Here is a 42231-nt window from a genome sequence, read left to right as displayed (position 1 = left end):
TAACATAAATAGTATCGTATCTAATTTAAATTGAACAGAGTACGCTTTGTTTATTTCTCTTCGCTTTATACCTTCTATTCCTTGTGTTTTATAAGCTCTTACCCAATCTTGTAGTGGTGTCTTAGAGGGTAGGTTATATTTTTTCGCCAATGATTTATATCCAAGATGGCCATCCAGATACTCGGTGACAAGTTTTAGTTTAAATTCCTCACTATATTTAGCCATAAAAACACCCCCAAAAGTTAGTTGTCTACTCTAACTTTTGGGGGTCGATACCGAATTGGTCTTTTTGACTTTATTTTCCCTTAAAAGAAATCGTAAAAGAATGGATGATTCCCCTGGGACAAGGATTGGAACTTATGGAAGTCCTCCTCCCCAGCCTGAAGTTTTCCCATTTGGAGTAATTCCTCTGGGGTATGCACTCCAAAGATTAATGCTGTGAAATCTTTGATGTCCAGTGAAATCGATGCCTCAATCTTTTCACAAACAACTTCATTTTTATTAAGAACAAAAGTGTTGTTATTCCAAGCCGCTGTCGAATCCGAAATGGAGAATTCAAGTTGATGCGGAAAATCGATCTCTTTTACATATCTCTTCAAGAAGTTTTCAACATCGACGATTCTTGCCATGAAATATTGGTGCTTCTCCACTTTAATTCTTGGGTCCTTCAACATATAGGGTAACACTTCAAAGGGGTTCAATATAAGTTCAGCTTCATTCACCATTGAGTCATGCTGACAAATGAAGTTCCATAAACCAATTCTTGCATCACTTGTAAGTGGAACAAACTCTTCAACCTTCATCTTTTCCTTTTTCACTCCATAAGTAAGGTAGCCGGTTGCTTCCCCTGTATCGTTATAATATATCGCAATCCACAGATCGGTGATGCTCCTTTCCCTCCACCATTTTTTTGAACGTACCAGCATCCCATTATGCTGCTCCGCATAGCGATCATAAATCGATTCCAATTCATTAGGATATGTATCCTTCTTAAATCTCCTGATTAGTCCATTGTAAGGCTTTAATGGTACAAGATCCTTCTTCTCAAGCTGTACCTTGTGGAAAGATGCAAATACTTCCCATCCAAATTTCCGATAAAAATCAATAGAAAATGGATGAAGCATGGATAGGACTGTGCCATCTTCCTTCATCTTCTGTAATGAATGATCCATTAATTGACGCACATACCCTCTTCTTCTGAACTCCGGATAGGTGGCGACTCCGGCAATACCTCCCATCGGATACACGTGTTTACCCAGTTGTACTTGGAGCGGGATCAAATGAAGCTTCGCAGCTAAGTTCTCTTCTTCATATATTCCATACACAGTATGATCTTTAGTCTGTTGAAGGCGTCTCTCTCTGTCTTCACTTGGTACTACATATTGAAAAGCATATTCTGATAATTGTAAGGATTCTTCAAACTGGCCATGGTTTAATTTTGTAATCATTATATCTGCTCCCTTCTACTATCCTACATTCGACGGGGCATTTGCCATTCCCTTTAGTTCTCGCAAAGATTGTTATTTTTAACAACAGGTCTGCTTGAGCTCTGTCTATTAGTATGTGCTTGATGGTGAGGGGAACTGCTTCGCTTTCCGCGGACGTTCGGCCGAGCCTCCTCAGCTTCCGGAAATCAACTACTACTTTCTTCTCTAAGATAGCCACAAGCCTTTAGAAAAGAGCCTAATCAAAAGAAAAAAACCTATTATGTGATTCATCACATAATAGGTTTGTCTTTAATATCCGAGTATTGCCCGAATGACGGAAGTTGTTTCTCCGCCTTTATAGAATACATAAAGGAGCAGATACACAGCGACTCCTGTAATAGCAGTAAAGAACCAGATAAAACTCGTAATCGGTCCCAGCTTACGGTGTCTTGCTAAACGGTCTTTATAGCCGGTCCACAAGCTCATCAGACCAAATACTGCCCCGGTTGTGGCCAATGTTATATGGAAAACAAGGAAAATCGTATAATAAATCTTAATGCTATCGGGACCGCCAAATGACGTGTTTCCAACAAAAATCGTTCTGCTCATATAAATGATGAAAAAGATAAGCGCAAAAATACCTGCAAGTGTCATGGTTTTCTGATGCTGCTCAATCCTTCTCTGTTTAATCTGCCACCAGCCAATCGCAACTGTGACAGCACTTAACACGATAAATGTGGTACTAATGGTAGGTAAAATAGGTAAACCCATCTCTGTTCCTCTCTTTTCTAAAGATAATATGCTATGTATTTAGAGGAATGACGTTCATCATCCCTTCATACGTTACTGTTCTGTCAATTTAGGATCAACAGGATCATAGGATAGCTTTTCTTGTTTCTCCTGATCTTTGCGATACCATTGAAAAAACAGGTTGAACAGCATAACTCCAAATACAATCTCCTGAACAATTTTCATGATCACTCCGCCAAGCTGTTGATCATTTTGTGTAGACATATCGGTAAATAACTCCGGCCCAGTCAACGTCAACCCTTCCAGAGTATTCACAGGTACACATAGTGCCAACGCTTTAAGAAACTCCTGTGGATCATAATAAGGGGCATATAAAGGATTCTGCGCAAAAATGATCAAACCGCATGCCGGAGTCAATAAGACTGCACTCCCAAGAATATACCCAATACGCTTGAGGCCGCTTAAGTCAATATCGTCATCCACTGGATTTAGTAAAGGCCACCACATAAATAAAGATAATAAGAATAGAATAACGGTTGCCAAACCGTGAAGAGTGGCATCAGTTCTGACATTATCAAATACTAATGGGATATGATAAATCGAAAAGATGATATTGAAAGACAGTAAAGAGATCAATGGTTTTGTCATAAACTTAAAAACTTGCTTAACCACCGGTAACTCAACTGTAGCTTTCCAGACCCATTTAGGAATTCCCATTACAAGCAGTGGAGTGACCACTAAATATAGTAACGCCATTTGTGCCATGTGAGCAGAAAATAAAATTGTGCTCATAATTTCTACCGGCGAACCCTTAATTCCATATAGTAGAATCATTGCTAGAATAAAATAAGTGGCTTCTTTGCTGGTCAATTTTTCACTTTCTTTAAAACTGTCTCTCCATTTGACAGTGACCAAGAAATACACGACCGTAATAAATACTAAAGCCAAAATAAAGAATGGGCTCCATAAAGCCATAAAACCAAAAATACCCAAAGGCATTTGCTCACCTCATTTCACATTTAACACCTACACCCATTATACTGACAACCCTCCCCCACTTCAACGGAAGGTAATGACAAGTTCTTGACAATTAGAAAAGCGGAGGGGCTTTGCACAGAGGCGACAAGCATAAGACGAACATACCGGAAAGGCGTTTTTGCCTTTTTGGCAGAATTGGCTTATGACCTCGAGGGCCTAGCCGCTGGAGCTGGACAATGAAAAGCGGAGCCGACTGGGTAGCTACGACAAGCACATTGGGAAAACCCAAACTCTACAAAAAAAAGCCAGCCATCCGGCTGACTTTTTCTTTAGATCCATACAATCGTTACAAATGCTAAAACTGTGATAAATGCAACAAGTGCACCAGAGTACAGGAATAATGCAGGAGCTTCATGACCTTTATGACTCATATGCATGAAGTAATAAAGTTGAAAAATTAGTTGAACAACTGCAAGTAAGAGGATGAAAGGTACAATAAAGTACTTATCAAAATCTCCTGCTACTGCAATGAACGCCACCAATGTTAAGAAAATCATTAACATGAAGGATGTAACCTGCATTCTCATGTCTTCTGCATTTTTCTTACGGCGATATTCGTAATCTACACTTGGGTTACCTGAATTTGATTGTTGATTCGCCATCAGTTTATCCCACCATTCCCATTAAGTATACTACTGTAAAGATAAATACCCATACAACGTCGATAAAGTGCCAGTATAGAGAAGCTAAATAGAACTTTGGAGCATTGTAAAGGTTTAAGCCACGTTTAGCGTTACGAAGCATTAAGCTTACAATCCATAGAAGACCGAAAGCTACGTGTCCTCCGTGGAATCCAACTAGTGTGTAGAAGGCTGAACCAAATGCACTACTAGTAAAAGTATGCCCGTATTCGTGTACGTAATGATTAAACTCATAAATCTCTAATCCAAGGAAAGCTGCACCTAGAAGGACTGTGACTAATAACCATGCCTGCATGCGTTGGAAGTTATAGTTCTTCATATGGTACATTGCATAAACACTTGTAAGAGAACTTGTTAGAAGTAACATAGTTGCAATAAATGCAAGTGGTAAATCAAAGATGTCAGCAGCAAGTGCATGACTGTCACTAGGAACTTTGTCTTTAAGAGCTAAATATGTTGCGAAAAGAGATCCGAAAAGAACCGTTTCTCCACCAAGGAAAAACCAAAAGCCCATAAACTTGTTTTTCCCCTCAAGAGTTGCCTTTTCAGGGGAGGCGGGCCAGGTCTTTGGCGTGAATTTTTCTTCAGCATGCATTATGCCTTACCCCCTTTATCATCATCCATTAAATCTTCTTTATGAACATGATATCCATGATCATCAATTACAGAGCGGAAGAACATTGCACCTAATGTGATAAGCATTCCAATTACCAGAACAGGGATTGCCCATGCTTTATCACCATCCGGATGATACATAGCACCAAATGCTGCTATGAATAAACCGAGTGAAATGATTACCGGTAAAATCGAGTTATTCGGCATATGGATATCTCCGATAGGTTCTGCCGGTGTTAGATCTTTTTTACCTTCCATTTTTTCTAACCAATAAGCATCTAAACCACGGATAAGCGGAGTTTGCTTAAAGTTATAGAATGGTGGTGGTGATGGAATCGCCCATTCAATGGTACGTCCGTCTCCCCATGGGTCATTAGAAACTTTAACCCCTTTAACTTGAGTGATGATGACGTTAACAAGAAGTACAATAACCGCGACTCCCATGAAGCCTGCTCCAATAGAAGAGATCAAGTTTCCAGTTTCTAACCCTTGACCAGGCAAGAACTTCCAAATTCGACGAGGCATACCCATTAAACCAAGGAAATGCTGAATAAAGAATGTTAAGTGGAATCCTATAAAGAATAACCAGAAAGCGATTTTCCCTAAGAAATCGTTTAACATTGTACCGAACATTTTTGGCCAGTAATAGTGAGTACCTGCCAATAAGGCAAATACTACCCCACCAACGATAACGTAGTGGAAATGGGCAACAACGAAATACGTATCATGGAACTGATAGTCAGCTGTTGCAGCTGCATTCATGATTCCGGTTACTCCACCTGCTACGAAAGTAGGGATAAACGCTACTGCGTAGAGCATTGGAGTAGTGAAGCTGAGACTTCCTCCCCACATCGTAAGGAGCCAGTTAAAGATTTTGATACCTGTTGGAACAGCAATGGCCATTGTCGCAACGGCGAAGATGGCATTGGCGATTGGTCCAAGACCTACTGTAAACATATGGTGAGCCCAAACCATGAATCCTAAGAAACCGATAAGTACGGTCGCAAATACCATGGATGAGTAACCGAATAAACGTTTTCTAGAGAAGTGCGGAATGATCTCAGAGAAAATTCCGAAAGCAGGTAATACAAGGATGTATACCTCAGGGTGACCAAAAATCCAGAAGAAATGCTCCCAAATAATGGTGTTACCGCCATTCGCTACATCAAAGAAATTCGATCCGAACATACGATCAAATAACATTAAGAATAATCCTACCGTTAAAGCAGGGAAAGCGAATAAAATAAGTGCCGAGGTAACAAATACTGTCCAGGTAAATAGCGGCATACGCATGTATGTCATACCTGGAGCACGCATATTAATGATGGTTACAAGGAAGTTGATCCCACCTATTAATGTACCTGCACCTGAAATCTGTAACCCCAGTACATAGAAATCAATTCCATGTCCTTTAGATGCCATTGAGAGTGAAGCATATGAAGTCCACCCGGCATCTGGTGCTCCACCTAAGAACCATGAAAGGTTAAGGAAAACTCCACCTGCGAAGAATAACCAAAAACCTAATGAATTCAGGAAAGGAAATGCAACGTCACGAGCACCGATTTGTAAAGGTACAACCGCATTCATGAATGCGAATATTAACGGCATGGCCGCTAAGAAAATCATCGTTGTACCGTGCATTGTTAAAACTTCGTTGTATAAGCCGGCACTAACAAAGTCATTGTTAGGAACAGCAAGCTGTATACGAATGATAAGAGCTTCTAATCCACCGACTAAGAAGAAGAATCCTCCAGCCATAAGGTAAAGGATGGCGATCTTTTTATGGTCTACTGTTGTTAAATAGTCCCAAACAGTCGCGCCGAAGCCTTTTTTCTGTGCATAGCTACTCACGATTAAACCTCCCTTTAACTAATCCCCAATTAATCTTGAACTTTTAATCCCATCAGATATTCTGCAAGGGCATCAAGTTCGTCTTCCTGCAGGTTACCATATGTACCTGTCATTTTGTTACCTGGCTTATACTGCTCAGGGTCTACCAGCCAATTTTTCAGCTCTTCTTCATTGTGATCCAGAATACCTGCGATCCGAGTACGCTCACCAAAGTTTGCTAAATTAGGAGCAAGACGAGCTGATTCCGGACGTCCATCCTGAGGGGATACTGCGTGACAGCTTAAGCATTTTTGGTTGAAGATTTCTTGTCCTTGTTGTGCTATATCAGAAGATGGTTTAGGTTCTCCTGCATTTTTCATATCTTCTACCCATGCCGTAAACTCGTCCTTAGGAAGCGCTTTTACTTTAAAGTCCATTAAAGCATGGGAAGGTCCACATAGCTCAGCACATTTTCCGTAGAATAATCCGCCTGCTTCTTTAGACTTTTCTCCATCAAATTCAAGGAAGAATGTGTTTACGTTATCGACGTTTGTATCAATCTTTCCTCCAGCAGCTGGAATCCAGAAAGAGTGCTTAACGTCAGAAGCTGTAACATTGAAGTAAACCCTTTGATCGGTTGGTACCACTAAATCCTGTGAAGTGATGATTTTTTCATCCTCATACTCAAATTCCCACCAGTAAAGATTAGCGCGAACGTTTATAACTAAAGCTTCGCGATTACCATCTGCGTCTTTTTTATCCATAGCCTTTGTATCAGCTAATTCGAAAGTAGACGTTACGGTCGGAACAGCCAGGATAAGAAGAAGGATTATTGGAATTACTGTCCACACGATTTCAAGAGTGTGACTTCCTTCAACTTGTTTCGGGATAGTAGTATCTCCCTTTTTTCTACGGAAACGAATAATCGCTACCATATAGACGATGACTACTACAATGATTACTAATACCATTATTAATGTAGACAGTATCATTAAATCATATTGTGACTGTGCTACTTCACCAGCTGGCTGTAATGTGGAGAGAAATGGCTCTCCACAACCAGAAAGAACTAGCGCTAACATTGCTACAATTGAGAATAAGCGCCACTTAGATAGCCTTGCTTTCATAGCTTAATCAAACCCCTCTTTCATGTAATATACTTTTGAATAAAACAAGGACTCATAAAAAATATCTATTTGGATTTCTTATCAGAAAGAATTCCCACTAATCTTATAGTACGGTAACGATAACCATCGCTACGAACAAGATAGTTAAATAATTTAGTGAATAGACAAACATAAGTTTTGACCACTTAATATCATCTTTCATTTTGTAACCTGCGAGTCCCAGTGCAAGCCAGCCAATATTAAAGGCAGTTGCAAGGATAAAGAAGAACATTCCTAAATCCATCAAGAAGAATGGCAGCGGCAGTAAAGCTGCAACCCATGCAACGATATGATGCTTCGTTGTAGCAAATCCCTTTACTACGGGAAGCATCGGTATATTCGCTGCCCTGTATTCTTCCACTCTCTTCATCGCTAAAGCGTAGAAATGAGGCGGCTGCCAGATAAACATCATTAGGAACAGAACCCATGCGATGATATCCAGATTTGCATCTACAGCTGACCAACCGATTAGTGGCGGGACTGCACCTGAAATACTCCCTACAATTGTGTTGCTCACGTATTTCCTCTTAGACCACATTGTATATAATACAACGTAACTAAATACCCCAATGATTCCTATCACACCTGCAGTGACGGTAGTCATAAATAACATTATGATTCCCACTACAATCATAATTAATCCCAAAGACAAAGCTTTAGGTGCATTGATCTTACCAGTTACGGTAGGACGTCCCTTCGTACGTTCCATAAGAGGATCGATGTCTCGATCATACACATTATTTATGGAGCAGGAACCCGCGATAATAAGGGAAGAACCTATCAACGTCAGGAACATCGTATCAAGAGAATTTAGAAAGTGTGTATTAGTAAAGTAAAAAGCTAACCACATACCTGTAAAGGTTGTAATTAAGTTTGAATTAACGATACCAATTTTGATTAGTGCTAAAAAATCCTTCCAAGCAGTTGAGGTTGTCAAATCTGCTTCTTGAGCGTTAGTCATCATTCGACTAGACATACTCTTCCTCCTCTCTATAAAAAGCCAGAGGCCAGTTACCACCTCTATACTATATAGGAAATGATTCTCTATTTCTATATCCATCTGTTATTTCATGACACAGATAAGAAATAGTATATATGCTATCAATATTATATTAAACCATATATTTTTTCCTTTTTGGGGGAGAATTAGACAATAATGTGAAGAAATTGTGAAGAAAGAAAAACGCAGACGTTTCTTCATATTTCTACAAACATTTTAAACCCATCATACCATAAAACGAAGCTAAGCGCTTACAGATTTTGTTTTTCTGCAAATTAGTCATTATCTACTAATAGTTATTCTCTTCATATAAATAATTATCATGCTCATAATTCTGTAACATTTTATCGGTTGAGTTTTATTGGCCTTTTAGGTATTATCGTAGGGGCATATATATTTTTCTACTATATTTATAAATTAGAAAGTGTGTAGAGTCTATTAATTAAGAAGGTGAATAGATTGCATAAAGGTGTCCACAAAGGATTAAAGTGGCTTGCCGTTCTCACTACTCTTGGTATGTTATTTGTTCTATTGGGAGGAGCCCTCGTTACGAAGACCGAATCTGGTATGGGCTGCGGACGATCTTGGCCATTATGTAACGGACAATTGATTCCAAGCGATATAACGTTCGAGCTTGTCATAGAATTGGCACACCGGGTTGTCTCCGGTGGTGTAGGATTATTAGTATTGGCATTATCGATATGGTCATGGAGAGCGATTGGATATAAGCGTGAAACAAAATTCCTTGCTGCACTCTCTTTCTTTTTCTTAGTATTACAAGGTCTAATCGGAGCTGCCGCTGTACTCTGGGGGCAATCAGACTTCGTACTTGCACTGCATTTTGGGATTTCTCTTATATCATTTGCTTCAATTCTATTGTTAACACTTCTAATTTTTGAAGTCGATCAGAAATTTGATGCCAACTCATTGGTCATTAATAAACGTATGAGATTCCATACAATAGGAGTCACTTTATATAGTTATATTGTTGTCTATACCGGTGCTTTAGTCAGACACACGGATTCGAGCTTAGTGTGTAAAGATTGGCCGTTATGTGTTAACTCATCTCCGGGTCTTCCAACCAATCTGTATGAGTGGATTCAAATGGGGCATCGGGCAGCAGCAGGACTCATATTCTTATGGATTGCTTATATCACATATATTGCGATTAAAGAGCATAAGCACCAAAAGGTTATTTATTGGGGATGGATCATCGCCTTTACGCTGGTATCCCTTCAAGTCATGTCCGGAGCACTTGTGGTGTTCACAAGATTAAACTTAGGTATAGCTTTATTGCACGCTTTGATCATCTCTTGTCTATTTGGGCTACTCTGTTACTTTATACTGCTCATCTCAAGAAGTAAGCTGAAAGCATAACAAAAAAAAGGATTCCGGCCATAACCGGAATCCTTTTTTGTTTATGCTTTTTGAACTTCTATTAATAGGTCACCAGGGCTAATGGCATCACCATTTTGCACATAGATGTCTTTCACTACCCCTGCAAACGGAGCTTGAACGGTCGTTTCCATTTTCATGGCTTCGGTGATCATTAAGTGATCCCCTTTTTCGACCGACTCTCCTTTTTCTGCAATTACCTTAATCACGGTTCCAGGCATGGAAGCACCAATATGAGTCTCATTTTTTGCGTCAGCCTTCACCTTGGCTGCTACTGTCGATTTAATGCTTTCATCTTTTATCACAATTTCACGAGGCTGACCATTCAGTTCAAAGTAGACGATTCGTGTACCATCTGCCTGCGCCTGCCCAATGGAAACAAGCTTGACAATAAGTGTTTTCCCGGTTTCAATTTCAACCTCAATCTCTTCACCAAGTCTCATTCCGAATAAGAAAGTAGGCGTATCTAGAACGGAAATATCACCGAATTGATCCATTGTATGCGCGTATTCCATAAACACTTTAGGATATAGAGCATATCCAAGAGCATCGAAACTAGTGACAGGGCGTTGCAGTTCTTCGAAAAGCTTTTCTTTGAGTGCTGTGAAGTCCACATCATCAAGGAGCTCCCCAGGTCGAACGGTTAATGGAGTGCGCCCTTTCAGAATCACTCTTTGTAAGTCTTTCGGGAAACCACCATGAGGCTGCCCCAAATACCCTTCGAATAATTCCACCACTGAATCAGGGAAATCAATCTTCTCCCCTTTTTCGATCACATCTTTCTCGGACAGATCATTCTGCACCATGAACAACGCCATATCCCCGACAACTTTTGATGAAGGAGTAACCTTTACGATATCCCCAAAGAGGTGGTTGACCCTTGCATACATTTCTTTAACTTCTTCCCAGCGATGCCCGAGTCCTACAGCTTTAGCCTGCTGCTGAAGATTACTATATTGTCCCCCGGGCATTTCGTGCTTGTATACCTCTGAATGCGGTGACATCATCCCGCTTTCAAAGTCTGTATAGTATTTTCGAACGTCTTCCCAATAGTGGGACAGAGTCTCAAGTGAGTTAATATCTAAATTAGGTTCCCTTTCGGTTCCTTTCAATGCGTAGTAAAGTGTATTGGCACTTGGTTGAGATGTTAATCCAGACATCGTGCTAAGAGCTGTGTCGACAATATCCACACCTGCTTCAACGGCTCTTGCGTATGTGTATATACCGTTTCCACTTGTATCATGGGTGTGTAGGTGGATAGGCAGACTTACCGTATCTTTCAGTTCTGAAATTAGCCGGTAGGCTGCCTGTGGTTTTAAGAGCCCTGCCATGTCTTTAATCGCTAAAATATGCGCTCCGCTTGCTTCTAACTCTTTTGCCAGATTCTTATAGTAATCAATACTATATTTGGTCCGGGTAGGATCTTCAATGTCTCCTGTATAACAAATGGCTGCCTCGGCGATTTTCCCACTTTGTCTTACCGCATCAATGGCTACTTCCATCCCCTTAACCCAGTTTAAACTGTCAAATATCCGGAAGACGTCAATACCTGCGAATGCTGATTTCTCAACAAATTCTTTTATGACATTATCAGGATAGTTCTTATATCCAACGGCATTTGATGCTCTCAAAAGCATTTGGAATAGTACATTGGGAATGTCCTCTCTCATTGTTAATAATCGATTCCAAGGATCTTCCTTTAGAAAACGGTAGGCAACATCAAACGTTGCCCCTCCCCACATTTCATAGGAGAACATATTAGGAAGCAAGTGAGATGTCGGTTTTGCAATTTGCTTCAGGTCGTTTGTTCTGACCCGCGTAGCCAATAAAGATTGGTGCGCATCCCGGAAAGTTGTATCAGTCAGGAGCACTGAGTTTTGTTCCTTGACCCAATCAACCAACCCTTCAGCACCATGTTGATCTAAAATTTGCTTTGTCCCAGGCTTAAAGTCTTGTTTTAAGTCGAGAGCAGGAATCCTAGGCTTAGTGAATACAGGCTTTTTCTTCTTTTCGATTCCAGGGAAACCATTCACGGTTACATTTCCGATATAAGAAAGCATCTTCGTACCACGGTCTTTTCGTTTCGGAAAAATAAACAGTTCAGGTGTCGTGTCAATAAAGGATGTATCATACTTACCTGTAATAAAGTTTTCATGCTTAACGACATTTTCGAGGAAAGGAATATTCGTTTTGATTCCACGGATTCTAAATTCTTGAAGATTTCTGACCATTTTGGATGCAGCTTGTTCAAATGTCAAAGCCCACGTGGACAGTTTAACAAGAAGTGAATCATAGTATGGAGTAATGACGGCTCCCTGGAACCCGTTACCTGCATCCAATCGAACCCCGAATCCGCCGCCTGAACGGTAAGCCATGATCTTCCCTGTGTCAGGCATAAAGTTATTCAATGGATCTTCTGTTGTCACACGGGACTGAATGGCAAACCCATTTGTCCGGATTTCTTCTTGAACAGGTATGCCAAGCTTACTGCTGTGTAGAGCATGACCTTCGGCAATCATTAATTGCGATTGGACAATATCCACTCCGGTAACCATTTCCGTAATCGTATGCTCTACTTGAACACGAGGGTTTACCTCGATGAAATAGAACTGCTCATTTGCAACCAGGAACTCAACCGTCCCTGCGTTCACATACTTTACATTATCCATCAACCGGACGGCTGCCTCACAAATATCCTCTCTCAGCTGATCACTCAAGGATACGGATGGTGCTATTTCAACTACCTTCTGGTGTCGTCTCTGGATGGAACAATCACGTTCATATAAGTGAATAATATTTCCGTCTTCGTCCCCAAGAATTTGGACTTCTATATGTTTAGGATTCTCAACAAATTTCTCAACATATATTTCATCATTACCAAATGCTGCTTTCGCTTCAGATTTTGCGCGTTCGTATGCTTCCTTTAAGCTTTCCAGGTTACGGACGATACGCATTCCCCGTCCTCCGCCACCTAATGAAGCTTTGATGATGATCGGGAATCCATGGTCCTTCCCAAAGCTAATGACTTCTTCAAGCGTTTCTACAGGTCCATCTGTTCCAGGAATAACCGGGATATTGGCTAATTGGGCCTGATGACGTGCCTTTACTTTGTCACCGAACATATTTAAGTGCTCTGAATGTGGCCCTATGAAGGTAATCCCCTCTTCTTCACAACGTCTTGCAAAATGAATATTTTCGGACAAAAAACCGTAACCGGGGTGGATGGCATCGACATCGGCGTTCTTTGCGATTCGAATGATCCCCTCTATATCTAAATAAGCATCAATTGGTTTCTTTCCTTCTCCTGTCAGGTAGGCCTCATCAGCTTTATATCGATGATATGCTCCCGAATCTTCCTTACTGTAAATGGCGACGGTTCTAATATTCAGCTCCGTACATGCACGAAACACACGGATGGCAATTTCACCGCGATTTGCTACTAATACTTTTTTGATTTTCTTCAATACACTCTCTCCTTTAGGCTATTCATGATTGAAATTCTCTGTAAAGCAGTCTATGAAAAAAGGGCTGACCCGAAAGATAAAGAAGTATCTTAGGGGGCAGACCCTAGACTTAGAGTTTTAGATACTCTATCAAAGTGACCTACATTTTTACACCATATATTTTTTTGCTATTATCCATATTCTCCGAAGGAAGGCCATTTTCCTTCTTTATTTTATATTTTTCTTCATATTTTACAAACATCGACACATTCACAAGGACACCCATCGACAAAGATAGCACTAATAGCGATGATCCTCCATAGCTGATGAATGGAAGTGGAACACCTGTAATCGGAATTAATCCGGATACCCCTCCTAAATTAATGAAGGCTTGAATCCCGATCATACTGGATATTCCGATGGCCAGCATCGTTCCAAAAGGGTCCTGACATTTAACTCCCGTATATATCCCCCGAAGCACGATATAAGTGAGTCCGAGAATGACAAAGCTTACACCGAATACACCTAATTCTTCAGCAATGATAGCCATAATGAAATCCGTTTGTGGTTCAGGAAGATAACCCAGTTTTTGAACACTCTGGCCTAAACCAAGCCCTTTTACCCCTCCAGAACCAATGGCAAGGTATGAGTTCACTAAGTGGTATCCTTCCCCTTGGGCATATTTAAACGGTGATAAATACGCTTCAATCCTGCTAAGTCTTTCTCTCGTAAAAATAAAGCCTCTTGCCAGGTATATGACCGGTGACAGTACGATCAAGAGACCTACTCCCAAACCAGCCAGTTTGGAGAATGTTTTAAAACTGATCCCTGAGCAGGAAATAACGATTGCTCCAATGGCAAAAATAATAGCCGCCGTACCAAAGTCAGGCTCTAAAAAGACTAAAAAACATATAAAACCTAAAAATAGTAATGGCGGGGCAAGGCCCTTATTAAAATCATCTATGTATGCCTGTTTCTTGGAGTAAACAGAGCCAAGATAAATAATGACTGCAAGCTTGGCGAACTCCGATGGCTGAATGGGCATGAAACCTAAATTAATCCAGCTTTTTGCGTTGTTAACTTCATAACCGAAAATATGTACCCCAATTAATAATCCGATTACGATAAACATGAGTCCCTTGATTATTTTCCCTACTTGGAATGCTTTGTAAGGAAACCATGCTGCTAACGTAAAGGCAAAGAACCCGATAAGAATATTGATCATCTGCCTTTTATAGAAATGGTCACTTTCCCAACCAAATCGTTCTACAGCCATGACCATACTCGCACTATAAATCATTACCAGACCAAACAGACAAAGAAATACATATACAGCGATTAACGAATAATCATAGGACTTTGCTATTTTTTTAATCATGACATTTCAATCCTTTTTCTCTTATATCATTTAAATTAATCCCAACCAGTCAGAATCTTTAACAAAAAAACTCAAACAACAGATCTATGTATTGTTTGAGTTGTCATGACTATTTTACTTTTTTGTAGATGCTTCATGAAGGGCAGAAAGTTGTCTTTCTAAAGAATCAATCAGCTCTTTTCCATCTTGATCATCTACTAATCCTAAACGGACTGCAAATTCTATTTCACGAGATAATCCGAACATTTGGGTATCCAATACTTCCTCATAAAGAGGACATTGGGGCATCGTTAAATTATCCATTTGTACTTTAATAAGTTGTAAAATCTTTTCTGCGTCGGCCTTTAGCAGTTCATAGGCTTTTTCTCGATGATTAATTGTCATTTCTGACGCCACAGTGATCCCCCCATTCCGAACAAATAGCTTTCCTGTCTTAAAATTTTATCGTTAAATCAGAGAAATTGCAAGAAAAATAAGTGTATTCCCAGGGATTCTATGACAGAAATTCGAATTATTATTTCGGAGGGATCCTCATGAAATTTCTTTTATAAATGCCTATCCGGAACTCGCTGGCGTGACCATTCGTTAAAAAATACTCCAGGAATATTCATCACTTAGCATTTCAAGGAGCTTTAGTCCTGCACTGCTATTCCCGACGGTATCTAGTGCAGGACCAAAGATTCCGATTCCACACTTCCCGGGTACAGCACCCATTATTCCACCTGACACTCCACTTTTCGCCGGAATACCCACTTTAATGGCAAATTCTCCGGAAGTATTATACATCCCGCACGTAACCATGAATGTTTTACAAATTCTCGCAACATCTCTCGTAATAATTTCGCGCCCGCTTTCAGGGTCAACGCCATCATTGGCAAAAACTGCCCCCATCTTAGCAAGGTCGACACAGCTCATTTCCACCGCACATTGTTTTGTATAGAGAACAAGTAAATCTTCGACATTTCCGGTAATCACACCGTGCTGCTTCATATAATAACAAAGCGATCTGTTTAAATTGGCTGTTTGAAGTTCTGAATAAGCCACATCTTCATTATATGATACCGTGTCTCCGGTCATATGATTGATGAACTCTATTAATCGTCCCCACTTTTCGATTCCTGTGTTTCCTTTAATCATATTCGTGACTGCGAGTGCACCTGCGTTGATCATCGGATTTAGGGGTTTGGAGGGCTTATGTGTTTCGAGTTTCGCTATGGAATTAAAAGGATCACCAGTAGGCTCCATGCCAACCTTAGAGAAGACATGCTCCTCCCCGTAATCCATTAAGACAAGAGCAAGAGTGATGACTTTCGATATACTTTGCAATGTGAACTTCTTTAAATGATCTCCTGCATAACAGGAATGATTTTCCAAAGTATATATACTTATCGCCAAATCACTTGGATTTTGATCCTTTAGAGCAGGTATATAATCTGCAACCTTTCCTTCAGCTGCAAAAGGTCTTGCTTTCTCCACTAATTCTTCCAACAGCTCCTGAGTTTTTATCACTATAGTATCAGCTCCTTTAGTCCTACCATTAGTTTCCCTACTTTCACCGATTGAAAACGTTGAAAATGCTTTCAGCTTTATGTGACAAACCTTTAAATAACCGATATACTGAATCTATCAGCGAGAGGAGGAGTCTCAATTGGAAAGCATAGTACCAATAAAAGGTAAAGTGAAATTCACGATAACTCTGGATTCCGGCGTTTGGATATTTGACGATCGAAAAGTGGATTTAACTACATATTTTGATGAAAAAAATGAGACGATTGACGATTTGGAAGAATATACAAAAGCCGTATCCAAGCATTGGTCACGGGAAATTCAGGAAGGTGCAACCTATCCCCCTACACTTAAGACAGAGAAAAAGTATGAAAAGGAAAAGATATTAAACGGATCATTCGCTATTCCGTTTGCCCCTTTTCTTACAAATGCGGAACCTCTTGAGAGTGCGGCATCTCTTGTGATTGAAACCGAAACGGATGAACATCGTATGGATCTTGCACACGCAGATCAAATACTCATCGGGTTCTCAAAAGACGGAAAGCCACTAAAGGAAAATGGCCCCGTTCATATTTATTACAAAGACGGATCAAATAGAGAAACCCCCATTACCAATGTTAGAGCCTTTCGAGTAGAATAAGAACATCAAGGAAAAAACCGGTTCAGGAACCTCTGAACCGGTTTTTTCATACGTTATTATTGTGTTTAAAATGCGATAGTATTAAAGAAGATCAGCAGCAAGTTGAGCAAGACCCGATCTTTCACCTTTCATGAGTTTAACATGTCCGGCAAGTTTTTGATCTTTAAATTTTTCTACCACATACGTTAAGCCATTATTGTATTCATCCAGGTATGGATGATCAATTTGAGCTGGGTCTCCCATCAAAACGATTTTACTTCGCTCTCCCACCCTGGTTAAGATCGTTTTCACTTCATGTTTCGTTAAGTTCTGGGCTTCATCAATGATGATATATTGATCTGGAATGCTTCTACCCCTTATATAAGTTAATGCTTCCACTTCTATTGAACCCATACCCGCAAGGATATCATCCAGCTCACCAGGCTTTTTCGTATTGAATAAGTACTCGAGGTTATCGAAAATGGGCTGCATCCATGGTCTGAGCTTTTCTTGTTTTTCCCCTGGAAGATAACCAATATCCTTACCTACCGGGACAATTGGACGAGCAACGAGCAATTTATTGAATTTATTGAAGTCCTCTGTCTGAAGAAGACCTGCGGCCAGTGCAAGCAGGGTTTTTCCTGTCCCGGCTTTTCCAATCATGGTGACCAACGAAATATCATCTCTTAATAACAGTTCAGTCGCCATTGTTTGCTGAACATTGCGGGCCTTGATTCCCCACATGTGCTCTTGATCATAGACCAACTTCTTTACTTTCAGTCCGGATGCATCCACCATTCCAAGTGCGGAAGCAGAGCTTCCAAGAGCATCCTTCATTATGAGGAATTGATGAGAATAAAATCGTTGTTTCGTTATATCGGTAAGGGTCAGTTCCCCTTTATCATAAAATTTGTCGAGTAACTCTCTCTCTGTGTACAGTTCAATAAAACCTGTGTAAATATCGTTTACCTCGATGACCCGGTCACTCAGGAAATCCTCTGCCTGTAATCCCAACGCATCAGCCTTTACCCGTACGAGTGTGTCTTTACTAACTAGTATGACCGATTTTCCATCCTTTTTCGCTTCTTCTTCGAGAGATAAGTTTTTTGCCACGGCAATAATCCTGTTATCATTTGTTTTCTCTAAAAAAATTTCCTGAAGTTGCTGAAATGAGCGGTGATTTAGTTCAATTCTTAGTGATCCTCCCGTATATAGGGGGATTTTTTCATGAAGTTTTCCTTGTTGCCGTAAATTATCTATCAGCTTCGATACATGTCTTGCGTTTCTTCCGATTTCATCCATATAACGCTTTTTGGAGTCCACTTCTTCTAAAACGACTGCAGGTATAACCACCTCATTATCTTGAAACGAAAAGATGGCTTGTGGATCTTGTAATAAGACATTGGTATCTAATACATAAATTTTATTCAAATCGATGCCTCCTGCTCCTGATTTCTTATTACTATTGTATGTAGCCAATGTTGATCCGGTTATTCCCAGCTACTTAAATAGGACGGCCCGTTTCTTAAAATATATGAATAAACGTATAAAGATAGAAGAAAATTACACAATAAGAAAAGATATTGATTCTAAATCGGGAGGTATTCACATGTTTAAACTCATCTCTCTACTTATGGTAACCATCATTCTTGGTGCATGCGCCAATAATAATGAAGTCGGGTATGATAATGATTCAAACAGTAACAACAATAAACCGATCACTGTTCAGGATAGCGATATCCAACATGTTGAACGAAAATCAGGACAGCAAATTTCAAGGCATTTGGTTGACCTGACAACAAGTGTACCAGATGTTAAAGACGCAACAGCCGTAGTCTTTGGAAAATATGCATTTGTTGGAATAGATATCGATTCCGACATTGAGCGTTCACAAGTCGGTTCAATCAAATATTCTGTAGCAGAAGCGCTTCAAAAAGACCCATATGGTGCAGAAGCCATTGTCATCGCTGATCCGGATCTTTATGCACGTTTGAATGAAATCAGCAAAGACATTCAACAGGGTGAACCGGTCCAGGGAATCATGAATGAATTGGCTGACATATCCGGCAGGCTCATGCCTGAAATCCCTCGATCGTTAAAGCAAACAGACCCTGAAAATGCTCCGAATGAACCAAAAAAGAAAATGAACAACACGGAAGAGAAACAACTAAAGGAAAAACAAGAAAATCAAACGTATGATAAGATTGAATAATACTGCAATCAATTAAAAGATGAGAAAAAGCCATGAAAAAGCTTAGGGTACTAAGCTTTTTTCATGGCTTCAATTACTTGACGGTCCAAACGGTCTGCGGCCGCCTTATCATATGTCTTCACATAGGCAGGTTCTGTCGATATTTTCGATCCATAGAACATGACATCTCTTACTTCATTGATAGCAAGTTTAACAAGCGTCAGCTTTAAAGGAACTCCTGCGAGTTTTTCCTCGGAAACACCTGCTTTTCCGCTTATGGAATAGGTTGATTCATTTGCTATTAGATTCACAACAGCAAGTGGATTGTTCTTTATATTCTCTACAATCCTGGAGCGTTGATCAACAGCAAATAACAATGTGTGTTCATCCTTTGCATAAATCCATGAGATCGCACTTACATTAGGGCCATGCGTTTGGTGATCGATTGTAGCAAGTGTAACAAATTTTTCTGATTGAAATTCTTCAAAAAGTGCAGGAATCAAGCTGGGTTCCACTTGGTTAGCCATAAAATCCCCCTTATGCAGACTCATTTTTTCTCTGTTAATGTGTCATTTCTTTCGTGAATCACCTTGATTATACTATACCAAATTCTATTGATAAAAGCATACAGGAAAGTTAAATAAAGCGTTTGACTATACTACATGATATACTAAAAAGACTAGACTTATGAATAGAACAAATTGAGGTGTAGTGTATGAGAGTAAAATGTGCTCTATGTGAAGTGATAGAAAATATTGATGATTATTCCTTACAAGCGAAGAAATTGCGTAACCGGCCCATTCATACGTATATGTGTGAAAAGTGTCATGATCGTATTAAAGAAAAGACGGAAGAACGTGTGTCAAGTGGGAATTTCAGATTTTACCGTTCTCCTCAAGTAGAAGATGACTTTTAAACAAATCGGTTCAGGAACTATTATTGTTCTTGTATCCGGTACCCTAATAGGATGATTCCTAAAATGGATGCAAGTATTAAAAGGCATCAAGGTATATGTCCTGTTATTGAATGTGGATTTCATCCCTGTGTTCGGTGAAAAAGACTTGCCTGAATGGATGGAGTTTTTGTTCCAATTGGTTATTTCATGTGTGATCGGGGTAGTGTTCGTGTACATGATGGAAAGGCAGAACGTTACTGGTAAGGGCTCTTGGATTCTTTCCCTTGTGCTAACAGTCCCGACTGTGTTCCTGTATTTCCCTCTTTCGCACCTGGCAATTAAGGATGTACCCGGTTTTATGTATGCTGAGGCAATTATCTTATGGACAGCAGGACATCTTCTGTACGTGGTTAAATCCACAAAACGAAAAAAGCTGCAGTCTCATTCATAAGAGACTGCAGCTTTTTCAGCTTAAAACGTACCTTTTTTCTTTTCGTTCGTTAGACGAATCTTATATATCACTAAGATAAGAGCCGCAACGACTAATCCTTCTGCTACTGGTAAAAAGATACCGAGAAAGGTTAATACGGTACATCCCAAAATAAGAAAAGAATAAATCAGTATTGATTTCATAATCGGCAGCTTCTTCGCAAAACCGAGCTTATATACTAAGATCGAGAGCCCTACTATGGTTATATAAAGCAACCACATACCCATTTCCGCGTTCTGGTCAACACGATAAAGGGATGCGAAAAAGGACAAACGCTCAGTTACATCCATTTCCTACTCCCCCTCACTTAGTTTATTGAGACACCTTGCTCTTCTTTTCTGCTCTTTCACGTTCATTCTTATCAAGAATCTTTTTACGAAGACGGATCGATTCAGGAGTTACCTCACAATACTCATCATCGTTTAGATATTCAAGAGATTCTTCTAAAGTCATGATTCTTGCCTTTTTAATGGTTACGGTTTGATCTTTGTTAGCGGAACGAACGTTTGTCGCTTGTTTAAGCTTTGTGATATTAACGGTAATATCATTTTCTCTTGTATGTTCCCCAACGATCATTCCACCATAAATTTCTGTACCGGATTCAACGAAGATAATACCGCGATCTTCCACTTGCATGATTCCGTATTGAGAAGCTTTCCCTGTTTCCATCGAAACAAGTACCCCTTGACGACGTCCGCCAACGCGTCCTTTTTGCAGGGGCTGATAGCTGTCGAATGTGTGGTTGATGATTCCATATCCACGAGTAAGAGTCATAAACTCCGTTGAATAACCGATTAATCCACGTGCAGGAACCATAAACATTAAACGGACTTGTCCATTACCGTTGTTTACCATATCCAGCATTTCGCCTTTACGTTGACCAAGTGATTCAATGACTCCACCCATATATTCTTCAGGAATATCAATTTGAACACGTTCTACAGGCTCACTCTTCACGCCATCGACTTCTTTAATGATAACCTGTGGTTTAGATACCTGTAATTCGTAACCTTCACGACGCATGTTTTCAATCAGGATGGAAAGGTGAAGCTCTCCACGACCTGAAACCGTCCATGCATCAGGTGAATCTGTTGGTTCAACACGTAAACTTACATCCGTTTGAAGCTGAGCCAATAAACGTTCTTCAATTTTTCTTGAAGTAACAAATTTACCTTCTCTACCTGCAAATGGACTGTTGTTCACTAGGAATGTCATTTGAAGTGTAGGCTCGTCAATACGAAGAACGGGAAGTTGATCCTGATGTTCAACAGGACAAACCGTTTCACCGACATTAATATCTTCCATTCCGGAAACGGCGATTAAATCACCCGCTTTTGCTTCTTGGATTTCTTCACGTTTCAATCCGAAGAAACCAAAGATTTTTGTAACACGGAATTGTTTAACAGAGCCGTCAAGCTTCATTAATGCTACCTGTTGGCCAACCTTCATTGTCCCTCTGAACACACGTCCGATTCCGATTCGACCAACGTAATCATTGTAATCGAGCAATGCAACTTGGAATTGTAGTGGATCTTCAGAGTTGTCTACTGGTGCAGGAATGTGCTCAATGATTGAATCATATAAACACTGCATGTTTTCGTCTTGTTTTTCCGGATCTGGATCTATACTTGCTGTACCGTTGATAGCTGAAGCATAGACAACCGGGAATTCAAGCTGTTCATCATTTGCATCCAGTTCAATGAATAATTCCAGAACTTCATCGATTACTTCTTCAGGACGTGCTGAAGGTTTGTCAATTTTATTTACAACTACGATAGGTGTGAGGTTTTGCTCAAGTGCTTTCTTAAGAACAAAACGAGTCTGAGGCATACAACCTTCATACGCATCTACTACTAGTAAAACACCATCTACCATTTTCATTATACGTTCAACTTCTCCACCAAAGTCAGCATGTCCTGGTGTATCAAGAATGTTGATACGAGAATCTTTATATTGAATCGCCGTATTTTTCGCTAAGATCGTAATACCGCGTTCTCTTTCCAAATCATTTGAATCCATCGCGCGTTCAGAAACTGTTTCATTTTCGCGGAAGATTCCAGATTGCTTTAAAAGCTCGTCTACTAATGTCGTTTTCCCGTGGTCAACGTGAGCAATAATAGCAATATTTCTAAGGTCATTTCTTAATTTCATATTTCCACTCCTGAATATTGGATTTCTTTATACTTTAAAGATAATATATTTCAGTTCAACTAGACCATTATATCACAGCATTTAAAAAAGCCCTAATAAATATTTCATAAAGCCTTTTCTTCCCACTAAAAGTTTCCATAATAACTTCAATCACGTCGTTATGCTTCTTTGAATGATCTACCCATTGCACATTATCGAATTGATAGGTAATATTTAAATGGAAGAGCTATAATGGTTTTAATCAATGAGGAAAATGATTTTTGTATTTTTTGGAGGTTTTATCTTGGGGAATATTAAATGGATTTTTGTATTATTTTCTATATTAGCTGCTGTTTCTCTTATGGGAATCGCAGTTTCCATCAGTTTACAAAGCATCCTGCTTGCTATTTTAAGCTTCGTTTTTCTATTTATTGTGATGGGATTCGGTTTCAAGACAAAGAAGAAATATCGTGATGAAGGCCGATTGTAGATTAAAAAGGGGAGACGAAGCAATGAAATTGCCCGTCTCCCTTCTTTATTTCTTTCGTTCAAGATAGTCAGTCAAAATGGTTTGGTGCAGCCCGGGTTTTCCTACAAACAGCGAGCTTTTATTCAACGGGTTCAGGGGATCCCCATTAAGGTCAGTTACAATTCCCCCAACCTCTTCAATCATAATTTTCCCAGCTGCGAAATCCCATGGAGCCAGGCGCATTGTTAAGTAAGCATCCAACCTTCCTGAAGCGACATAAGCCAATTCAATGGCAGCTGAACCATAGGAACGTGTTCCCCTTACATCCTTCACGAGTGGTGCAAGAATTGTTCGGTCAATCCGTTTATTCTCAGTCACCCAAAGTGCATTTAAAGCTACAATGGCATCCTGAACAGGAACTGGCTCAAGCTCCGGCAGCTTCACATCATTTATATAAGCTCCATGTCCTTTATTGGCAAAATATAGCTCATCATGGACGACATCATATATGTATCCTAATTTACCTTCTTCTCCATCATAGATGCCGATAGAGATGGCAAAATTTCGTTGTTGATGAACAAAATTCATCGTTCCATCGATCGGGTCGATTATCCACGTGATACCTGATAACTCCTTAAAGTCATCTCCATATCCTTCTTCACCAAGGATTTGATGATCCGGATACGTATTACGGATATTTTCAGTAAAGAAATGCTCTGTTGCTTCATCCATATCGGTTACCAAATCATTTCGATTCGACTTCGTTTTAATATTCAACTCTGTCTTGAATGATTGACGAATTCTTTCCCCGGCTTCCCGTATCCACGTTCTTACATTTTGATCTAATTCCGTCCAATTTGTCATTGATTATTAGCCTCCAATAAGTGTAACGAAATCTTATTATTATTTCTAATATGGTCGTTTTCATTTGATCCGACTCATATCCCTTCCATAAACAAGAGCCGCAATGAACTTCTTCTATAGCTAAATAGCTTAATGGAAATTAGAGGCAGTTTCAAGTTATTTACCTCGTCGTACATCGTAAAATTAGACTGATCGAAATCGGGGTTATTATTAACCACAAAAAAGCGAACTCTCTATGCCTATGAGCTCGCCGTCCAATAGTCGAATTTTTGACAGTATACTTTATACCCACCTGAAAGGATTAAAGCTTTATAAGGCCTTCAATTTCATTAGTTCTTCTCGAATACTCATGAGTTTCTGTTTGGACTTGGTCTGGGTTTCTTTATTCTTCATTTGAATTGCTTCGAACAATACAGCTAGTTCATAATCCATTTCAAGTCTTAATACATTCATTCTTTGCTGTTGGACATCACGTTTTTTAGAAGTGTTCATTACTTGTTTCATGGCCATACACCCCTTCCGAGTTTTCGATTTATCTGATTGTTCTGATAATATTTACTACATGTTATGAAGTATCATCCAATCTTGTAACTAAAATGTGCAGTCACCCATAGATAAATCAATTCGCTACAAGCTTATACCTCATTATGTTAAGATATTGGTGGATATAAGGAGGATACAACATGAAATTTAATGGTTTTACACAAGAAGATTTCCAAGTTTTCACGATTAATGGGTTAGAAGATCGAATGACTGCCATTCAAGAGCAGATCAGACCTAAACTTGATTATTTAGGCGATCATTTCGCACCCACATTAAGCGCATCAACAGGAATGGAGATGTTTTACCATGTGGCTAAACATGCACGCCGATCGGTTAACCCTCCTGATGATACCTGGGTTGCGTTCGCGAACAACAAACGGGGTTATAAACAACATCCACATTTTCAGATTGGGTTATGGGAAACCCATGTTTTTATCTGGTTCGCTATGATCTATGAAGCTCCAAAGAAAGTTGAATTCGGCAAAAAAGTTGAAGAAAATGCAGATAAGATAAGATCAATGATTCCTGGTCACTTTGTTTGGTCTGGAGATCATACAAAGCCAGATGCTACACCTTTTTCTTCCTTGTCACAAGATGAATTCATCGCTTTAAGTGAAAGAGTACAGAAAGTTAAAAAAGCCGAGCTTCTATGCGGACTTCATCTGGACCGGGATACAGTTGTTAGGCTGAATGGTGATGAATTCATCCAAGAAGTTAACAGTGCCTTTGAAACACTTTTACCCCTTTATAAAATGAACTAAACCATATAACGGTTGATAAAAATGCAGAAAGAACGACTGCCAAAATGGCTGTCGTTCTTTTAGTTTAGTTCATTGAGATTTTATCAGCGTCCTGAAGCTCCTTCATTTTCTTTACCACATGATAGGAGGAATACCCACTGGATTCTTCAAATTCATTGCATATTCTCTTTTCATCTGCTTTACCAGGGACGATTTCTTTAAAACGCTTATAACGATTCATAAGATCATCTCTAGAGACACCTTTTTCATAAGCTTTCTCGATTGCTTCGAAAAAGGCAACAACATCGATGACTTCTTCTGTTGACCAGTCTATATCAAAAGGATATTGATATTCCATTGTTTACAACAACTCCTTGAATGATGATGTATTAATTCCATTTTCTCCGGATGCCCTCTCCTTGAGAGATCATTCTTTGAATGAGATCTTTAACCGATGGGATGTCATTAATCAACCCCATCACTTGTCCTGCCCACGCAAACCCTGCATCTACTTTCCCATCGTAAATGTATCGTTTATTAGCTTCACCGCTTATGTATGCTTTTAATCCTTCATATCCAGCGTTCGACGTTTCAGCATCTAGTATCTGTTTGGTCCAAGAGTTTGAAATGGCCCTTGCCGGTGCCCCTAAAGATCGTTTGATGACTACTGTACCATTCTCGTCTCCTTCAATCAAGGTACGCTTATAAACATCAGAAGCATGTACACATTCCTTTGTAGCAATAAATCTCGTACCCATCTCAACTCCCTCTGCACCGAAGCTGAGAGCAGCCATCAATCCCCTTCCGTCCCCAACTCCTCCGGAAGCAATGACCGGAATGGAAACGGCATCCACCACGCCGGGAATCAAGACGAATGTACCAATATCATCTTTCCCTAGGTGACCTCCTCCCTCTTGACCAACAACCATCACTGCATCCGCACCGAGTTCTTGCGCTTTGATTGCCTGTCTTTTCGAGGCGACCAATACAAGCTTAACAATGTCCATTCCCTGGAGTTTATGAAACAGGGGAGTCGGATTCCCTCCTGTAACGGAAACGACCGGCACCTTCTCTTCAATGGCAACGTCAACAAACTCGCTAAATGGGCGTCCATGTTGACCGATAGCAAAGTTCACCCCGAACGGTTTATCTGTTAATGACCTTACCTTTAGGATTTCTTCCCGTAGTTGATCAGGATTGTCTAAAGACATAGCAGTGATCTGGCCAAGACCACCCGCATTCGACACAGCCGCAGCCAGTTCTGCATATGCCAGATGTGCCAGTCCACCTTGTATAATTGGATATTGAATGTTTAATAACTCTGTTACCCGCGTTTTCCAATTCAATTGAACCCCTCCATTCACTGAACTATTCTCGATAAAGCAGGGAAAATCCTTTTCTTGATGGACCATAATTAAATAAGAGTTACTGAAAGAACAGTAATGTATGATCAATGGCGGTAAAATTAAAAGGAGGATAGTGTAGATTTTTGGCTCTTTCTGGTGAAACGGACGTTTCACCAGCCTTTCAGCTATGCTGAAAGGTCGTCCGGTGGTAGAGAACCCCAGCCCAAGCTCGCTTGGGCTGGGGTTCTCTACCACCGGACGGAAATGAGCCAAAAATCATTGGATACTTGTCCTAAAATGCGCTGTTAAAACAAAATAACAATGGATAGGCATATGCCACTATGCAAAGATTTTCTTAAGTGCTATAATTCATTTGTTTGTTGAAAATATAGTAAGAAAAATTATGAAATCATGAGCAAAATCCTATATAATAATATCTTTAGCATGGCTATAAAATTTGCTATTAAGAATATAAAGAGGTGTTGAATGAATTGTCTCAGAATGAAACGCCGTTATTTTCCGGCTTAATTGAACATAGTAAAAAAAATCCCGTCCAATTTCACATTCCCGGTCATAAAAAAGGTGCAGGTATGGATCCTGAGTTTAAGGATTTTATCGGAGAAAATGCCCTTTCCATTGATTTGATTAACATCGGCCCTTTGGATGATTTACATCAGCCTAAGGGGATGATAAAAAAAGCTCAGGACCTTGCAGCAGAAGCTTTTGGTGCCGATCATACCTTCTTCTCTGTCCAAGGAACGAGTGGAGCCATCATGACAATGGTCATGAGTGTATGTGGGCCCGGAGACAAAATCATTGTTCCGAGGAACGTCCATAAATCCGTTATGTCTGCCATTGTATTCTCAGGAGCCACTCCCATCTTTATCCACCCGGATATTGATGAAGACCTGGGTATCTCTCACGGAATCACAACAGATGCCGTAGCAAAAGCATTGGAACAAAACCCGGATGCCAAAGGTGTTCTGGTCATCAATCCAACTTATTTCGGGATTTCTGCAGATCTCAAAAAAATTGTAGAAATCGCTCACTCGTATAATGTTCCAGTACTTGTGGATGAAGCTCATGGCGTTCATATACATTTCCATGACGAGCTCCCCCTTTCAGCAATGCAGGCAGGTGCTGATCTAGCGGCAACCAGCGTACACAAACTTGGTGGTTCTATGACTCAGAGCTCTGTCCTTAATATGAAAGAAGGACTTGTTTCATCGAAACGGGTACAAACCATTTTAAGTATGTTGACGACCACTTCGACTTCCTACTTATTACTGGCTTCCCTCGATGTTGCCAGAAAACGGCTGGCCACTGAAGGTCGTGAGCTCATCACCAAGACTATTGAGTTGTCACAGGATATTAGAAGGCAGATCAACGAAATTGACGGTTTATACTGCGTAGGTGAAGAAATCCTTGGAACCAAAGCCACCTATGCCTACGATCCAACCAAGTTGATTGTGTCCGTGAAAGATTTAGGTATCAGTGGATTTGATGCTGAGAAGTGGCTACGGGAAGCTCATAACATCGAGGTTGAAATGTCTGACCTTTATAACATCCTTTGCATCATCACTCCTGGTGACACTCATGTGGAGGGGGATCAATTGGTCATGGCTTTAAAAGAACTGGTGATAAGCCTGAAAAAACATGGAGATATGACACCAGTAAAGGTTATGCTGCCTGACATACCTGTTCTTTCCATTACACCCAGAGATGCTTTTTACGCAGATACCGAGGTCATTCCAATTGATGAGTCTGTCGGAAGAACAATCGCTGAATTCATTATGGTCTATCCTCCAGGAATTCCTATTTTTATCCCTGGTGAAATCATCACGCAGGAAAACATCAATTATATTAAAACCAATATAGAAGCAGGTCTCCCAGTACAAGGACCTGAAGATTATGATTTACGTCACTTGAGAGTCATTAAAGAGCATAGAGCGATAAGATAAACAAAAAAGGATGAAGAAGGCCCCACCCTTCTTCATCCTTTTATTTATAAGAACCCCTTTAAGACATTTTCACTCCCTGCACCCCTCTGCAGGCTTCAGTCGTCTAATTCTTTGTCGTCGTTGCAATCACAGCAGTTAGAGAATAAAACAGAAACCTTCTCATCCTCATAGTGATCGATAGTGTTAAGGCAAGATTGACATACAATTGTTCCCATCTTTTTTCCTCTCCTTCACGATGTTTTTTGTAAACGCTTTATCTTATCTATTTCTATAATAATATAACACATTTAAAATATCAAGCCTAATTTGTATAACATATTTAACTTTTTAATCTCTTAATCAACCATACTATTAAACATTAAACTATATGTAAGTGTTTTCATTAACATTCCTGTTTTTGTGTGGGTTTTTAAACTGAGCTTGGTGTGGGGAAGAACAAATAAAAGAGGCTGGGACAAAACTAAAAAACCACGATAAAAAGACGAACAATAGAAGTGTAGGTTCTTTATACCGCTAATGATTTCCGTGCAAGACTACGCTTTCCGCGGGTAGCCCGTGAGCCTCCTCGGCAAGCCTGCGGGGTCTCACATAAGCTACTCTTCCCGCAGGAGTCTTCGTCTTGCACTCCAATCAACCGCTGGAAACAGCTAAAATCAAATTTCGAAAATAAATAATAAACCCGAACAAATCTGCACACTAAGAAGCAGGTTTGTTCAGGTTTGACTTAGGCTAAAAAACTTTTGTCCCAGCCTCTCTTTTATCATTATTCAACGGTCTTAATTCTATTTGGATCCAAGGTTTCATATCCCTTATCCCGCAGGCCCTTTACAATATCGGATAAACCTTCGCTCGTCCATGTGCGATCATGCATGAGCAGGTTTGCCCCATCATTCAGGTAAGGGCTGTTAACCATAATATCGGTAATTGCTTCTTTGTTCTGATATTGCTTTTCCCAATCATATCCATATGTCCAGTTCATTAGTGACATCTTTTCTTCTGCTGCAATTTGTCTGCTATAGTCAGTATTCTGACCAAATGGAGCCCTGAAGAACTTAGGTCGTTCCCCAATGATGGATTCAATAAGATCATTTAGTGACACAATTTCTTCTTTTTGCTTTTCTGGAGAGATTTCTTTCAGACTGCTGTGACTAACTGTGTGATTACCAATCGCAAATCCCATATCATGAATCTTTTTTAAAGTCTCTTTTTCTTCTGGTGTATCAAGAAAATGACCATTAACAAAGAAGATAGCCGGAGCATTCAAAGCTTTGAGATCATTTGCCATTTGTAAGGCATGTTGATCCGGTGCATCATCGATCGTAAGGAGAACCACTTTTGGATTCGCATCACCTATTGGATTAATGCTCCAGTTATTTTCATTAATCATATAGTCCTTTGATTGAACCGCCTCTTCTGATGGCTCAGATGTTTCTTCTCGTTCATTATCGCGATCTTGTGAAGCGGCACCCTCACTTGTCTTCTCGCTCTCTTTAGCCACTTCTGGCTGATCAGGCTGCCTGATTTCTTCATTGGTGGTTGTTGGTTCACTCGAGCATGCTGTTAATAGTAGCAGAGTTAATCCAAATGCTAAAATCTTTTTCATGTCTATCACCTTTCCGTATTCACTTTGAATATTTTAACATATTCTTAAGTGAATCTGGGAAAGAATTAAAATATTTCCATTATATTTTCAAATACTACTTTGAAGGCAAAAAAGCACGTTAAACTGAATGACGTTATAAATAAGGTAAGCTTCCTTGACTGAACGATTTTCTTCGCAGCAATAAACGCCAAGTAAAAAAATATAACAAACATGATCCACTTATACTCTAAATGATCCTTATCAGACATCCATTCAGCTATATAGAAAACACTCCATAAAATCATTTGAACCAAAAAAGCAATATACGATTTCATGTTCATTACATCCTTTAAATGATTTATTTTAAACTTCCTTCTATTTATTTACCCCGATTCATGGATTGAAACCTGATGATTACTTGATAAAGGCCTAGAACGGCCTTCGATCATCGTATTAATATAGTATATTCTTTTAAGATTACTTTCATTATGTATGTCTTTTCAATTATGTAACATTTCAATGACTTGACCCTTTAATAATATTCCTTATGATAAAATGTGACATAAGAACGATTCAAAAGTAATTTATTTACAAATTCAAAATTCATAGCATCGTTTAAGAAAAGAGGATGATGTATGAAACATATACTCGCTTTAGCAATACTTATCATTTCCACGATGTTACTTTTGACTTCCTGTGATTATATTTCTTCCAACAAAGTTGTTTTAGCAGAAGACCAGTTTATAGAAAAACAGGTTATCTTTTTTACCGATGAACGAAACGTTTCTAAAGAAATACCCTACTACGATGCAATCATTGAGCTGAAAAAAAGGTACCCTGATAGCCTTAAACGTCTAAAGGTAGTGAGCCTTAATACCGAAGTACCCAATAAAATAGCAGATTCTCCCCCGACTTCACCAGCAATCGTTGTTGTAGAAAACAATCAGGTCATATGTAAAGTGGAAGGCGATATTACTAAAGAAGACATTATAAAACCCGTTTCAAGTGCAATCGAAAGTTGGAATCAATAATTTTCGTGAAAAATAAAAAGGGATTGAAGCAAAAAACGCTTCAATCCCTTTAATTAATAGTACCAAATAGTAAAAGGAGTATCCCGGCAAACCAGGATACTCCTTTATTACTTACATTATTTTACGATGTGAATCGGGCTTCCCATAGCAACTTCTGCTGCTTCCATGGAAATCTCACCTAATGTTGGGTGAGCATGAATAGTCATTGCAACGTCTTCAGCTGTCATACCGGATTCAATAGCAAGTCCAAGTTCAGCAATCATGTCTGATGCTCCGGCACCCACGATTTGTGCTCCGATAATTAAACCGTCTTCTTTACGAGTAACAAGCTTCATGAAACCATCTGTAGCATTAAGTGCCAATGCACGGCCATTAGCCGCGAATGGGAATTTAGCAGCGATTACTTCGATGCCTTCTTCTTTCGCTTGAGCTTCAGAATAACCTACTGTAGCCAATTCCGGATCTGTGAAGCACACAGCTGGAATACCAAGGTAGTCGATTTCTGCTGGTTCACCAGAGATGACTTCAGCAGCAATTTTACCTTCGTAAGAAGCTTTGTGAGCAAGTGGTGGTCCATCTACGATGTCACCGATCGCGAAAATGTTCGGGATGTTCGTACGGCATTGCTTATCAATTTTGACAACACCGCGGTCTGTCATCTCGATTCCAACTTCTTCAAGACCGATTTCATCCGTATTCGGGCGACGGCCTACCGTTACTAGAACGTAATCAGCTTCAACAGATTTTTCTTCGCCTTTTACTTCATATTTAACGACAACGCCGTTGTCACTTTCTTCAACGCCTTTAGCCATGGCTTTGGTAACTACCTCTACGCCTTTTTTCTTAAGATCTTTTTTCACAATTGCTGTCATTTGCTTTTCGAATCCGCTAAGAATATCGTCAGCACCTTCTAAGATTGTTACTTGAGATCCAAGGTTTGCATACGCAGTACCAAGCTCAGTTCCGATATAACCTCCACCGATAACAACAAGCTTGCTTGGGATTTCTTCTAATGCAAGAGCACCGGTAGAATCAAGTACGCGTTTTGAGAACTTGAAGCTTGGGATTTCAATCGGGCGTGAACCTGTTGCAAGAATCAAGTTGTTGAACTTGTATGTTTGGGCAGAGTTATCGTCCATCACACGAAGTGTATTAGCATCTACAAGGTAAGCTTCACCGCGAACGATTTCTGCTTTGTTTCCTTTAAGGAGACCTTCAACACCGCCAGTTAATTTCTTAACAACGCCAGCTTTCCACTCTTGAACCTTATCAAAGTTCACTTTTACGTTTTCAGCAACAATACCCATGTCATCAGAATGTTGTGCATTGTGAAAACGGTGACCCGCTGTGATCAAAGCTTTAGATGGTATACAACCAACGTTTAAGCATACTCCACCTAAATTTTCTTTTTCAATGATCGTTACTTTTTGTCCCAGTTGTGCTGCACGGATTGCAGCTACATATCCTCCAGGACCTGAACCGACTACTATCGTATCTGTTTCAATTGGGAAATCTCCTACTACCATTGTATTACGCCTCCATTAATAATAATTCTGGATCGTTCAACAAACGCTTGATATGGTTAAGTGCATGTTGAGCAGTAGCTCCGTCGATCATACGGTGATCGAAGCTCAATGATAATGCTAACACAGGTGCTGCTACAATTTCACCATTTTTAACTACAGGTTTTTCTGCAATACGTCCGACTCCAAGGATTGCAACCTCTGGGTGGTTGATTACCGGAGTAAACCATTGTCCACCGGCAGAACCAATATTCGTGATTGTGCATGAAGCACCTTTCATTTCATCACCAGAAAGTTTACCATCACGAGCTTTTCCAGCTAGTTCGTTAATTTCATTTGAAATTGAGAACATAGATTTACGATCTGCATTTTTCACAACAGGTACTAATAGACCTTTGTCAGTATCTGCAGCAATACCAATGTTGTAATAATGTTTTTGAACGATTTCGCTCGTTGAATCATCAATGGAAGTGTTTAGTGCTGGATATTCACGTAGGGCACTTGTTAAGGCTTTAACGATGTAAGGTAAGAATGTTAATTTAATACCTTTTTCAGCTGCAACTTCTTTGAACTTCTTGCGGTGAGCCCAAAGTTTTGTTACATCGATTTCGTCCATTAATGTTACATGAGGTGCTGTATGTTTAGAGTTCACCATTGCTTTCGCAATTGCTTTACGCATACCACTCATTTTCTCACGAGTTTCAGGATATTCACCCTCTGGAACTTTAGGAGCAGCTGTTTTAGAATCAGTTTCTGGTGCTTTTTCTTCTGTTTTCGCTTCTTCAACAGTTTCAGCTGGTTTAGAATCTCCACTTAAGAAAGCATCGATATCTTCTTTAAGGACACGTCCATTTTTACCAGAACCGGATACTTGGCGAATTTCTACGCCGTTTTCTCTCGCATATTTACGAACGGAAGGCATAGCGATGACACGTTTATTAGGATCAGCTTCTGCGTCAGCACTTTGTTCCGTACCTTCAGATTTTTCTTCGACAGCTTCTGGTGATGGATCTTTCTTAACGTCCCCGCCTTGTTCTGCTGTTCCTTGAACTTGACCTTCTGTTTTCTCTTCAGCTTTAGGAGCTTCTTTCTTCTCTCCATCGTCACCTTTGAACTGAAGATCTTCATAACCCGGCGCGTCGAACTTAATCAGTGTATCACCTACAACTGCTACAGTACCTTCGTCAACAAGAAGTTCTTCAACTGTTCCTGCTACCGGAGATGGAATTTCTACTACTGCTTTATCATTTTGGACTTCACATAGTACATCGTCTTCTTCAACTTTATCGCCAGGCTTAACAAACCATTTTACGATTTCACCTTCATGAATACCTTCACCAATGTCTGGTAATTTGAATTCGAATGACATGGACTCTACCTCCTGTATTGAATAATGATTAAAAATAGATGAATGTAATCGTTATATCTGTCTAATTTTCTTATATCTATAATTGGAAAAGAGAAGGGTGGTATGCCCTTCTGTTTTCACTTGAATATTGAGGAGGAGCTAAAATGCTTCTTCCCATTAAAAGTTAAGTACTTTTTTCGCCGTTTCAAGAACATCTTTGTGGTTCGGTAACCAGATTGGCTCTGCTTGAGAGAAGGAGTACACTGTATCTGGTGCCGCTACACGAAGTACCGGTGCTTCAAGGCTAAGAATCGCACGGTCATTGATCTCAGCAACAACGTTCGCTGCAATACCAGCTTGTTTTTGAGCCTCTTGAACAACAATGGCACGGTTCGTTTTTTCAACAGAAGCCATGATTGTGTCGATATCCAGTGGGCTGACTGTACGTAAATCGATTACTTCAACTGAATGGCCTTCTTTTTCAAGCTCTTCAGCCGCTTTTAATGATTCGTGTACCATAGCTCCGTATGTGATGATAGAAAGGTCTGTCCCTTCACGTTTCACATCTGCTTTACCAAGTTCGATTGTGTATTCCTCTTCTGGTACCTCTTGACGGAAAGAACGGTATAATTTCATGTGCTCTAAGAAAATGACAGGGTCATTATCACGAATAGATGAAATTAATAAACCTTTAGCGTCATAAGGTGTTGATGGAATAACAACTTTCAGACCAGGTTGCTGAGCCATCAATCCTTCTAAGCTGTCCGCATGAAGTTCTGGAGTATGTACTCCACCACCGAATGGGGAACGGATTGTGATTGGAGAAGTATACGTTCCACCTGAACGGTATCGCATACGCGCCATTTGTCCACTTACTGAGTCCATTACTTCATAAACGAAACCGAAGAATTGGATTTCAGGTACTGGACGGTAACCTTCTAATGCTAAACCGATTGCTAAACCACCGATTCCTGATTCTGCTAGTGGAGTATCGAATACACGGTCTTCACCGAATTCTTTCTGAAGTCCTTCCGTTGCACGGAATACACCACCGTTTAGACCTACGTCCTCACCAAAAACTAAAACGTCTTCGTTGTTGCGTAGTTCTGTGCGCAGTGCATCAGTGATCGCTTGAATCATTGTCATTTGCGCCATGGCTTATTTCGACTCCTTCTCTTTGTAGATTTCTAATTGTTCTTTCAAGTTGTAGGGAAGCTCTTCATACATATTGTTAATGAAATCAGTAACTTTTTGTTTAGGAGTTCCATCTGCTTCTTTAATAGCTTTCTTGATATCTTCTTTCGCTTCTTCGATTACTTCGTTTTCTTTCTCTTCACTCCATAACCCTTTACCTTCCAGGTATTTACGGAAACGCACCAATGGATCTTTCTTTTCCCAGTCAGTATCCATTTCTGAAGTACGGTAGCGAGTTGGATCATCACCAGCCATCGTATGTGGTCCATAACGGTAGCAAAGTGTTTCGATCAATGAAGGACCTTCACCATTAACAGCACGATTACGAGCCTCTAATGTTGCAGAATACACTGCTAATGGATCCATTCCATCCACTAATATACCAGGGATACCAGCTGCAACTGCTTTTTGAGCAATTGTACGGCCGGCTGTTTGCTTATCACGTGGTGTGGAGATTGCGAACTGGTTGTTTTGAACAACGAAAATCGCTGGAGCTGCGTACGCACCTGCAAAGTTAATTCCTTCGTAGAAATCACCTTGTGAAGATCCACCGTCACCTGTATATGTAACAGCAACAGCTTTCTTACCACGTTTCTTAAGACCTAATGCCACTCCGGCAGTTTGGATGTATTGAGCACCGATGATGATCTGAGGTGATAATACATTTACGCCTTCTGGAGGCTGATTTCCTTTAAAGTGTCCACGTGAGAATAAGAATGCTTGAGCTAACGGAAGTCCGTGCCAAACGATTTGTGGAACATCACGATATCCAGGCAGGATCCAATCTTCCTTCTCTAAAGCAAAGTGAGAAGCAATTTGTGATGCCTCCTGTCCAGCTGTTGGAGCATAGAAACCTAAACGTCCTTGACGGTTCAGGGAGATTGATCTTTGATCAAGAATACGAGTATAAACCATACGACGCATTAATTCCTGCAGATCCTCATCAGAGATCTCCGGCATTGCATCTTCGTTTACTACTTCGCCTTCTTCGTTCAAAATTTGGAACATTTCAAACTTGTCTTCAATTTGTTCGAGCGTCTTAACTGCATCGAATTGTGCCTTCTTTGATTTAGAAGCCATCGAAGTCACCTATCCTTTCTTTATACATTTATTTTGGTTTTTTTACATACAAAGTTTAGATTACCCAAATTCAGTATGACCTACCACAATACTTGCGGATACAAACACTATTACTAGTTTTCCACAAATACCAAGAAAGAAAACCCGAAATTACATTCGAGCTTATCTGTATCAGTCAGAATGTCACATTGACTAATACAATCCATGAATACCTTTACTAGTTTACAATATTGAAAATCAGTAAGTCAACGACAAAGTATTATAAATTCTTGTTTCCAAGTGACCCAGAAAATTATTTCTACCAATTCTCTTCAAAACTGTATCAATACCTATTCAATTCCTGTTATATATAAACACATGAAACAACTTCATCTGTTATAGAGTAAGGATCCACCAATCCCCTATATCCCATGATTATCTTGTGACCCATAAGGATTTGGATAATTTTTTTAACGTACTAAGACAAAAAAAGTGATAGGAGAGGAAGTTTTCCTCGTCTATCACTGTTTATCTTTCTTTATTCTGACTCTTTTACATCAAGACCGGCGTTCGAATAAAATTTTTGTTTCAGGTTATTGAATTCTTCTGTCTTTTTATTATAGTCCTCATTATAATTCACTATTTTTTCATATTGGTCATTAATAGAGGAGATTTGTTTCTCAAGCTCTTCCATCGTAAGTTCTTTCTTTTTAAACATATTATAAAGTTCTTTATCCAGAGATAGCGCATCCAGATAAGAAGATGTTAGCTTTTCATGAAGCTGATAACGTTCTTCCATAGTTTTTTTCAGCTTTTTTGCTTCCTTTTTAAGATCCTGGCTTTCTAACTTATCAAGATATTCGTCTGCTTTCGCAAACTCTTCCTCGGCTTCACTCATGGACGTACGTTCTTTATCGATGTATTCTTTTCTTTTTTTGATGTTGTCCAGAGCTTCATCGGAAAGCTTTACAATTTGGTCAAACTCTTTCATCCCAAGATCCATAATCTTAGTATAAATCTCTTTTTCTTTTTCTTCTAATTCTTGAAGAGGTTTTTGAACTTCAACATATTGACCTTCTTTAGATACTGTTTCTTCAAGAACATTATACATATTCTCTTCGGGTGAAGAACCACCGACACAGCCCATTAGTACAAAGATAGCGGCTCCTAAAATGAAAGCAAAACGAAATTTCGACACAACTAGATCCCCCTTAACTATTTACCACCTTCTACTATATCTATGTCTACAACATTTGACAATAGGGATTTACAACTGTGGAAAAAAATGTCGATTAGACTATTCCTCCTATTAAAATAAATATGTCATTTACCCGGTGAGTATTCCACCTTATAATAAATCTCATTCATTAACTTTTCCGGAGTAAAATGATAGACTATTATCATACATAATAGATAATTTTAATGAATAAAGTAGAGAAATGATTGATCATCCGGCCCTGTCTGTAAGTGTTTGTAAAGACATATTACGCCTTTTCATTCATATCTCTACCGTACCTGAGGAGGAAAATCAATGATTACGATGAAAGACATCATCCGTGAGGGTCATCCTACATTAACAATGGTGGCAAAGGAAGTGGCTATCCCTCCATCAAAAGAAGATCAGGAAACATTAAGAAGCTTGTTAGAGTATGTAGTAAATAGCCAAAATCCTGAAACAGCAAATAAGTATGGGCTTAGACCCGGGATTGGCCTTGCTGCACCTCAAATCAATATCCCTAAGCGGATGTTAGCTGTCAATGTGACAGACAATCAAGGTAAACTATACAGCTATGCTTTATTCAACCCGAAAATTATCAGTCACTCAATCGAGAAAGCTTATTTAACATCTGGTGAAGGATGCTTGTCAGTTGACAGAAATGTCCCGGGATTTGTTCCCCGTTATGCCAGAGTGACGGTAAAAGGATGGGATGTAGATGGAAACGAAATAAAGCTGCGTTTAAAGGGACTGCCATCCATTGTGTTCCAACACGAAATCGATCATTTGAATGGGATCATGTTTTACGACCATATCAATCCGAATAACCCATTCGAGCCGATTCCGGATGCGATTGCCATTGAAAGATAATATAAAAAGACTTCTTCCTGTTATCAGAAGAAGTCTTTTTTGTTATTCGTTATATTAATTCAAGTTCCTTCAAACCATGATATATCCCATCGTCATCGACGTGTTTCGTGATCAAATCAGCATGTCTTTGTACTTCTTGCACAGCATTCCCCATGGCAACACCGGTACCAACGGATTGGATCATTTCAATATCATTTAATCCGTCTCCAAACGCAAATACATCTTCCATTTTAAAACCGAGCTTCGCGATCATCTTTTTGATGCCTTCAGCTTTCGATCCACCTTTTGGCAGGATATCCATGGAAAATTGATGCCAGCGTATGAACGTGAAGTCACTGTATTTCTCCCGGTAAAAGCTCTCATCTTCCTTAGTACAAAATAACAAGGATTGATAAATATCTCTATCCTTATAAAAATCCGGGGCATAATCTGGATGTGGGAATTTTAAACTTCCCATACTCTCTTCAATATATCTATGGTGTTTCTGGTTTGACTTCATTGTTTGATGATTTAAGTGAACCACCGGATGCTCGTTTGTATATGCATCCTCGAGCAATTCTTCTAGCGTCTCGATTTTTAATGGGTTCGTGTAGATTACCTCATTTTCAAAAACCACATACTGCCCATTAAAGGAAACAAAGGACTCGATTCCTAATTCTTCCCTCAGGCTCTCATACATGAATGGAGCCCTGCCAGTTGCAATTGCTACATAAGTACCGTTGGATTGTAATGTTTGGATGGCTTCTTTTGTTGCTTGAGGCAGCTTCTTATCGTGGTCAAGCAGTGTACCATCTATATCGAAGAAAACTATTTTAGACATATCTGATCTCCTTTTTATACGTATTCGATCATCTGTTTCACCCGTTGTTTAAAGTAATCCTTTGCGGCATAAATGTCAATGAATGAGCATAGACGCTTCCTTTTACCAAACTTAACCATGTAAGAGATTCAATAAATTCCGTACAATATAAGTAAGACAACAGAGACTTCGGTATTATCTTTCCTTTACTTCAAAGGAAAATCTCGGTAAACTATTGATAAGGAGTGATCCACCATGTTAAAAAGGCTCAGAAAGAAGCTTTTAAAACAGTGGAAAGAATTGCTTAGAAAAAAAACGATTGCATAGTATTTCATGCTGCCGAACGAACTTAAGCAGTCACACTACTAAAATATATGCAATTCGGCTATACTGTCATACGTTTACACAAATAATAAGGGACTGATGCCACTAGTGAGCTTTTTCGTCTCCATTGGTTCAGTCCCTCTTCTCTATTTTTGTAATGATTTAATGAATGATTCTCGCAAAAACTTTATTTACACGAAAGAATCCTTTATAATTTATAGCATACATAAACAAGGATGATTCATCCCTACTTAAATGATAGGTTCATTTATAAGAGTTAGAGTGAGGACCTCCCTATATGGTGAATGCTCGTGAAAGATGGATTTCACTCGCCTTTCGTTCATATTGAAAGGTCGCCCTGTGTTAAGGAAATGATTCCTTGATCAATCGTTTTTTTACCACAGGGCGTAAATGAGCCATATATGAACATAGTAACTGTTCAGACCACAATGGTATATCTATACCTATTAGCAGGGAAGCTAGCCCTCTAATGTCCAGCTCCAGCGTCAAGCCCTATTCGTCATACCATATCCCTCAACCGGAGACTGGTTTTATGCCAATAGGTGCATAGACGCCGCTTATGTTATGTTAGTTGATAACTTTTTTATCATAGATGAAAGTTAGATTTTTTGAAAACGGATAAGGAGAGAGAAAAGACATGATTTTTAAAGTATTTTATCAAGAAAGTAAAGCAGAAGTGCCTGTTCGCGAATGCACTCAATCTCTTTACATGGAAGCAGATTCAGAACGTGAAGTACGCCTGAAATTAAAAGACAAACCGTATAACATTGAATTCGTACAAAAGCTAGAGGGCGCTTTTTTAGAGTATGAAGAAAACCATAATTCTTTCGAGTTGGAGCAATAATCAATGAAATTTGTCAAGAATGACCAAACCGCAGTTTTTGCCCTTGGCGGTTTAGGTGAAATCGGTAAAAACACATACGGCGTACAATTCCAAGACGAAATCATCCTGATCGATGCAGGAATCAAGTTCCCTGAAGACGAACTGCTCGGTATCGATTACGTAATCCCCGACTATACGTATCTGGTGAAGAATGCGGATAAAATCAAAGGCCTTTTCGTGACACACGGACACGAAGACCATATTGGTGGAATCCCCTATCTACTGCGCGAATTAAACATCCCTATATACGGTGGGAAGCTCGCACTGGGACTTATTAAAAACAAGCTTGAAGAGCACGGTCTATTAAGAAATGCGAAACTCAATGTCATCCAAGAAGATGACATCATTAAATTCCGCAAGACGTCTGTAACCTTCTTCAGAACGACTCACAGTATTCCGGATTCATACGGAATTGTTGTCAAAACACCTCCTGGTAATGTTGTACACACAGGTGACTTTAAATTTGATTTCACGCCGGTTGGTGAGCCCGCGAACTTAACCAAAATGGCTGAAATCGGTAAAGAAGGCGTTCTTTGTCTTCTATCTGATAGTACGAACGCTGAAGTTCCAAACTTCACAATGTCGGAACGTAAAGTCGGAGAAAGCATCAATGACATTTTCCGCAAAGTGGACGGTCGTGTTATATTCGCTACTTTTGCTTCTAATATTCACCGACTTCAACAAGTGGTTGAAGCAGCTGTCTTTCATAATAGAAAAGTCGCTGTTTTCGGAAGAAGCATGGAAGCGGCCATTACAATCGGTCAAGAATTAGGGTATATCAACGCCCCTAAAGATACATTCATTGAACATAACCAAATTAATCGTTTACCTGCGAATGAAGTCGCGATATTATGTACAGGTTCTCAAGGTGAGCCAATGGCTGCTTTATCAAGAATCGCAAACGGTACTCACCGTCAGATTCAGATTCAGCCTGGCGATACTGTTGTATTCTCCTCTTCACCGATCCCTGGAAATACGATCAGTGTAAACCGCACAATCAACCTATTATATCGAGCTGGAGCAGAAGTCATTCATGGACCATTAAGTGATATCCATACTTCTGGTCATGGTGGACAACAAGAAATGAAGTTAATGCTCCGCCTCATGAATCCAACCTTCTTTATGCCGATACATGGTGAATTCCGCATGCAAAAGATGCACGCTCAGCTTGGTGTAGACTGTGGAGTACAGCCTGAAAACTGCTTCATAATGGACAATGGTGAGGTTCTTGCATTAAGCAATGACTCTGCACAAGTAGCTGGTAAAATCCCTTCAGGAAACGTCTATATCGACGGAAGCGGTATAGGTGATATCGGTAATATCGTACTTCGCGATCGCCGTATCCTTTCAGAAGAAGGTTTAGTCATCGTCGTTGTTAGCATCGACATGAAAGATTTCAAGATTGCTTCTGGCCCGGACCTGATTTCAAGAGGATTTGTGTACATGCGTGAATCTGGTGACCTTATCAATGAAGCACAAACGCTTATTTCTAAACATCTGAACAAAGTTCTTGAGAGAAGAACTTCTCAATGGTCAGAAATCAAAAATGAAATCACAGATACACTGGCTCCATTCTTATATGAAAAAACAAAACGACGTCCTATGATTTTACCAATCATCATGGAAGTCTGATCAATCAAAAAAGAGGCTGACCCGATATGAATGTCGGTATCGACCCCCAAAAGTTAGAGTAGACAACTAACTTTTGGGGGTGTTTTTATGGCTAAATATAGTGAGGAATTTAAACTAAAACTTGTCACCGAGTATCTGGATGGCCATCTTGGATATAAATCATTGGCGAAAAAATATAACCTACCCTCTAAGACACCACTACAAGATTGGGTAAGAGCTTATAAAACACAAGGAATAGAAGGTATAAAGCGAAGAGAAATAAACAAAGCGTACTCTGTTCAATTTAAATTAGATACGATACTATTTATGTTA

General features: G+C 39.7%; 43 protein-coding genes. 13 read left to right on the top strand and 30 right to left on the bottom strand.

The genetic code is table 11. The features are described 5' to 3' along the window. The 9 genes from F0342_RS24000 to cyoE all read right to left on the bottom strand — a co-directional run. On the bottom strand, window positions 1–225 hold a 225-nt coding region (locus F0342_RS24000; protein WP_149158210.1), incomplete at its 3' end, for a helix-turn-helix domain-containing protein. An 80-nt stretch (window positions 226–305) separates the two neighbouring features. Further along, complete coding sequence (locus F0342_RS23995) at window positions 306–1448, bottom strand: GNAT family N-acetyltransferase (protein ID WP_149158238.1); 1143 nt, start codon at window positions 1446–1448, stop codon at window positions 306–308. A gap of 288 nt (window positions 1449–1736) precedes the next feature. Beyond that, window positions 1737–2198 (bottom strand): DUF420 domain-containing protein, encoded by a 462-nt coding sequence (locus F0342_RS23990; RefSeq protein ID WP_148968624.1) that lies wholly within the window; start codon window positions 2196–2198, stop codon window positions 1737–1739. A gap of 72 nt (window positions 2199–2270) precedes the next feature. Beyond that, on the bottom strand, window positions 2271–3176 hold the full coding sequence (ctaG, locus tag F0342_RS23985) for a cytochrome c oxidase assembly factor CtaG (protein WP_149158237.1): 906 nt from the start codon (window positions 3174–3176) through the stop codon (window positions 2271–2273). A 308-nt stretch (window positions 3177–3484) separates the two neighbouring features. Next, the gene (gene ctaF, locus F0342_RS23980) at window positions 3485–3817 is read right to left on the bottom strand and encodes a cytochrome c oxidase subunit IVB (RefSeq protein WP_044337517.1); all 333 of its coding nucleotides are present in this window, start codon (window positions 3815–3817) and stop codon (window positions 3485–3487) included. A 4-nt stretch (window positions 3818–3821) separates the two neighbouring features. Continuing rightward, complete coding sequence (locus F0342_RS23975) at window positions 3822–4451, bottom strand: cytochrome (ubi)quinol oxidase subunit III (RefSeq protein WP_044337518.1); 630 nt, start codon at window positions 4449–4451, stop codon at window positions 3822–3824. Beyond that, the gene (gene ctaD / locus F0342_RS23970) at window positions 4451–6322 is read right to left on the bottom strand and encodes a cytochrome c oxidase subunit I (protein ID WP_149158236.1); all 1872 of its coding nucleotides are present in this window, start codon (window positions 6320–6322) and stop codon (window positions 4451–4453) included. The genes F0342_RS23975 and ctaD overlap by 1 nt, the downstream gene beginning before the upstream one ends. Before the next feature lie 29 nt (window positions 6323–6351). Then, the gene (gene coxB, locus F0342_RS23965; protein WP_149158235.1) at window positions 6352–7428 is read right to left on the bottom strand and encodes a cytochrome c oxidase subunit II; all 1077 of its coding nucleotides are present in this window, start codon (window positions 7426–7428) and stop codon (window positions 6352–6354) included. A gap of 103 nt (window positions 7429–7531) precedes the next feature. Next, a complete protein-coding gene (cyoE, locus tag F0342_RS23960) occupies window positions 7532–8443 on the bottom strand; it encodes a heme o synthase (RefSeq protein WP_149158234.1) in 912 nt (303 codons plus the stop codon). Window positions 8444–8926: 483 nt separating this feature from the next. Between cyoE and F0342_RS23955 the strand changes: the two genes are divergently transcribed. Continuing rightward, entirely contained in the window at window positions 8927–9844 is a 918-nt protein-coding gene (locus tag F0342_RS23955) for a COX15/CtaA family protein (RefSeq protein ID WP_262481873.1), read from the top strand. A gap of 41 nt (window positions 9845–9885) precedes the next feature. Here F0342_RS23955 and pyc read toward each other — a convergent pair whose 3' ends face one another. From pyc to glsA, 4 genes are all read right to left on the bottom strand, one after another. Beyond that, window positions 9886–13326, bottom strand: a complete 3441-nt coding sequence (pyc, locus tag F0342_RS23950; RefSeq protein ID WP_149158233.1) for a pyruvate carboxylase — start codon at window positions 13324–13326, stop codon at window positions 9886–9888. A 139-nt stretch (window positions 13327–13465) separates the two neighbouring features. Beyond that, window positions 13466–14683, bottom strand: coding sequence for an FtsW/RodA/SpoVE family cell cycle protein (locus F0342_RS23945; protein WP_149158232.1), 1218 nt, complete (start codon window positions 14681–14683; stop codon window positions 13466–13468). Between the two features lie 114 nt (window positions 14684–14797). Beyond that, the gene (locus F0342_RS23940; RefSeq protein ID WP_113968349.1) at window positions 14798–15079 is read right to left on the bottom strand and encodes an Fpa/YlaN family protein; all 282 of its coding nucleotides are present in this window, start codon (window positions 15077–15079) and stop codon (window positions 14798–14800) included. Window positions 15080–15268: 189 nt separating this feature from the next. After that, window positions 15269–16195 (bottom strand): glutaminase A, encoded by a 927-nt coding sequence (gene glsA, locus F0342_RS23935; RefSeq protein WP_262481874.1) that lies wholly within the window; start codon window positions 16193–16195, stop codon window positions 15269–15271. 136 nt (window positions 16196–16331) lie between these two features. Between glsA and F0342_RS23930 the strand changes: the two genes are divergently transcribed. Further along, window positions 16332–16829 (top strand): peptidyl-prolyl cis-trans isomerase, encoded by a 498-nt coding sequence (locus tag F0342_RS23930; protein ID WP_149158231.1) that lies wholly within the window; start codon window positions 16332–16334, stop codon window positions 16827–16829. Window positions 16830–16910: 81 nt separating this feature from the next. Here F0342_RS23930 and F0342_RS23925 read toward each other — a convergent pair whose 3' ends face one another. Further along, window positions 16911–18239 (bottom strand): PhoH family protein, encoded by a 1329-nt coding sequence (locus F0342_RS23925; protein WP_113968351.1) that lies wholly within the window; start codon window positions 18237–18239, stop codon window positions 16911–16913. Window positions 18240–18417: 178 nt separating this feature from the next. Between F0342_RS23925 and F0342_RS23920 the strand changes: the two genes are divergently transcribed. Further along, window positions 18418–19020, top strand: a complete 603-nt coding sequence (locus F0342_RS23920; protein ID WP_149158230.1) for a YhcN/YlaJ family sporulation lipoprotein — start codon at window positions 18418–18420, stop codon at window positions 19018–19020. Window positions 19021–19070: 50 nt separating this feature from the next. Here F0342_RS23920 and F0342_RS23915 read toward each other — a convergent pair whose 3' ends face one another. Then, a complete protein-coding gene (locus F0342_RS23915; protein ID WP_149158229.1) occupies window positions 19071–19526 on the bottom strand; it encodes a pyridoxamine 5'-phosphate oxidase family protein in 456 nt (151 codons plus the stop codon). Between the two features lie 188 nt (window positions 19527–19714). Here F0342_RS23915 and F0342_RS23910 point away from each other — a divergent pair, with 188 nt between their 5' ends. Continuing rightward, window positions 19715–19915: a YlaI family protein gene (locus F0342_RS23910; RefSeq protein WP_148968613.1), complete on the top strand. Its 201-nt coding sequence runs from the start codon at window positions 19715–19717 to the stop codon at window positions 19913–19915. Between the two features lie 67 nt (window positions 19916–19982). After that, window positions 19983–20345, top strand: coding sequence for a hypothetical protein (locus F0342_RS23905; RefSeq protein ID WP_149158228.1), 363 nt, complete (start codon window positions 19983–19985; stop codon window positions 20343–20345). A 20-nt stretch (window positions 20346–20365) separates the two neighbouring features. Here the strand turns inward: F0342_RS23905 and F0342_RS23900 are convergent, their stop codons facing one another. Both F0342_RS23900 and typA read right to left on the bottom strand, forming a co-directional pair. Next, window positions 20366–20674, bottom strand: a complete 309-nt coding sequence (locus F0342_RS23900; RefSeq protein ID WP_149158227.1) for a YlaH-like family protein — start codon at window positions 20672–20674, stop codon at window positions 20366–20368. Window positions 20675–20696: 22 nt separating this feature from the next. Beyond that, entirely contained in the window at window positions 20697–22535 is a 1839-nt protein-coding gene (typA, locus tag F0342_RS23895; RefSeq protein WP_148968611.1) for a translational GTPase TypA, read from the bottom strand. 283 nt (window positions 22536–22818) lie between these two features. Here typA and F0342_RS23890 point away from each other — a divergent pair, with 283 nt between their 5' ends. Beyond that, window positions 22819–23004, top strand: a complete 186-nt coding sequence (locus tag F0342_RS23890) for a YlaF family protein (RefSeq protein WP_149158226.1) — start codon at window positions 22819–22821, stop codon at window positions 23002–23004. 45 nt (window positions 23005–23049) lie between these two features. Here the strand turns inward: F0342_RS23890 and F0342_RS23885 are convergent, their stop codons facing one another. Beyond that, complete coding sequence (locus F0342_RS23885) at window positions 23050–23847, bottom strand: inositol monophosphatase family protein (RefSeq protein ID WP_149158225.1); 798 nt, start codon at window positions 23845–23847, stop codon at window positions 23050–23052. A 309-nt stretch (window positions 23848–24156) separates the two neighbouring features. Beyond that, window positions 24157–24351: a hypothetical protein gene (locus F0342_RS23880; protein ID WP_149158224.1), complete on the bottom strand. Its 195-nt coding sequence runs from the start codon at window positions 24349–24351 to the stop codon at window positions 24157–24159. Window positions 24352–24530: 179 nt separating this feature from the next. Here F0342_RS23880 and F0342_RS23875 point away from each other — a divergent pair, with 179 nt between their 5' ends. Then, window positions 24531–25151, top strand: coding sequence for a YktB family protein (locus F0342_RS23875; RefSeq protein ID WP_149158223.1), 621 nt, complete (start codon window positions 24531–24533; stop codon window positions 25149–25151). A gap of 64 nt (window positions 25152–25215) precedes the next feature. On the opposite strand, the gene F0342_RS23870 is transcribed toward F0342_RS23875, so the two are convergent. Then, window positions 25216–25488, bottom strand: coding sequence for a UPF0223 family protein (locus F0342_RS23870; protein WP_149158222.1), 273 nt, complete (start codon window positions 25486–25488; stop codon window positions 25216–25218). Window positions 25489–25519: 31 nt separating this feature from the next. Next, window positions 25520–26476: an NAD(P)H-dependent flavin oxidoreductase gene (locus F0342_RS23865; RefSeq protein WP_149158221.1), complete on the bottom strand. Its 957-nt coding sequence runs from the start codon at window positions 26474–26476 to the stop codon at window positions 25520–25522. 491 nt (window positions 26477–26967) lie between these two features. On the opposite strand from F0342_RS23865, the gene F0342_RS23860 reads away from it, so the two are divergent. Further along, the gene (locus tag F0342_RS23860; RefSeq protein ID WP_149158220.1) at window positions 26968–28437 is read left to right on the top strand and encodes an aminotransferase class I/II-fold pyridoxal phosphate-dependent enzyme; all 1470 of its coding nucleotides are present in this window, start codon (window positions 26968–26970) and stop codon (window positions 28435–28437) included. 95 nt (window positions 28438–28532) lie between these two features. On the opposite strand, the gene F0342_RS23855 is transcribed toward F0342_RS23860, so the two are convergent. The 3 genes from F0342_RS23855 to F0342_RS23845 form a co-directional block, all read right to left on the bottom strand. Then, a complete protein-coding gene (locus tag F0342_RS23855; protein ID WP_148968604.1) occupies window positions 28533–28652 on the bottom strand; it encodes a GapA-binding peptide SR1P in 120 nt (39 codons plus the stop codon). A 548-nt stretch (window positions 28653–29200) separates the two neighbouring features. After that, window positions 29201–30040 (bottom strand): polysaccharide deacetylase family protein, encoded by an 840-nt coding sequence (locus tag F0342_RS23850; protein ID WP_149158219.1) that lies wholly within the window; start codon window positions 30038–30040, stop codon window positions 29201–29203. 65 nt (window positions 30041–30105) lie between these two features. Then, complete coding sequence (locus F0342_RS23845; protein WP_149158218.1) at window positions 30106–30354, bottom strand: hypothetical protein; 249 nt, start codon at window positions 30352–30354, stop codon at window positions 30106–30108. A gap of 300 nt (window positions 30355–30654) precedes the next feature. Here F0342_RS23845 and F0342_RS23840 point away from each other — a divergent pair, with 300 nt between their 5' ends. Continuing rightward, window positions 30655–31050, top strand: a complete 396-nt coding sequence (locus tag F0342_RS23840; protein ID WP_149158217.1) for a hypothetical protein — start codon at window positions 30655–30657, stop codon at window positions 31048–31050. A 116-nt stretch (window positions 31051–31166) separates the two neighbouring features. Here F0342_RS23840 and lpdA read toward each other — a convergent pair whose 3' ends face one another. The 5 genes from lpdA to F0342_RS23815 all read right to left on the bottom strand — a co-directional run bounded on the left by lpdA (window position 31167) and on the right by F0342_RS23815 (window position 37372). After that, complete coding sequence (gene lpdA / locus F0342_RS23835) at window positions 31167–32576, bottom strand: dihydrolipoyl dehydrogenase (RefSeq protein WP_149158216.1); 1410 nt, start codon at window positions 32574–32576, stop codon at window positions 31167–31169. 4 nt (window positions 32577–32580) lie between these two features. Next, window positions 32581–33942, bottom strand: a complete 1362-nt coding sequence (locus F0342_RS23830; RefSeq protein ID WP_149158215.1) for a dihydrolipoamide acetyltransferase family protein — start codon at window positions 33940–33942, stop codon at window positions 32581–32583. A 156-nt stretch (window positions 33943–34098) separates the two neighbouring features. Next, window positions 34099–35076, bottom strand: coding sequence for an alpha-ketoacid dehydrogenase subunit beta (locus F0342_RS23825; RefSeq protein WP_044337544.1), 978 nt, complete (start codon window positions 35074–35076; stop codon window positions 34099–34101). Window positions 35077–35079: 3 nt separating this feature from the next. After that, window positions 35080–36195, bottom strand: a complete 1116-nt coding sequence (gene pdhA / locus F0342_RS23820; RefSeq protein ID WP_149158214.1) for a pyruvate dehydrogenase (acetyl-transferring) E1 component subunit alpha — start codon at window positions 36193–36195, stop codon at window positions 35080–35082. Window positions 36196–36712: 517 nt separating this feature from the next. Further along, entirely contained in the window at window positions 36713–37372 is a 660-nt protein-coding gene (locus F0342_RS23815; RefSeq protein WP_262481872.1) for a YkyA family protein, read from the bottom strand. Window positions 37373–37705: 333 nt separating this feature from the next. On the opposite strand from F0342_RS23815, the gene def reads away from it, so the two are divergent. Beyond that, window positions 37706–38260, top strand: a complete 555-nt coding sequence (gene def / locus F0342_RS23810) for a peptide deformylase (protein WP_149158213.1) — start codon at window positions 37706–37708, stop codon at window positions 38258–38260. A gap of 49 nt (window positions 38261–38309) precedes the next feature. On the opposite strand, the gene F0342_RS23805 is transcribed toward def, so the two are convergent. Then, window positions 38310–39080, bottom strand: a complete 771-nt coding sequence (locus tag F0342_RS23805; protein ID WP_149158212.1) for a Cof-type HAD-IIB family hydrolase — start codon at window positions 39078–39080, stop codon at window positions 38310–38312. Between the two features lie 961 nt (window positions 39081–40041). Here F0342_RS23805 and F0342_RS23800 point away from each other — a divergent pair. The 3 genes from F0342_RS23800 to F0342_RS23790 form a co-directional block, all read left to right on the top strand. Beyond that, a complete protein-coding gene (locus tag F0342_RS23800) occupies window positions 40042–40248 on the top strand; it encodes a DNA-dependent RNA polymerase subunit epsilon (RefSeq protein WP_149158211.1) in 207 nt (68 codons plus the stop codon). 3 nt (window positions 40249–40251) lie between these two features. Further along, entirely contained in the window at window positions 40252–41919 is a 1668-nt protein-coding gene (gene rnjA, locus F0342_RS23795) for a ribonuclease J1 (RefSeq protein WP_148968594.1), read from the top strand. An 87-nt stretch (window positions 41920–42006) separates the two neighbouring features. Continuing rightward, on the top strand, window positions 42007–42231 hold a 225-nt coding region (locus tag F0342_RS23790), incomplete at its 3' end, for a helix-turn-helix domain-containing protein (RefSeq protein ID WP_149158210.1).

The organism is Bacillus sp. CH30_1T (genome assembly GCF_008364765.1).
In the GTDB taxonomy this organism is placed as follows: Bacteria; Bacillota; Bacilli; order Bacillales; family Bacillaceae_B; genus Rossellomorea.
Note: the sequence above shows the minus strand (reverse complement) of the source record. Positions and strands in the feature narration are given on the sequence as shown.

Excerpts from the sequence above, each read along its gene's own strand:
- F0342_RS23995 (WP_149158238.1), bottom strand. The coding sequence starts at position 1,448 with ATGATTACAAAATTAAACCATGGCCAGTTTGAAGAATCCTTACAATTA.
- F0342_RS23990 (WP_148968624.1), bottom strand. The coding sequence starts at position 2,198 with ATGGGTTTACCTATTTTACCTACCATTAGTACCACATTTATCGTGTTA.
- ctaG (WP_149158237.1), bottom strand. The coding sequence starts at position 3,176 with ATGCCTTTGGGTATTTTTGGTTTTATGGCTTTATGGAGCCCATTCTTT.
- ctaF (WP_044337517.1), bottom strand. The coding sequence starts at position 3,817 with ATGGCGAATCAACAATCAAATTCAGGTAACCCAAGTGTAGATTACGAA.
- F0342_RS23975 (WP_044337518.1), bottom strand. The coding sequence starts at position 4,451 with ATGCATGCTGAAGAAAAATTCACGCCAAAGACCTGGCCCGCCTCCCCT.
- coxB (WP_149158235.1), bottom strand. The coding sequence starts at position 7,428 with ATGAAAGCAAGGCTATCTAAGTGGCGCTTATTCTCAATTGTAGCAATG.
- cyoE (WP_149158234.1), bottom strand. The coding sequence starts at position 8,443 with ATGTCTAGTCGAATGATGACTAACGCTCAAGAAGCAGATTTGACAACC.
- F0342_RS23945 (WP_149158232.1), bottom strand. The coding sequence starts at position 14,683 with ATGATTAAAAAAATAGCAAAGTCCTATGATTATTCGTTAATCGCTGTA.
- F0342_RS23920 (WP_149158230.1), top strand. The coding sequence starts at position 18,418 with ATGTTTAAACTCATCTCTCTACTTATGGTAACCATCATTCTTGGTGCA.
- F0342_RS23915 (WP_149158229.1), bottom strand. The coding sequence starts at position 19,526 with ATGGCTAACCAAGTGGAACCCAGCTTGATTCCTGCACTTTTTGAAGAA.
- F0342_RS23910 (WP_148968613.1), top strand. The coding sequence starts at position 19,715 with ATGAGAGTAAAATGTGCTCTATGTGAAGTGATAGAAAATATTGATGAT.
- F0342_RS23905 (WP_149158228.1), top strand. The coding sequence starts at position 19,983 with ATGCAAGTATTAAAAGGCATCAAGGTATATGTCCTGTTATTGAATGTG.
- F0342_RS23900 (WP_149158227.1), bottom strand. The coding sequence starts at position 20,674 with ATGGATGTAACTGAGCGTTTGTCCTTTTTCGCATCCCTTTATCGTGTT.
- typA (WP_148968611.1), bottom strand. The coding sequence starts at position 22,535 with ATGAAATTAAGAAATGACCTTAGAAATATTGCTATTATTGCTCACGTT.
- F0342_RS23885 (WP_149158225.1), bottom strand. The coding sequence starts at position 23,847 with ATGACAAATTGGACGGAATTAGATCAAAATGTAAGAACGTGGATACGG.
- F0342_RS23880 (WP_149158224.1), bottom strand. The coding sequence starts at position 24,351 with ATGAAACAAGTAATGAACACTTCTAAAAAACGTGATGTCCAACAGCAA.
- F0342_RS23875 (WP_149158223.1), top strand. The coding sequence starts at position 24,531 with ATGAAATTTAATGGTTTTACACAAGAAGATTTCCAAGTTTTCACGATT.
- F0342_RS23870 (WP_149158222.1), bottom strand. The coding sequence starts at position 25,488 with ATGGAATATCAATATCCTTTTGATATAGACTGGTCAACAGAAGAAGTC.
- F0342_RS23855 (WP_148968604.1), bottom strand. The coding sequence starts at position 28,652 with ATGGGAACAATTGTATGTCAATCTTGCCTTAACACTATCGATCACTAT.
- F0342_RS23850 (WP_149158219.1), bottom strand. The coding sequence starts at position 30,040 with ATGAAAAAGATTTTAGCATTTGGATTAACTCTGCTACTATTAACAGCA.
- F0342_RS23845 (WP_149158218.1), bottom strand. The coding sequence starts at position 30,354 with ATGAAATCGTATATTGCTTTTTTGGTTCAAATGATTTTATGGAGTGTT.
- F0342_RS23840 (WP_149158217.1), top strand. The coding sequence starts at position 30,655 with ATGAAACATATACTCGCTTTAGCAATACTTATCATTTCCACGATGTTA.
- lpdA (WP_149158216.1), bottom strand. The coding sequence starts at position 32,576 with ATGGTAGTAGGAGATTTCCCAATTGAAACAGATACGATAGTAGTCGGT.
- F0342_RS23830 (WP_149158215.1), bottom strand. The coding sequence starts at position 33,942 with ATGTCATTCGAATTCAAATTACCAGACATTGGTGAAGGTATTCATGAA.
- F0342_RS23825 (WP_044337544.1), bottom strand. The coding sequence starts at position 35,076 with ATGGCGCAAATGACAATGATTCAAGCGATCACTGATGCACTGCGCACA.
- pdhA (WP_149158214.1), bottom strand. The coding sequence starts at position 36,195 with ATGGCTTCTAAATCAAAGAAGGCACAATTCGATGCAGTTAAGACGCTC.
- def (WP_149158213.1), top strand. The coding sequence starts at position 37,706 with ATGATTACGATGAAAGACATCATCCGTGAGGGTCATCCTACATTAACA.
- F0342_RS23805 (WP_149158212.1), bottom strand. The coding sequence starts at position 39,080 with ATGTCTAAAATAGTTTTCTTCGATATAGATGGTACACTGCTTGACCAC.
- F0342_RS23800 (WP_149158211.1), top strand. The coding sequence starts at position 40,042 with ATGATTTTTAAAGTATTTTATCAAGAAAGTAAAGCAGAAGTGCCTGTT.
- rnjA (WP_148968594.1), top strand. The coding sequence starts at position 40,252 with ATGAAATTTGTCAAGAATGACCAAACCGCAGTTTTTGCCCTTGGCGGT.